The sequence below is a fragment of the Mycobacterium sp. 360MFTsu5.1 genome (assembly GCF_000383495.1).
Taxonomy (GTDB): domain Bacteria; phylum Actinomycetota; class Actinomycetes; order Mycobacteriales; family Mycobacteriaceae; genus Mycobacterium; species Mycobacterium mucogenicum_B.
This window is the reverse complement of sequence record NZ_KB911478.1, coordinates 1-56486: the sequence shown is the minus strand read 5'-3', so window position 1 is coordinate 56486 and position 56486 is coordinate 1. Positions and strand designations below refer to the sequence as shown.

General features: G+C 67.8%; 53 protein-coding genes and 1 riboswitch. Of the genes, 30 read left to right on the top strand and 23 right to left on the bottom strand.

The features are described from left to right. Positions 1-123: 123 nt before the first annotated feature. From H289_RS0128080 to H289_RS0128065, 4 genes are read left to right on the top strand one after another with little or no spacing between them, the layout of a single operon-like run. Positions 124-2814, top strand: coding sequence for a sensor histidine kinase (locus H289_RS0128080; RefSeq protein ID WP_081633565.1), 2691 nt, complete (start codon positions 124-126; stop codon positions 2812-2814). Then, positions 2811-3209 carry a roadblock/LC7 domain-containing protein gene (locus H289_RS0128075; protein WP_020104190.1) on the top strand — a complete coding sequence of 133 codons (399 nt, stop codon included), beginning with the start codon at positions 2811-2813 and terminating at the stop codon, positions 3207-3209. The genes H289_RS0128080 and H289_RS0128075 overlap by 4 nt, the downstream gene beginning before the upstream one ends. Before the next feature lie 9 nt (positions 3210-3218). Beyond that, positions 3219-3605 (top strand): DUF742 domain-containing protein, encoded by a 387-nt coding sequence (locus H289_RS0128070; RefSeq protein WP_020104189.1) that lies wholly within the window; start codon positions 3219-3221, stop codon positions 3603-3605. After that, positions 3586-4164, top strand: coding sequence for a GTP-binding protein (locus H289_RS0128065; protein ID WP_020104188.1), 579 nt, complete (start codon positions 3586-3588; stop codon positions 4162-4164). Before H289_RS0128070 ends, H289_RS0128065 begins: the two co-directional genes overlap by 20 nt. Here H289_RS0128065 and H289_RS0128060 read toward each other — a convergent pair. Continuing rightward, positions 4161-4934 (bottom strand): glycoside hydrolase domain-containing protein, encoded by a 774-nt coding sequence (locus tag H289_RS0128060; protein WP_020104187.1) that lies wholly within the window; start codon positions 4932-4934, stop codon positions 4161-4163. The two genes, H289_RS0128065 and H289_RS0128060, sit on opposite strands and share 4 nt — an antisense overlap. 20 nt (positions 4935-4954) lie before the next feature. Here H289_RS0128060 and H289_RS0128055 point away from each other — a divergent pair, with 20 nt between their 5' ends. After that, complete coding sequence (locus tag H289_RS0128055; protein WP_020104186.1) at positions 4955-5524, top strand: pentapeptide repeat-containing protein; 570 nt, start codon at positions 4955-4957, stop codon at positions 5522-5524. A 19-nt stretch (positions 5525-5543) separates the two neighbouring features. Here H289_RS0128055 and H289_RS0128050 read toward each other — a convergent pair whose 3' ends face one another. Further along, complete coding sequence (locus tag H289_RS0128050) at positions 5544-8261, bottom strand: FHA domain-containing protein (protein ID WP_020104185.1); 2718 nt, start codon at positions 8259-8261, stop codon at positions 5544-5546. A 49-nt stretch (positions 8262-8310) separates the two neighbouring features. Beyond that, on the bottom strand, positions 8311-9501 hold the full coding sequence (locus tag H289_RS0128045) for an NADH:flavin oxidoreductase (protein ID WP_020104184.1): 1191 nt from the start codon (positions 9499-9501) through the stop codon (positions 8311-8313). A 71-nt stretch (positions 9502-9572) separates the two neighbouring features. Between H289_RS0128045 and H289_RS0128040 the strand changes: the two genes are divergently transcribed. From H289_RS0128040 to H289_RS0128020, 5 genes are all read left to right on the top strand, one after another. Next, a complete protein-coding gene (locus H289_RS0128040; protein WP_029105851.1) occupies positions 9573-10424 on the top strand; it encodes a bifunctional methylenetetrahydrofolate dehydrogenase/methenyltetrahydrofolate cyclohydrolase in 852 nt (283 codons plus the stop codon). Further along, the gene (locus tag H289_RS0128035; protein ID WP_020104182.1) at positions 10421-10714 is read left to right on the top strand and encodes a DUF3017 domain-containing protein; all 294 of its coding nucleotides are present in this window, start codon (positions 10421-10423) and stop codon (positions 10712-10714) included. The genes H289_RS0128040 and H289_RS0128035 overlap by 4 nt, the downstream gene beginning before the upstream one ends. 87 nt (positions 10715-10801) lie before the next feature. Then, entirely contained in the window at positions 10802-11176 is a 375-nt protein-coding gene (locus H289_RS0128030) for a DoxX family protein (RefSeq protein WP_020104181.1), read from the top strand. Between the two features lie 151 nt (positions 11177-11327). After that, positions 11328-11963, top strand: a complete 636-nt coding sequence (locus tag H289_RS0128025; protein WP_020104180.1) for a TetR/AcrR family transcriptional regulator — start codon at positions 11328-11330, stop codon at positions 11961-11963. 2 nt (positions 11964-11965) lie between these two features. Further along, a complete protein-coding gene (locus tag H289_RS0128020; RefSeq protein ID WP_029105850.1) occupies positions 11966-13492 on the top strand; it encodes an FAD-dependent monooxygenase in 1527 nt (508 codons plus the stop codon). Here H289_RS0128020 and H289_RS0128015 read toward each other — a convergent pair. Continuing rightward, positions 13482-13901, bottom strand: coding sequence for a nuclear transport factor 2 family protein (locus H289_RS0128015; RefSeq protein WP_020104178.1), 420 nt, complete (start codon positions 13899-13901; stop codon positions 13482-13484). The two genes, H289_RS0128020 and H289_RS0128015, sit on opposite strands and share 11 nt — an antisense overlap. Positions 13902-13983: 82 nt before the next feature. On the opposite strand from H289_RS0128015, the gene H289_RS0128010 reads away from it, so the two are divergent. Then, a complete protein-coding gene (locus H289_RS0128010) occupies positions 13984-14493 on the top strand; it encodes a winged helix-turn-helix transcriptional regulator (RefSeq protein ID WP_020104177.1) in 510 nt (169 codons plus the stop codon). On the opposite strand, the gene H289_RS0128005 is transcribed toward H289_RS0128010, so the two are convergent. The 3 genes from H289_RS0128005 to H289_RS31545 are packed head-to-tail and all read right to left on the bottom strand — an operon-like array spanning position 14490 to position 17676. Further along, positions 14490-15206 carry a class I SAM-dependent methyltransferase gene (locus H289_RS0128005; RefSeq protein WP_020104176.1) on the bottom strand — a complete coding sequence of 239 codons (717 nt, stop codon included), beginning with the start codon at positions 15204-15206 and terminating at the stop codon, positions 14490-14492. The two genes, H289_RS0128010 and H289_RS0128005, sit on opposite strands and share 4 nt — an antisense overlap. Then, entirely contained in the window at positions 15203-16342 is a 1140-nt protein-coding gene (gene metX, locus H289_RS0128000) for a homoserine O-acetyltransferase MetX (RefSeq protein ID WP_020104175.1), read from the bottom strand. Before metX ends, H289_RS0128005 begins: the two co-directional genes overlap by 4 nt. Next, positions 16339-17676 (bottom strand): bifunctional o-acetylhomoserine/o-acetylserine sulfhydrylase, encoded by a 1338-nt coding sequence (locus H289_RS31545; protein ID WP_020104174.1) that lies wholly within the window; start codon positions 17674-17676, stop codon positions 16339-16341. The genes metX and H289_RS31545 overlap by 4 nt, the downstream gene beginning before the upstream one ends. A gap of 120 nt (positions 17677-17796) precedes the next feature. After that, positions 17797-17917: riboswitch (SAM riboswitch) on the bottom strand. 260 nt (positions 17918-18177) lie between these two features. Here H289_RS31545 and H289_RS0127990 point away from each other — a divergent pair. From H289_RS0127990 to H289_RS0127980, 3 genes are all read left to right on the top strand, one after another. Further along, complete coding sequence (locus H289_RS0127990; RefSeq protein ID WP_020104173.1) at positions 18178-20415, top strand: NADP-dependent isocitrate dehydrogenase; 2238 nt, start codon at positions 18178-18180, stop codon at positions 20413-20415. 96 nt (positions 20416-20511) lie between these two features. Next, positions 20512-21315, top strand: a complete 804-nt coding sequence (locus H289_RS0127985) for an exodeoxyribonuclease III (RefSeq protein WP_020104172.1) — start codon at positions 20512-20514, stop codon at positions 21313-21315. A 59-nt stretch (positions 21316-21374) separates the two neighbouring features. After that, positions 21375-24692, top strand: coding sequence for a LuxR C-terminal-related transcriptional regulator (locus tag H289_RS0127980; protein ID WP_231388143.1), 3318 nt, complete (start codon positions 21375-21377; stop codon positions 24690-24692). Between the two features lie 208 nt (positions 24693-24900). Here H289_RS0127980 and fdxA read toward each other — a convergent pair whose 3' ends face one another. Then, complete coding sequence (gene fdxA / locus H289_RS0127975; RefSeq protein ID WP_029105848.1) at positions 24901-25242, bottom strand: ferredoxin; 342 nt, start codon at positions 25240-25242, stop codon at positions 24901-24903. An 81-nt stretch (positions 25243-25323) separates the two neighbouring features. After that, complete coding sequence (locus H289_RS31540; protein WP_051128623.1) at positions 25324-25956, bottom strand: TIGR03086 family metal-binding protein; 633 nt, start codon at positions 25954-25956, stop codon at positions 25324-25326. 51 nt (positions 25957-26007) lie between these two features. Between H289_RS31540 and H289_RS0127965 the strand changes: the two genes are divergently transcribed. Continuing rightward, positions 26008-26430, top strand: a complete 423-nt coding sequence (locus tag H289_RS0127965) for a MarR family winged helix-turn-helix transcriptional regulator (protein ID WP_029105847.1) — start codon at positions 26008-26010, stop codon at positions 26428-26430. On the opposite strand, the gene nagA (H289_RS0127960) is transcribed toward H289_RS0127965, so the two are convergent. Genes nagA (H289_RS0127960) through H289_RS31535 form a run of 4 tightly spaced genes read right to left on the bottom strand, consistent with a single transcriptional unit; the run spans position 26393 to position 30904 of the window. Then, positions 26393-27559 (bottom strand): N-acetylglucosamine-6-phosphate deacetylase, encoded by a 1167-nt coding sequence (gene nagA / locus H289_RS0127960; protein ID WP_020104167.1) that lies wholly within the window; start codon positions 27557-27559, stop codon positions 26393-26395. The genes H289_RS0127965 and nagA (H289_RS0127960) overlap by 38 nt on opposite strands. Continuing rightward, the gene (locus H289_RS0127955) at positions 27556-28563 is read right to left on the bottom strand and encodes an SIS domain-containing protein (protein WP_051128625.1); all 1008 of its coding nucleotides are present in this window, start codon (positions 28561-28563) and stop codon (positions 27556-27558) included. Before H289_RS0127955 ends, nagA (H289_RS0127960) begins: the two co-directional genes overlap by 4 nt. Before the next feature lie 29 nt (positions 28564-28592). Beyond that, entirely contained in the window at positions 28593-29495 is a 903-nt protein-coding gene (locus H289_RS0127950) for an N-acetylglucosamine kinase (RefSeq protein WP_020104165.1), read from the bottom strand. After that, positions 29495-30904 (bottom strand): sugar porter family MFS transporter, encoded by a 1410-nt coding sequence (locus tag H289_RS31535; protein WP_036421723.1) that lies wholly within the window; start codon positions 30902-30904, stop codon positions 29495-29497. Before H289_RS31535 ends, H289_RS0127950 begins: the two co-directional genes overlap by 1 nt. A 100-nt stretch (positions 30905-31004) precedes the next feature. Here H289_RS31535 and H289_RS0127940 point away from each other — a divergent pair, with 100 nt between their 5' ends. From H289_RS0127940 to yhjD, 3 genes are all read left to right on the top strand, one after another. Next, positions 31005-31721: a GntR family transcriptional regulator gene (locus H289_RS0127940; RefSeq protein ID WP_020104163.1), complete on the top strand. Its 717-nt coding sequence runs from the start codon at positions 31005-31007 to the stop codon at positions 31719-31721. 64 nt (positions 31722-31785) lie between these two features. Next, on the top strand, positions 31786-32814 hold the full coding sequence (trpS, locus tag H289_RS0127935) for a tryptophan--tRNA ligase (protein ID WP_020104162.1): 1029 nt from the start codon (positions 31786-31788) through the stop codon (positions 32812-32814). Between the two features lie 75 nt (positions 32815-32889). Further along, on the top strand, positions 32890-33912 hold the full coding sequence (gene yhjD, locus H289_RS0127930) for an inner membrane protein YhjD (RefSeq protein ID WP_020104161.1): 1023 nt from the start codon (positions 32890-32892) through the stop codon (positions 33910-33912). Positions 33913-33916: 4 nt separating this feature from the next. On the opposite strand, the gene H289_RS0127925 is transcribed toward yhjD, so the two are convergent. After that, positions 33917-35155 carry an oxygenase MpaB family protein gene (locus H289_RS0127925; protein ID WP_051128624.1) on the bottom strand — a complete coding sequence of 413 codons (1239 nt, stop codon included), beginning with the start codon at positions 35153-35155 and terminating at the stop codon, positions 33917-33919. Between the two features lie 141 nt (positions 35156-35296). Here H289_RS0127925 and H289_RS0127920 point away from each other — a divergent pair, with 141 nt between their 5' ends. Continuing rightward, the gene (locus H289_RS0127920; RefSeq protein ID WP_020104159.1) at positions 35297-35737 is read left to right on the top strand and encodes a MarR family winged helix-turn-helix transcriptional regulator; all 441 of its coding nucleotides are present in this window, start codon (positions 35297-35299) and stop codon (positions 35735-35737) included. 66 nt (positions 35738-35803) lie between these two features. Next, a complete protein-coding gene (locus tag H289_RS0127915) occupies positions 35804-36898 on the top strand; it encodes an NmrA family NAD(P)-binding protein (protein WP_020104158.1) in 1095 nt (364 codons plus the stop codon). A 25-nt stretch (positions 36899-36923) separates the two neighbouring features. Here H289_RS0127915 and H289_RS31530 read toward each other — a convergent pair whose 3' ends face one another. From H289_RS31530 to H289_RS0127900, 3 genes are read right to left on the bottom strand one after another with little or no spacing between them, the layout of a single operon-like run. Next, a complete protein-coding gene (locus tag H289_RS31530) occupies positions 36924-37169 on the bottom strand; it encodes a hypothetical protein (protein ID WP_020104157.1) in 246 nt (81 codons plus the stop codon). 1 nt (position 37170) lies between these two features. Next, entirely contained in the window at positions 37171-37668 is a 498-nt protein-coding gene (locus H289_RS0127905) for a DoxX family membrane protein (protein ID WP_020104156.1), read from the bottom strand. Then, positions 37668-38138, bottom strand: a complete 471-nt coding sequence (locus H289_RS0127900; protein ID WP_029105844.1) for a DM13 domain-containing protein — start codon at positions 38136-38138, stop codon at positions 37668-37670. The genes H289_RS0127905 and H289_RS0127900 overlap by 1 nt, the downstream gene beginning before the upstream one ends. Before the next feature lie 153 nt (positions 38139-38291). On the opposite strand from H289_RS0127900, the gene H289_RS0127895 reads away from it, so the two are divergent. Together H289_RS0127895 and H289_RS0127890 are read left to right on the top strand one after the other, a co-directional pair. Further along, positions 38292-39014 (top strand): response regulator, encoded by a 723-nt coding sequence (locus tag H289_RS0127895; RefSeq protein ID WP_020104154.1) that lies wholly within the window; start codon positions 38292-38294, stop codon positions 39012-39014. Next, positions 39011-40138, top strand: a complete 1128-nt coding sequence (locus tag H289_RS0127890) for a sensor histidine kinase (RefSeq protein WP_020104153.1) — start codon at positions 39011-39013, stop codon at positions 40136-40138. The genes H289_RS0127895 and H289_RS0127890 overlap by 4 nt, the downstream gene beginning before the upstream one ends. Positions 40139-40141: 3 nt before the next feature. On the opposite strand, the gene H289_RS0127885 is transcribed toward H289_RS0127890, so the two are convergent. Further along, positions 40142-41401 carry a PucR family transcriptional regulator gene (locus H289_RS0127885; protein WP_020104152.1) on the bottom strand — a complete coding sequence of 420 codons (1260 nt, stop codon included), beginning with the start codon at positions 41399-41401 and terminating at the stop codon, positions 40142-40144. A 125-nt stretch (positions 41402-41526) separates the two neighbouring features. Between H289_RS0127885 and H289_RS0127880 the strand changes: the two genes are divergently transcribed. The 6 genes from H289_RS0127880 to H289_RS0127855 are packed head-to-tail and all read left to right on the top strand — an operon-like array spanning position 41527 to position 47924. Next, the gene (locus tag H289_RS0127880) at positions 41527-43023 is read left to right on the top strand and encodes a flavin-containing monooxygenase (protein ID WP_020104151.1); all 1497 of its coding nucleotides are present in this window, start codon (positions 41527-41529) and stop codon (positions 43021-43023) included. 11 nt (positions 43024-43034) lie between these two features. Continuing rightward, the gene (locus tag H289_RS0127875) at positions 43035-43970 is read left to right on the top strand and encodes an alpha/beta hydrolase (protein ID WP_020104150.1); all 936 of its coding nucleotides are present in this window, start codon (positions 43035-43037) and stop codon (positions 43968-43970) included. Between the two features lie 13 nt (positions 43971-43983). After that, entirely contained in the window at positions 43984-45090 is a 1107-nt protein-coding gene (locus H289_RS0127870) for an NDMA-dependent alcohol dehydrogenase (RefSeq protein ID WP_020104149.1), read from the top strand. A 35-nt stretch (positions 45091-45125) separates the two neighbouring features. Then, on the top strand, positions 45126-45926 hold the full coding sequence (locus H289_RS0127865; protein WP_029105843.1) for a prolipoprotein diacylglyceryl transferase: 801 nt from the start codon (positions 45126-45128) through the stop codon (positions 45924-45926). After that, positions 45907-46362 carry a hypothetical protein gene (locus H289_RS0127860; RefSeq protein WP_196810099.1) on the top strand — a complete coding sequence of 152 codons (456 nt, stop codon included), beginning with the start codon at positions 45907-45909 and terminating at the stop codon, positions 46360-46362. Before H289_RS0127865 ends, H289_RS0127860 begins: the two co-directional genes overlap by 20 nt. Beyond that, positions 46359-47924 (top strand): radical SAM protein, encoded by a 1566-nt coding sequence (locus H289_RS0127855; protein WP_020104146.1) that lies wholly within the window; start codon positions 46359-46361, stop codon positions 47922-47924. Before H289_RS0127860 ends, H289_RS0127855 begins: the two co-directional genes overlap by 4 nt. Positions 47925-48214: 290 nt before the next feature. Here H289_RS0127855 and nagA (H289_RS0127850) read toward each other — a convergent pair whose 3' ends face one another. The 4 genes from nagA (H289_RS0127850) to H289_RS0127835 form a co-directional block, all read right to left on the bottom strand. Beyond that, the gene (gene nagA / locus H289_RS0127850) at positions 48215-49372 is read right to left on the bottom strand and encodes an N-acetylglucosamine-6-phosphate deacetylase (protein ID WP_020104145.1); all 1158 of its coding nucleotides are present in this window, start codon (positions 49370-49372) and stop codon (positions 48215-48217) included. 13 nt (positions 49373-49385) lie between these two features. Further along, positions 49386-50633, bottom strand: a complete 1248-nt coding sequence (locus tag H289_RS0127845; RefSeq protein ID WP_020104144.1) for a D-alanyl-D-alanine carboxypeptidase family protein — start codon at positions 50631-50633, stop codon at positions 49386-49388. A 96-nt stretch (positions 50634-50729) separates the two neighbouring features. Continuing rightward, positions 50730-51728, bottom strand: a complete 999-nt coding sequence (locus H289_RS0127840; RefSeq protein ID WP_020104143.1) for an SMP-30/gluconolactonase/LRE family protein — start codon at positions 51726-51728, stop codon at positions 50730-50732. A gap of 94 nt (positions 51729-51822) precedes the next feature. Then, positions 51823-53532: an APC family permease gene (locus H289_RS0127835; protein WP_020104142.1), complete on the bottom strand. Its 1710-nt coding sequence runs from the start codon at positions 53530-53532 to the stop codon at positions 51823-51825. 82 nt (positions 53533-53614) lie between these two features. On the opposite strand from H289_RS0127835, the gene H289_RS0127830 reads away from it, so the two are divergent. Next, positions 53615-54520, top strand: coding sequence for a sigma-70 family RNA polymerase sigma factor (locus H289_RS0127830; protein ID WP_020104141.1), 906 nt, complete (start codon positions 53615-53617; stop codon positions 54518-54520). 30 nt (positions 54521-54550) lie between these two features. Here the strand turns inward: H289_RS0127830 and H289_RS0127825 are convergent, their stop codons facing one another. After that, positions 54551-55342: a phosphatidylethanolamine N-methyltransferase family domain-containing protein gene (locus tag H289_RS0127825; RefSeq protein WP_020104140.1), complete on the bottom strand. Its 792-nt coding sequence runs from the start codon at positions 55340-55342 to the stop codon at positions 54551-54553. Between the two features lie 442 nt (positions 55343-55784). Here H289_RS0127825 and H289_RS33225 point away from each other — a divergent pair. Continuing rightward, positions 55785-56486 (top strand): PLD nuclease N-terminal domain-containing protein (locus H289_RS33225; protein ID WP_051128622.1); only part of this gene is annotated, 702 nt, incomplete at its 3' end.

The window sequence follows — 56486 nt, the reverse complement described above, 5'->3', positions numbered from 1 at the left end:
CGACAGATTGCCAGGCGGATTTCCCGTGCCCGAGTGGGCTGATAATCCGGCGGGGAACACCAATATGAACCAAGCGCCTGTAACCGATTGCGGACCCATGGCCGGCGGGAAAGCCGAGCCGCGATGACTGCTGCGCAACAGTTTTCGGCAGCTGATCAGGTCTCCCGCGCGCCCGCGAAACGCCCATCCCGATTCGCGCCGTCGAATTGGCCGGTCGCCTGGAAAGTTTTCGCCATTGCCTTTGTGCCTTTGGTACTGGCCGGCACGTTCGGCGGAATGCGTATCTATTCGGGCTGGACGGACGCCGCGGATTTGCGGCGCGCGGCGGACCGCGCCGAAATGGTGCCCGCCATCGAGAACTACATGGCGACGTTCGACGCCGCGCTGCTGGCCACGTCCACCGGCGGCGACGCGCAACAGGCACTGACCGCCTACGACGAGAGCAAACGACGTCTGCAGCACCGGCTGACGGAGACCGACGTCGCGACGGACGTCGGCACCGGCGTCAAGACCCTGCTCGACGGTGGTCAGGGGCTGCTCAACAAGGTCGCGGCCAACAGCATCGGACTGCGGGAGCGCGTGACGCTGTACGCGCCGATCCTGCTGACGGCCGAGGACACGATCACCGGTTCGGTGCGCATCGATGACGAGAAGATCCGCGCCCAGACGCAGGGCCTGAGCCGGGCCGTCGGCGCCCGCGGCCAGATGATGATGCAGCAGCTGCTCGTCACCCTGGGTGGCGAGCTGCCGGACAACGAACTGCGCAGCTCGATGACCACCCTGGCCGGCACGGAGCCGTCGACGTTGTTCGGCATGAGTGAAGTACTGGGTGTCGGCTCGCCCGAAGCGCAGAAGCTGGCCCAGGAAATGGTCAAGCGGATGTCGATGATGTCCGACCCGAACGTGCAACTGGTCAACAACCCCGACTTGAGCCAGTCGATCCAGACCACCAGCGGCATCGCCGGGAAGCTGCTCGACAGCGTGTCCGCGACCGTCGTGTCGGCGGTCGACGATCAGGCCACCGCCAAGCGCACCGAAGCCATCCGTGATTCGGCGATCGTCGGCGCCGTCATGGTGCTGGCCCTGCTCATCGTGCTGTACATGGCCCGGACACTGATCCGTCCGCTGCGGCGGCTGCGCACCAGCGCCCTCAAGGTCGCCCACGAGGATCTGGTCCGCGAGCTCGACGAGGTCCGGTCCGGCGCCGATGTGACCGTTCGCCCGCTGCCGGTGCAGAGCACCGAGGAGATCGGGCAGGTGGCACATGCCGTCGACGAGTTGCACGAACAGGCCGTGCTGCTGGCCGGCGAGCAGGCCCGGCTGCAGCTCCAGGTCAGCGACATGTTCGAGACGCTGTCGCGGCGCAGCCGGTCGTTGATCGACCAGCAGCTGACCGTCATCGACCAGCTGGAGCGTGACGAACAGGACCCGCAGCGCCTGTCCAAGCTCTTCCGCCTGGACCACTTGGCCGCGCGGATGCGGCGCAACGGCGCCAACCTGCTGGTGCTGGCCGGCACCAACGTCCCGCACGAACAGGGCGAGCCAGTGCCCGTGACCGCGGTGATCAACGCCGCGGCGTCCGAGGTCGAGGACTACACCCGGGTGGCCATCGTGGCCGCGCCCGACACCGAGATCCACGGTTCGGTCGCCGGCGACCTGGTGCACATGATGGCCGAGTTGCTGGACAACGCGTTGCGGTACTCGCCGCCGAGTTCGGAGGTACAGGTCTCCGCGGTGCACGCGCCCAACGGTGCACTGGTGATCGAGGTCAGCGACAGCGGTCTCGGCATGACCGAAGCCGATCTCCGCATGGCCAACAGCCGTCTGCGCTCCGGCGGCGAGGTCAACACGTACACCGCGCGGCACATGGGCCTGTTCGTCGTCGGCCGGCTGGCCACCCAGCACGGCCTGGTCGTCCGGCTGCGCGACACCGTCGAAGGCGATCCCGAATCGGGCACCACCGCCGGCATCTATGTTCCGGTCGAGTTGCAGGCCGGGCTGCCCGCGATCCCTGACTTCGGCACCTACTGGGACGGCTCGTCGACCGCGGAGACCGGCGTGACGGACCTACCGGGCCTCGGCCCCGACACCGGCGGGTTCGCGACGTTCGGCGCCGTGGCTCAACCCCCGGCGCCGCCCGCGCCATCGGTGGAACCGGCGTTCGTGGAGGCCGAGGCGCGCAACGGCTTCGGTGCCGGCCCCGTTGACGCGGGTGACCTCAGCGGCCTCAACCTGCCGCAGCGCAATCCGGGCGCCAGCGGCATCGCCGGCCGCGCCGAGTCACCCGTCGAGCGGCCCGCTCAGGCGCCGACCGACACGTCGTCGTTCTTCGCGGCCCGGGCCCAGACGCCGTCCGCGGCACCCGAGCCGGTGCGTCCGGCGCCCGAGCCGGTCCGTCCACCAGCCCCACCAGCGCCGCCCGTCCGCCCCGCCCCGACACCGCAGCCGAGCGCCACCGCCGGAAGTGAGGACGCCATCTACCAGAAGATGCTCTCGGAATGGCTGATCGACGATCCCACGCAGTTGGCGAACAGCACCGACCTCGACTGGCAGACCGTGTGGGACCAGGGGTGGTCGGCGGCGGCCGCCGCGCAGGACGCGCCGGTCGTCGAACACACCGAGGCGGGCCTGCCCGTCCGGCAGCCCGGTGCCCGGCTGGTACCCGGCGCGCCTGACGAGGGCGCCCACCCCGAAGCCTCCGGCGAGGGCGCACCACGGCGCGATCCCGCGGCGGTGCGGGCCAGCATCAGCGGCCACTTCGGTGGTGTGCATGCCGGTCGGTCGCAGTCCCCGGACGCGGGGGAGCGGCGATGACCCGGGCCACTCAGCGCGAGTCACTGGATTGGCTCGTCACGAAGTTCGCGGACGAGGTGTCGGGGGTGGCGCACGCCATCCTGGTGTCCGCCGACGGCCTGCTGATGGCCGCGAGTTCGCGGATGCCCACCGAGCGTGCCGACCAACTTGCCGCCGTCGCCTCCGGGCTGGCCAGCCTGGCCACCGGCGCCTCCCAGCTGTTCGACGGCGGTCACGTGCTGCAGTCCGTGGTCGAGATGGAGCAGGGATACCTGCTGCTGATGCGCGTCGGCGACGGTTCGAACCTCGCGACGCTGGCGACCCGGTCGTGCGACATCGGCCAGATCGGCTATGAGATGGCGATTCTCGTCGAACGCGTCGGGACCGTCGTGCAGTCCGCCCGCAGGACCCGATAAGGACACATCATGGAGCCGACATCTGACGCCTGGGAGTCCGCATTCACCGCGGAGCAGCCCAGCCTGGTGCGGCCCTACACGCTGACCGCGGGCCGGACCACCACCGAGATCGAGCTGCCCATGGAGGCGCCGATCTACCCGCTGGCGGCCGCCCCGGCGTCGCACTGGCCGGGCAACGACGTACGCAGCGAGATTCTCAAACTCGGTTCCACCCGGCCCTCGGTGGCCGAGGTCGCGGCAAAGTTAGCAATACCACTCGGTGTTGCGCGTGTGCTGATCGGCGACCTCGTCACGCAGGGTTATCTTCAAGTACACGCCACGCTCGGCACCACGGCGAGCATCGACGACCGGCGTGACTTGATCGGGAGGACACTGCGTGGCCTACGGGCTCTCTAATCGGCACGCCCCCGCGTCGACGAAGATCGTCATCTCGGGTGGGTTCGGTGCCGGTAAGACGACGTTCGTCGGCGCGGTCTCCGAGATCATGCCGCTGCGCACCGAGGCCATCGTCACCAACGCCTCGGTCGGCGTCGACGCGCTCGCCGGTACGCCCGACAAGAACACCACCACGGTCGCCATGGACTTCGGCCGCATCACCCTCGCTGACGACCTGGTGCTCTACCTGTTCGGCACACCGGGGCAGCGCCGGTTCTGGTTCATGTGGGACGACCTGGTGCGCGGCGCCATCGGCGCGATCATCCTGGTCGACGTCCGGCGGCTGCAGGACAGCTTCGCCGCCGTCGACTTCTTCGAGGCGCGCGGTCTGCCATTCATCATCGCGGTCAACGAATTCGACGGCGCGCCAAGGCATCCCGGCCACGCGGTCCGCAAGGCGCTGGCGCTGGCCGACCACATCCCGGTCGTCACCGTCGATGCGCGACAGCGGCAGTCGGCGCGCGACGCACTGATCACCGTCACCGAATACGCGCTGACGCGGTTGGGCGCCCCGGCCTAACGAACCAGGTCCCACTGGCCGTAGTCAGCGGCCAGGATGTCGTCCTCGTCGACGTGGAAATCACCGATCATCGTGCCCGGGTCGGAAGCCGTCACCACCGTCGACTGATACAGCACCGCCATCGGCGCGCGGGCGCCGCCCGACCAGGCCCGCGTCTGCCAGGCCCAGCGATGCCCCGGGGTGGTGGAGCGGCCGATGACGCCGTCGTCGGCCGCCCAGGTGACCTGGCGGGCCCCGCCGTAGATGCCGGTGCGCTGCACCCCGAGCACCGAATTGATGCCCTTGAACCATTGCAGCGCAACGTTTTTCCACGTGTCGGCTGAGACGTCCTCGTCGACGCTGAAGAAGATCGGTGCGGTGTCCGGCCCACCGGCCGCACCATGCAGGCTCAGCGCGGTGCGGGCATCGGCCACCCCGCCGTCGAAGCCACGGGTGAAGTCCGAAGGGCTGTTCACCCAGCCCGGCTTGCCGTACTGGTAGACGCTCACCACGTGCAGACCCGCCGCCCGCAGCGCGTCGGTGTAGCCGCGGCTGACTGGCTTGAAGTCGAATGTGGCACCCGGCCGCAACTCCGACACGTAGACGATGACGCCGGTGTAGCCGGCGGCGACCACCTGGTCCACGGGCACCTGGAGATGCGTGAAGTCGATCAGTTTGCCGTTGTCGGCCAGGGCAATCGGGGTGCTCAGTGATGCGGTGAGTCCGGCGGCGGTCAGCGTGAGGAAACCACGTCTCGACAGGCGGTCAGCGGGGCGTGCCATGTCTGCCATGGCGGCTATCGTACGAACTCGTGACGGTTCCCGACGAGCACTGGCAAGACACAGAATTCACCGGAGTCGTCTTTCGCGACGAGTATGACGGTGACCTGAGCCGGCTGCGCACCGACTGGGTTGTCTTCACCGACTGCGACTTCAGCGGCGTCAATCTCACCGAATCCGAGCATTCCGGCTCGGCGTTCCGCAACTGCACCTTCCGGAGGACCTCGCTGGCACACAGCACATTCCGGCACTGCACCTTGCTGGGGTCGACGTTCACCGAGTGCTTGATGCGGCCCATCACCATGGTCGAGGTGGACCTGCGGCTCGCGGTGCTGGCCGGTTGCGATCTGCGTGCGGTGGATTTGACCGACTGCCGGTTGTCGGAAGCCTCGCTCGTCGGCACCGACCTGCGCAAGGCCGTGCTGCGCGCCGCCGATCTGCGCGGCGCGCGCGTGCAGAACGCGAAGTTCGAGCAGGCGGATCTGCGCGCGGCCCGCATGGACGCGACGTTCTGGACCACGGCCGGCTTGCGCGGTGCCCGTATCGACGTCGACCAGGCCATCGCCTACGCCGTCGCCCACGGCCTGGATTTGTCGTCCTGACCGTCGTCGTCTACATGCCTTAGTCGGCCTTGAGGCGGATCCGCCAGCGCACGAAGCCGAGATAGCAGGCCGACAGCAGCACCAGGGCGCCGATGTCGAACCACCAGGCGCCGGTGGTGTGGTGCCAGAACTTGTCGTTGGGCAGCAGCGGCTCGGGTACCAGTCGGGTCAGATCGATGGTCGACGACGACGAGGCAAAACCCCAGCGCGCGGGGGTGAGCCACGACAACTGATCGAGCACGACGCGGCCGGTCACCGGAATCAAGCCGCCGGAGAACACCAACTGGCTCATCACGGCTACCACCAGCAGCGGCATGATCTGCTCGGCTGATTTGGCCAAGCCGGACAACGCCAGACCCGTCATGGCCGCAGCCACACACGTCATCGAGATGTCGATGAACATCTCGATGTTGCGGCTCGGTATCACCGCGCCGTTGGTGACCGCGCCCGCGCCCCAGCCCTTACCCAGGATCGTGATGGCCACCACGATCGAGGACTGGACAACCGCGAATGCGGTGAACACCGCGATCTTGGCCGCCAGGTACGCGGTGGTCGAGAGGCCGACGGCCTGTTCCCGACGGAAGATCGCCCGCTCGCCGATCAGGGCGCGAATGGTCAGCGCGGTGCCCATGAAGATCGCGCCGACGTTCATCATCACCAGGATCTGGCCCGGTTCGCTCGGCGCGGCGCCGAAATCGGGCGGGCCGGCCGGGAGTGGTTTACCGAAGCCCACACTCGACTTGTTCGGTCCGCCACCGGGCACCGACAGCGACAGCACGCCCATGATGAACGGCAAGAACAACAGGAACGCGGTGTAGGCGCGGTCGGCCAGGACCAGCTTCACCTGTCGTCGGGCGATGGTGGAGAACTGTCGCAGCAGCGACGTCTTCGCCGGCGCGCCGAGATCAGCCGGTGCTGCCGCGGGCGGCTGCGGTGGCGGCGGGCCGGAGCGCTCCAGGAATCGCTGGTGCGCCGCCTCCGGATCGCCGGCGACCGACGAGAAGATGTCGGCCCAGTTGGTGGTGCCCAGTTCCGGACCGATCTGGCTCGGCGGCCCGCAGAAGGCCGTCATGCCGCCCGGTGCCAACAGCAGCACCTGATCGCAGACGTCCAAGTAGGTCAGCGAGTGCGTGACCACCAGGACCACACGACCGGCGTCGGCCAGGTCCCGCAGCATCGTCATCACCTGACGGTCGAGCGCCGGGTCCAGGCCGGACGTCGGCTCATCCAGGATCAGCAACGACGGACCGGTCAGCAGCTCGAGCGCCACCGACGCCCGCTTGCGCTGACCACCGGAGAGCTTCTCCACGCGGGTGTCGAGGTGCTTCGTCATCTCGAGCTCTTCGAGCACCTGCATGACGACCTGCTCGCGGTCTTCCTTCGTGGTGTCCGGCGGCAGCCGTAGCTCGGCGGCGTACATCAGGGCCTGCCGCACGGTCAATGAACCGTGCACCACGTCGTCCTGCGGCACCATGCCGATTCGGGACCGCAGCGAGGCGTACTCGGCGTGGATGTCGTGGCCCTCGAACGTGACGGTGCCACTGGTCGGATGGGTCAGGCCGGCCACCTGCTTGGAGAACGTCGACTTGCCGGCACCGGACGGGCCGATCACCGCGGTCAGCGTGCCGGGGCGGGCGTCCAGCGAGATGTTGTTCAACAGCGTCTTGTTGCCCTCGATGGTCCACGTCAGGCCGTGGACCTCGAGCCCGCCGGTGCGGGTGTCGGCGGTGGTGACGGTGCGGCGGGCCAGAGTGCCGCCGCTGTAGACGAGGTCGACGTTACCGATGGTGACGGTGTCGCCGTCGCGGAGCATCGCCTCTTCGACCCGCTGGCCGTTGACGAACGTGCCGTTGATGCTCCGGTTGTCGATGATCTGCGCGCCGCCGGCCGGAGACGGGATCAAGGTGGCGTGGTGCCGTGAGGCCAGGACGTCGGGGATGACGATGTCGTTGTCGGTGCCGCGACCGATCTTGATGGCTCCGGCCGGCACCTCGGCGTTACGACCGGGCCGCAGGATCTTGAGCATCGTGGTGCCGAGGTTGTTCTCGCTCGGCCGCGCGACCGCGGTCGGCCCGAACTGGGTGGCAGGCGAGCTCGACTCTTCCGGAGCGACCCGCGCCGGCGCCGGCCGGGACATCGGCGCAGACTGCGGTGCGTACTGCTGGGGTGCCGTCGGGTAGCGCGGCGGCTGCTGGCCGTACTGCGACTGCGGCCCGCTCGGATACTGCGGTTGCGGGCCGCTCGGGTACTGCGGCTGTGGACCTGACGGGCTGAACGTCTGGGGGCCGCTCGGGTAGCGCTGCTGTGCCGCCGACGGCGGCGTGTACGGCTGCTGGCTCGGCCAGGTCGCGCTGGGCCGGTTGTTGGTCGACGGCGTCGGCGTGACGGGCATGGACGTCGTCGGCGGCGTGCCGGCGGGCCCCAGGTGCTGGCCGACCTCGAAGGTCAGCAGCGGCCCGTCGGGGTTACCGATGTTCACCGCCGAGCCGTCGTGCAGATCGGCGGCCGGGACACGCTGCCCGTTGACGTACATGCCGTTGAGGCTGCCGTTGTCGACCGCGACCCAGCGGCCGTGATCGAAACGCAGCATCAGGTGCGCGCGCGAGATCAGCGGGTGGGCGACGCGGAAGTCGGCCCGCAGATCGCGGCCGACGACGACATCGTTTCCCGGGGCGAACGTGCGCGTGGTGGCGTCATGGCGAACGGTGAGCGCTGGCAGTGCGGCTGGTCCAGTCATCGAGGGCAACTCTATCCGTTGCCGGGGACTTTCCTGGGGACCAGCCGGATCAGTAGGGCTTGCCGGTCACGACGCAGTGGGTCTGGGTGTAGATGGTGGGCATGCACAGATTGCAGTGTGTGCAGCCCGATTTCACCGTCCTGTCGGCTTGAATCCGGTTGAGCAGGTCCGGTTCGGCCAGCAGGGCCCGGCCCATCGCGACGAACTCGAAACCCTCGGCCATGGCCAGGTCCATGGTTTCCCGGTTGGTGATGCCACCCAACAGAATCAGCGGCATCGTGAGCTCGGCGCGGAACTGGCGAGCCTGCTGCAGCAGGTAGGCCTCCTGGTAGGGGTACTCGCGGAAGAACCTGTGCCCGCTCATCCGGATGCCCCAGCTGATCGGCGGTGTGAAGTTCGCGGCGAACTCCTTGACCGGCGCATCGCCGCGGAACAGGTACATCGGATTGACCAACGAGCTGCCCGCGGTCAGCTCGAGCGCATCCAGCGCGCCGTCCTCTTGCAGCCATCGGGCGGTCTGCAGCGACTCGTCCATCGGGATGCCGCCCCGGACGCCGTCGCTCATGTTGAGTTTCGCGATCACTGCGATCTGATTACCGACGGCCTCGCGCACCGCCTGCACCGTGCCCCGGGCGACCTTGGCGCGGTTGTGCAGGGAGCCGCCGAATTCGTCGCGGCGCTTGTTGATCAGCGGCGACAGGAACGAGGACGCGAAGTAGTTGTGGCCCAGGTGCACCTCGACGGCGTCGAACCCGGCCTCGATCGCCAACCGGGCGGCGCCCGCGTGCGCGGCCATCACCGCGTCGATATCGGCGCGGGTGGCCTTGCGTGCGAAGCGCATCGACAGTGGGTTGAACAACCGCACCGGCGCCAGCGCGGTGGCCTTGTTGGTGCGCGCGTTGGCGACCGGGCCGGCATGCCCGATCTGCGCGCTGATCGCCGCCCCCTCGCCATGGATGGTGTCGGTGAGCTTTTGGAGGCCGGGGATCGCCTCCGGGCGCATCCACAACTGCCACCCATCGGTACGCCCACCCGGGGACACCGCGCAATAGGCCACCGTCGTCATCCCCACCCCACCCGCGGCCGGCAACCGGTGATAGCGGATCAAATCGTCGGTGACCAGCGCATCCGGGGTCGCCGCCTCGAACGTCGCCGCCTTGATCACCCGATTACGCAACGTGATCGGACCGAGCTTGGCTTCACTGAAAACGTCAGTGGACACATTGGGCTGGGTGTTCACATTCGGCAGCTGACCACGCTGTCTTGGGTGGTGTCAACGGGTGTTCCCGCGGGCCTGACACAATGTTCGCCGTGGGTGCAATCACGCTGGACGGCAAGGCCACACGCGACGAGATCTTCACTGACCTGACGAAGCGGGTGGCGGCGCTGACCGCCGCCGGCCGGACGCCGGGTCTCGGCACAGTCCTGGTCGGTGACGACCCCGGCTCTCACGCCTACGTGCGCGGCAAGCACGCCGACTGCGCCAAGGTCGGCATCAACTCGATCCGCCGGGACCTGCCTGCCGACATCAGCCAGGCCGAGTTGAACGCCGTCATCGACGAGCTGAACGCCAACCCGGAGTGCACGGGCTACATCGTGCAGTTGCCGCTGCCCAAGCACCTCGACGAGAACGCCGCGCTGGAGCGCATCGACCCCGACAAAGACGCCGACGGTCTGCACCCGACCAACCTGGGTCGGCTGGTGCTGAACGAGCCCGCACCGCTGCCGTGCACGCCGCGCGGCATCGTGCACCTGCTGCGTCGCTTCGAGGTACCGATCGCCGGCGCGCACGTCGTGGTGATCGGCCGCGGCGTCACCGTGGGCCGGCCGATGGGCCTGCTGCTCACGCGACGTTCGGAGAACGCGACAGTGACGTTGTGCCACACCGGAACCCGTGATCTGCCGGCGCTGACCCGGCAGGCGGACATCATCATCGCGGCCGTCGGCGTCCCGCACATGCTGACCGCCGACATGGTCAAGCCGGGCGCGGCCGTCGTCGACGTGGGCGTCAGCCGTGTCGACGGCAAGCTCGCCGGCGACGTCCACCCCGACGTGTGGGAGGTGGCCGGTCACGTGTCGCCCAATCCGGGAGGCGTCGGACCGCTGACCCGCGCTTTCCTGCTGGCCAATGTGGTCGAGGCGGAAGAGGCGAAACTGTCTTGACCGCAAAGGAATTCGCCCGCAAGGTGTTCGCCGGCCAATGGCCGATCCTGTCGGTGGGCGTGTTCTTCGTGGTGGCGTTCGCGTTGGTGGTCGGCGGCTATTGGCGCCGCGGTGCGCTGGTCATGGCGATCGGCGTCGGTATCGCCGCGGTCATGCGCCTGCTGCTGACCGATGACCGCGCCGGGCTGCTCGTCGTGCGCAGCCGGATCATCGACGTCGCGACGACGGCGTCGGTCAGCGCCGTCATGTTGTACGTGGCGTGGACCATCAACCCGTTGGGGACTGCCTAGTTCCTCGGCATGCGATGTGGGAATAAATCGGACTAAAGTCCGTTTATTGGTTTCAGGCTTGCCCCCACATCACCCGAGGAGCTCAACATGAACACTGCGCTGTGGATCGTCGCCGGCGTACTGGCTTTCGTCTTCGCCGGAAGCGGCGTCATGAAGCTGGTCCTGTCCAAGGAGAAGCTGGTTGCGCAGGGCCTGGGCGGACTTGACGACGTGGACCCGAACGCCATCCGCGGGATCGGCGCGGCCGAAGTGGCCGGTGCGATCGGCCTGATCGTGCCGCCGCTGGTGCACATCCTCCCGGTGCTCACCCCGCTGGCCGCCGTCGGCCTCGCGGCGGTCATGGTCGGCGCGATCGTCACGCACGGCCGTCGCAAGGAGTACCCCAACGTTGCGGTCAACGTGGTGCTGCTCGGTCTGGCGTTGTTCGTCGCCTGGGGCCGGTTCGGCGCCTACGCCTTCTGATCCGCGGGGATTTGTGCACGATTTTCCGCGGTCGCCGCGGAGAATCGTGCACAAATCCCTAGGGGTGACCAGCGTGGCGGCAGCCAACTCACAGAAAATTGCCCGCTAGGCAAACTTGCCTGGTGGGCAAAATTGTCGGTACGGTAGCGGCATGGCCGAATCAGCCGAAACTGGTCTGCGCGAACGAAAGAAGCTCGACACCCGTCGGGCGCTGAGTGACGCGGCGCTGCAGCTGGCGTTCGACCGCGGCGGGCTGGATGCCGTCACTCGCGAGGAGATCGCGGCGCTGGCGGGAGTGTCCCTACGGACGTTCAACAACTACTTCAGCGGCAAGTACGAGGCGCTGGCGTATCGCATTGCCGAGCGGATGCAGCGCAGTGTTGCGACGTTCCGGTCGCGGCCGGCCGACGAACCGCTGTGGACGTCGATCATCGTGGCCGTGACGGGCACGCTGGAAGAAGAGATGGTCGACATCACGGGTGCCGACCTCATCCCGGACCGCCGCGAACTCGTCGAAGTCCGAAAACTGCTGATGCGCACCGAGGTTCGTAACGCGGTGCCGCAGATCCTCTATCAGGACTGGGTGGCGGCCATCGCCGAGCGAACGGGCCTCGGCCCCGACGACATGTACCCGCGCCTGGTGGTGGCCGTGGTCCGCGCGGTCGGAGATACCGCGATGGAGGCGTACGCCAACGCCGATCCGCCGGTGTCCATCACGCAGCTGATGCGCGCGGGTTTCGATGCCGTGATCGCCGGGCTGCCTGAACCGAACAGAACGAAGGAGTGAGCATGCCCACTGACGTCGTGATCTCCGGCGCCGGACCCAACGGCCTGATGATGGCCTGCGAACTCGCCCTCGCCGGCGTCAAACCCGTCGTGCTCGACGCGCTGCTCGGGCCCGGCGACGAGCCCAAGGCCAACGGCCTTGTCGGACAAGTGATTCGGCAGCTCGACATGCGTGGTCTCTACCAGACATTCACGGGCGATCCCGACGCGCCGCAGCCCGCTTACGGCTGGATGTTCTCCGGCCTGCCGCTGAATTTTGTTGGCATCGAGAGCAATCCGATGCGGGCGCTGCTGATGAAGCAGCCCCGATTGGTCCAGCTGCTGTACGAGCGGGCCCAGACTCTCGGGGTCGAGGTGCGGTGGGGACACGCTGTGACCGCGTTGTCGGCCGGGCCTGACGGCGTCACCGTCGACGTGGCCGCGCCCGACGGTGCCTATGTGCTGCAAGCCGATTGGCTGGTGGGTGCCGACGGTGGGCGCAGCACCGTTCGCAAGCAGTCGGGTATCGGCTTTCCCGGACACACGTCGCCGACGGTGGCCCGGCTGGCGCACGTGCGCATCGCCGACGAGTTCCGCGGCCCCGACGGCGAGCTCGACGTACCGGGATTCGGGCGGATTCCGTTCGGGCACAACCGTTATGACACCGGCATGGTCATCTTCTTCGAGGCGCACGGCGATCCGCCGATGCTGGGCACCCTCGAGTTCGGCTCACTGTCGGAGGACTCGCCGGGGGAGCTGACGTATGACGAACTGCGGCAGAGCCTGCGCCGAGTGCTCGGGGTCGACGTGCCGTTCGACCTGCCGACCGGACCCGGTCCGTTCGCCAGGCGCCGCGTCGACGGCCAGAACACCCGGCAGGCCGACGCCTACCGGTCCGGTCGCATTCTGCTGATCGGTGATGCCGCACATGTGCATTCGGCAATGGGCGGTCCCGGGCTGAACCTCGGTCTGCAGGACACCCTGAACCTGGGCTGGAAGCTGGCTGCCGTCATCAATGGCTGGGCGCCTGAGGAATTGATCGACACCTATGAGTCCGAGCGCTATCCGGTCGGCGAGCGCGTCATGATGCACTCACTGGCCCAGATCGCCCTCACTGCACCGGGACCCGAGGTGCGCGCCTTACGCACGCTTCTCGGTGAACTCTTCCAGCTGCCCGACGTCACCGCGCACATGGCCGGACTGCTGGCGGGGGCGGACGTTCGCTATGAGATGGGCGGCACTCTCCACCGCCTGACGGGGTTCATGGTGCCGGACGAGAGGTTGGACGACGGGCGCCGGCTCACCGAGCTTCTGCACAGCGGCCGGGGCGTGGTGCTCGACCTGTCCGGCGGTGCGGCGGCCGCGGTCGCCGCACCATGGGACCGCCGCGTCGACACGGTGGTCGCCGCCATGGCCGACGGGCCCGCTGCCATGCTGATCCGGCCCGACGGCTATGTCGCCTGGGCCGCAGACGCATTCGCCGCGGCGGATGCCGAGGACCTACGTGCGGCCCTGGAACGGTGGTTCGGTCCCGGCGAGATCAGCGCCTGAGCGCGCGGCGCGCGACGCCCGGGTGGGCGGCGAGCCTGGGGCCGAGCAGTAGGGCGAAGACCGTCACCGCGAGCCACGGCCGCAGGTGCGGGCGTAGCCGCCGGATCAACCCGGCATCGTCGAGTTCGAACACCAGGGCATCGGTGATGGTGAGTCCCGCGATGCGCCCGCGGCTCACCGCGACACGCGTGTGTCCGTTGCCGATGACGTTCTCCCACTCCAGGTTTCGCATCCCGGCGTAGACCGCGGTCAGTAGGACACGCAGGTCGTCCCGGCCACGGAACACCATGCGCCCGGACAGCGGGGAGATCAGCTCGGCGTCAGGGGCGAGGGCGGCGATGAACCGGTCGACCTCGCCGCTGCGGGTGGCCGCGCAGAACGTCGCGACGGAATCGGTGCTGGTCGTCATCAGAACCCCCTGAGGGTCGCTTGTTATTTGCAACCCACCTAATCAGAGTCCATTGCAGAAAGCAATGGACTAGGCTGGTGCGGTGTCCAAACAGTCCTTCGGTGACATCTCCTGCTCGATAGCGCGGACGCTCGACGTGGTGGGCCAACGATGGACGGCCCTGGTGCTGCGGGACCTGTTCGCGGGGATGGCCCGGTTCGAGGACATCCGCCGCGATCTCGGCATCGCGTCGAACGTCCTCGCCGCGCGCCTGGACGACCTGGAGCGCCACGCGATCGTCGAACGGCGGCAGTATCAGAGTGCGCCTCCGCGTTTCGAGTATGTACTCACCGACAAGGGACGCGACCTCTATCCGGTGATCGTGACGCTGCTCGCGTGGGGTGACAAGTGGACCGCCGGAGAGGACGGGCCGCCGGCGCTACTGGTCCATGACGAATGCGGCTGTGTCACAACGGCAAAGACCGTCTGCACCGAATGCGGCGGGGAACTCGGGGCGCTGTCGACGACCGCGGTCCCCGGGCCTGGAGCGCGGGTCGGCCCGGGTACCGCGGTCATCGGAACATTTCTGGCCCCCGGCGAACCGGGTGCCTAGGCCAGCGTCGCCCGCACGCAGTGCGTGACGTACGGCAATGCCAATCCGGTGCTGTTGGCCAGCGCGGGGTGCGTACTCAGCAATTCGCGCACTTCGCCCAGCACCTTGCGGCGCACGTCGGCGGGCGAGGTGATGCAGTAGCTCCGTGACGCCACGAGGTCCAGAAGTGCTTGCGGCGTCAGGTAACTCGTCCACTCGAAGCGGTGGGTCTCGATGTCGGTGAAGCCGCCGCACAGCGAGTCGGCCGACGGGTCGTGCTCGCAGCCGATGATGCGGTTCAGTTCCTTGACCCAGCCCAGCCGCTCGTCGCGGATGTTCCAGAGCAGACCCAGCCGACCGCCCGGCCGTAGCACCCGGGCCACTTCGGCCGCGGCCCGCTCCGGGTCGAACCAGTGCCAGGCCTGGGCGACCAGGACGGCGTCAACACTATTGTCGGGCAACGGGATTTCCTCGGCTGTGCCGAGCAGGGCCGGCACCGACGGCAGCGACCCGCTGAGCACCTCGAGCATCTCGGGGATGGGGTCGACGGCCGTGACCGCCAGACCGCGCTCAGCCAGTCGGACGGTCAGCTTGCCGGTACCGGCGCCGAGGTCGAGGACGTCGACGGCGCCGGTGGGCAGCAGCCAGTTGATGGACTCCGGCGGATACGACGGGCGCCCCCGCTCGTAGGCGGCGGCCTGCTCTCCGAAGGACAGTGAGCGTTCGCCCGTCACCGCGAGGCCAAATCCAGTGTCTGGCGGATCAGCAGACCCACCTTGTCGGTCTCGACCAGGAAACCGTCGTGGCCGTAGTCGGATTCGATGACCTCGAGACCCGGACAGCCCGGCAGCAATGTGGCCAGCTCTTCCTGCAGCCGAATGGGATACAGCCGGTCGGAGGTGATGCCCCCGACGATCACCGGCACCGGACAGCTGGACAAGGCCGCCGCGACCCCGCCCCGGCCGCGCCCGACGTCGTGACTGCTCAGCGCGTCCGTCAGCGCCACATAGGTGCCCGCGTCGAACCGCGCGGCCAGCTTGCGGCCCTGGTACTCCAGGTAGCTCTCGACCGCGTACAGGCCGTCGGCAGAACTCTTTTCATGGTTCTGCGCGGTGTTGCGGAACCGGTCGTCGAGTTCCTTCTCGCCGCGATAGGTCAGGTGTGCGAACCGGCGGGCGATCTGGATGCCGTCGTCCGGGGTGCGTCCCGTCAGGTAGTAGTCGCCGCCGTTCCAGTTCGGGTCGGCCTTGATGGCCGCGACCTGTGCGCACTGCGTGCCGATCTGGTCGGCGGTGGCGCGCGCGCCGACCGCCAGCACCAGTCCGGCCCGCACCGTATCGGGATGTCCCACAAGCCATTCCAGTGCCCGCGCGCCGCCCATCGAGCCGCCGACCACCGCGGCCACCTGAGTGATGCCGAGGGCGGCCAGGGCCGCCAGGTCGGCGTTCACCTGATCGCGCACGGTGATGGCGGGAAACCTTGAGCCCCAGGGCTTTCCGTCGGGAGCCAGTGAGCTCGGTCCGGTCGACCCGCGGCAGCCGCCGAGCACGTTGGTGGCGATGGCGCACCAGCGGTCGGTGTCGATCGGGGCGGCGGGACCGGCGACGCCGTCCCACCAGCCGCCCGTCGGATGGTCGGGCCCGGCCGGACCGGTGACGTGGGAGTCACCGGTCAGCGCGTGCAGCACCATCACGACGTTGTCGGCGGTGGGGGACAGCTCGCCCCAGCGCTGCACCGCGATGGACACGTCGGGCAGCACGATGCCACTCTCCAGCGTCAGCGAGCCGATGTTCACCACACCGGTCTCGCCTTCGGCAGGCAGCCTTGGCGCTGCGGATATGTCGGACACGGGCACGTCGATAATCGTCACACCAAGGCCGCCTCTCGGTCGGCACCCCCCACCGATCCGGCGGCAGCGAAGCCCTGCTCCAGGTCGGCGAGGATGTCTTCGATGCCCTCGATGCCGACGGCCAGGCGCACCAGACCCGGGGTGACGCCGGAGGCCAGCTGCTCCTCGGCGGTCAGCTGCTGGTGCGTGGTCGACGCGGGGTGGATCACCAGCGACCGGACGTCACCGATGTTCGCGACGTGGCTGTGCAGCGTCAGCGCGTTCACGAACGCCTTGCCCGCCTCGACACCACCGGTCAGTTCGAACGACAGCACCGCACCGGTGCCCTTGGGGGCCAGCTTGCGGCCCAGCTCGTACCACGGGGACGACGGCAGGCCGGCGTAGTTCACCGAGACCACGTCCGGGCGGCCCACGAGGTACTCGGCGACCTTCTGCGCGTTGGACACATGGCGTTCAACGCGCAGAGACAGCGTTTCCAATCCCTGCGCGATGAGGAACGAGTTGAACGGCGCCGCCGCCGAGCCCAGATCGCGCAGCAGCTGCACGCGCGCTTTGAGCGCGTAGGCCGGTGCGCCCAGATCGGCGAACACCACACCGTGGTAGCTCGGGTCGGGCTCGGTGAAACCGGGGAACTTGCCGTTGGTCCAGTCGAAGTTGCCACCGTCGACGATGACGCCGGCAATCGCCGAGCCGTGCCCGCCCAGGTACTTGGTGGCCGAGTGCACGACGATGTCGGCGCCGTGGGCCAGCGGCTGGATCAGGTACGGCGTAGCGACGGTGTTGTCGACGATCAGCGGAACGCCGTTGTCGTGCGCGACTCCCGAGACACCCGGGATGTCGAGGATGTCGATCTTCGGGTTGGAGATGGTCTCCGCGAAGAACGCCTTGGTGTTCGGCCGGACCGCGGCGCGCCACGAGTCCAGATCGTCGGGGTTCTCCACGAAGCTGACGTCCACGCCGAGCTTGGGCAGCGTGTAGTGCAGCAGGTTGTAGGTGCCGCCGTACAGCCGCGGCGAGGCCACGACGTGGTCGCCGGTGCCGGCGATGTTCAGGATCGCGAAGGTCGCGGCAGCCTGCCCGGACGACAGGAACAGTGCGGCCACGCCGCCCTCGAGAGCGGCGACGCGCTGCTCGACCACGTCGGTGGTCGGGTTCATGATGCGGGTGTAGATGTTGCCCGGCTCGGCCAGCCCGAACAGTGCGGCGGCGTGGTCGGTGTCGCGGAACGTGTACGACGTCGTCTGGTAGATCGGCAGCGCGCGGGCATTGGTGGCGCTATCGGGGCTCTGACCTGCGTGGATCTGCTTCGTCTCGAAGCTCCAGCGCGCGGTGGGGTCGATGGCCTCAGTGGTCATGTTAGGGGTGTCTCCTGTGAGTTTTTAGGTACGACGAATGGGTGCGCGAACTCGCACGAATCACAGACAGCGACGCATAGAAAGCCTCCACTCACCCAGTCATCCGGGTCCGTGGTGGCGGACCCGCGCTTGCCTCGCAGCCGATGTACGGCTGCTCAACCTGGTCGTCTCCCGGGGCACCCCACCGCGGATGGAGGGTTGCCGGCCAGCAAGCCGGGGCTTGACGCTGGCACTCATGACCGGACTCGAGGGTATCTCAAGAGGCTGGGCAACTGCTAGCTGGTGCCGTCCGGTGGGCGGGAGACGGCGTGTCGTCGTCGGTCCGTTTCGCGCAGCCTGTCCGTATCGACCCAGTTCTGCACGCGAGAGACCGGACCACCGGAAGTCAGCGGTGCCGGTCACGGTAACTTCGTAACCGTCGTGCGACGGGGTAGTCATGTGCAGACGCCGGACTCGACATAGATTTTCGTACGTACCGTCCGTGACGCCGGGAGAGTGACCATGAGTGGCGAGAAACCATCCATCATCTACACGTTGACCGACGAGGCGCCGCTGCTCGCGACGTACGCCTTCCTGCCGGTCGTCCGCACCTTCGCCGGCGCCGCCGGTATCGACGTCCAGACCAGTGACATCTCGGTGGCGGCCCGCATCCTCGCCGAGTTCAGCGACTACCTGACCGATGAGCAGAAGGTCCCCGACAATCTGGGCGAGCTGGGCCGGCTGACGCAGGAACCCGACACCAACATCATCAAGCTGCCCAACATCAGCGCCTCGGTGCCGCAGCTCGTCGCCGCGATCAAGGAGCTTAAGGACAAGGGCTACAACCTGCCCGACTACCCGGGCGACCCGAAGACCGACGAAGAGAAGGCGATCAAGGATCGCTACGGCAAGTGTCTCGGCAGCGCGGTGAACCCGGTTCTGCGCGAAGGCAACTCGGACCGTCGTGCCCCGAAAGCGGTCAAGGAGTACGCCCGCAAGCACCCGCACAGCATGGGCGAGTGGTCGCAGGCCTCCCGCACGCACGTCGCCACCATGAAGACCGGCGACTTCTACCACGGCGAGCAGTCCATGACGCTCGACAAGGCCCGCCGGGTGAAGATGGTCCTGAAGACCAAGACCGGCAAGACAATTGAGCTCAAGCCGGAGGTCAAGCTCGACGCCGGCGACATCATCGACTCGATGTACATGAGCAAGAAGGCGCTCATCAAGTTCTACGAGGAGCAGATGGAGGACGCCTACAAGACGGGCGTCATGTTCTCCCTGCACGTCAAGGCGACCATGATGAAGGTCAGCCACCCGATCGTGTTCGGCCACGCCGTACGCATCTTCTACAAGGACGCATTCGCCAAGCACCAGAAGCTGTTTGACGAGCTGGGCGTCAACGTCAACAACGGTCTCTCGGACCTGTACGACAAGATTTCGACGCTGCCCAAGTCGCTGCACGATGAGATCGTCGACGACCTCCACAAGTGCCACGAGCACCGTCCCGAGCTGGCCATGGTCGACTCGGCCCGCGGCATCACGAACTTCCACTCGCCGTCCGACGTCATCGTCGACGCCTCGATGCCGGCCATGATCCGGCTCGGCGGCAAGATGTACGGCGCCGACGGAAAGCTCAAGGACACCAAGGCCGTCAACCCCGAGTCGACGTTCTCCCGGATGTACCAGGAGATCATCAACTTCTGTAAGACCCACGGCCAGTTCGACCCGCGGACCATGGGCACCGTCCCGAACGTCGGCCTCATGGCGCAGAAGGCCGAGGAGTACGGCAGCCACGACAAGACCTTCGAGATTCCCGAGGACGGCATCGCCAACATCGTCGACATCGACAGCGGCGAGGTTCTGCTGACCACGGCCGTCGAAGAGGGCGACATCTGGCGCATGCCGGTCGTCAAGGACCTGCCGATCCGCGACTGGGTCAAGCTGGCCGTCACCCGCGCCCGGCTCTCCGGCATGCCCGTGGTGTTCTGGCTGGACCAGGAGCGTCCGCACGAGGCCGAGCTGCGCAAGAAGGTCGCGACCTACCTCAAGGATCACGACACCGAGGGCCTCGACATCTCCGTGATGTCGCAGGAACGCGCCATGCGGCACACCATCGAGCGGGCCATGCGCGGTCAGGACACCATCGCCGCGACCGGCAACATCCTGCGCGACTACCTCACCGACCTGTTCCCGATCCTGGAGCTGGGTACCAGCGCCAAGATGCTGTCGATCGTGCCGCTGATGGCCGGCGGTGGCCTGTACGAGACCGGTGCCGGTGGTTCGGCGCCCAAGCACGTGCAGCAGCTGGTCGAGGAGAACCACCTGCGGTGGGACTCGCTGGGTGAGTTCCTGGCCCTGGGCGCCAGCCTGGAGGATCTGGGCAACAAGACCGACGACGCCCGGGCCCTGCTGCTGGCCAAGACGCTCGACAGCGCGACCGGAAAGCTGTTGGACGAGAACAAGAGCCCGTCGCGGCGCACCGGCGAGCTGGACAACCGCGGCAGCCAGTTCTACCTGGCCATGTACTGGGCGCAGGAGCTGGCCAAGCAGACCGAGGACGCCGAGCTGGCCGCCAAGTTCGCTCCGCTGGCCAAGACGCTGGCCGAGAACGAGGAGAAGATCGTCGCGGAACTGGCTGCGGCACAAGGTAGCCCGGCCGACATCGGTGGCTACTACGCGCCGGACCCGGACAAGACCGCGGCCGTGATGCGGCCGAGCGCCACCTTCAACGCGGCGCTGGCTTCGGCTCAGGAGTAATTCCGCTCGAACGTGAGCTTGGGTGTCGATTTTCGGCACCCAGGCTCACGTTCGTCGTTTCCGGCCTGTCGTACCCCGACGTTAAGGTTCTGCTTCGTGATCGTCACCACCATCAACGTCAATGGCATCCGCGCCGCGGTCAAAGAGCGCTCGGAGGAGAACCTCGGGCTGCTGCCGTGGCTCAAGGACACCAAGTCCGACGTCATCTGCCTGCAGGAGACCCGGGCCGACGACGCGCAGCTGTCGCAGGCCCTGGCGCCGGCGTTGGACGCGGGGTGGCAGCTGGCGTCGGCCGAACCGTCCGCCAAGGGCCGCAACGGGGTAGCGGTGTTGTCGCGGGCCCCGATCACCGCGGTACGGGTGGGGCTGAGTCCGGACTGCGAGTTCGTCGCGCACGGACGGTATGTGGAGGTCGACACCGACGGCGTCACTGTTGCCAGCGTCTACGTGCCCACCGGTGAGGCCGAGACCGACAAACAGGTGGAAAAGGAGCGCTTCATGGTGGCGCTCGCCGGCCGTATGGCCGAGCTGTCCCGCAAGCGCCGCGACGTGGTGATCTGCGGCGACTGGAACATCTGCGCGACGGAGCTGGACCTGAAGGCGTGGAAGGCCAACGTCAAGAAGTCCGGGTTCCTGCCGAGTGAGCGGCAGTGGCTGGCAGAACTGATGGCCTCCGGCTGGACGGACGTGGTGCGTGAGCTGCACCCGGACGTCGCCGGGCCGTACAGCTGGTGGTCGTGGCGCGGCAAGGCGTTCGACAACGACGCCGGGTGGCGCATCGACTACCACCTGGCCAACGCCAAACTGGCGCCCAAAGCCGTTGCGGCGCGGGTGGAACGGGCCGCGGCGTATGCGCTGCGCTGGTCGGACCACGCGCCGGTGACGGTCGAGTACAGCTGACAGTTTTCTACGCGCTTGCGCTGATGTAATGCGCCCGTGGCGGCGCGATGCTGGCTAGCATGAGCCAGATTGATTCACCTGCGGATTTGCCGTTGAACTGGAGCGATCTGGCCGTGAGTGGGTTGCTGCCGACAGGAACCGTGACGTTGCTACTGGCCGACGTCGAGGGCTCCACGCGGCTGTGGGAGACCCAACCGGACGAGATGTCCGCGGCCGTGGCGCAGTTCGACCATCGGATCTCCGAGATCATCGCCTCCCATGGCGGGGTACGCCCCGTCGAACAAGGTGAGGGCGACAGCTTCGTCGCCGCGTTCTCCCGCGCCGGCGACGCGGTGGCCTGCGCGCTGGAATTGCAGCGGGAATCGGCGGCACCGATCCGGCTGCGCATCGGGGTGCACACCGGCGACATTCAGTTGCGCGACGAAGGCAACTACACCGGCCCCACCATCAACCGAACCGCACGGCTGCGCGACCTCGCGCACGGTGGTCAGACGGTGTTGTCGGGCACTACCAGTGACATGGTCGTCGACCGGCTTCCGCGGGATGCGTTCCTGATCGATCTGGGCGTGCATGCGTTGCGCGACCTGCCGCGACCCGAGCGGGTGGTGCAGCTGTGCCATCCCGATCTCCGCAACCATTTCCCGCCACTGCGAACATCCAAAGCCGTTGGTGCCCCAAATCTTCCGCCGCAGCTGACGTCTTTCATCGGGCGCGGGGCAGATATGGCCGACGTGATGCGGCTCCTCGATGAAGGACGGCTCGTGACACTCACCGGTGCCGGTGGTGCGGGCAAGACCAGGCTGGCGATCGAGGTCGCGGCGCGCATGGCGCCGGACTGTCGTGACGGCGTGTACTACGTTGACCTCGCGCCGATCACCGATCCCGACGTCGTGCCGATTGCCGCGGCCCGAGCGCTGGCTCTGCCGGACCAGCCGGGGCGCTCGACGATGGACGCGCTGCTGCGTTTCGTCGGCGACCGGAATCTGCTTGTGGTGCTGGACAACTGCGAGCACCTGCTCGACGCGTGCGCGGCGCTCGTCGTCGCCATCCTCGCGGCCGCCCCGGGGGTGACGGTGCTGGCGACCAGTCGCGAGCCTGTCGGCGTACCTGGCGAGGTGACGCGCCAGGTGCCGTCGCTGCCGTTGGACCATGAAGCGATCGAACTGTTCACCGACCGAGCTCGCCTCGCTCGCCCCGACTTCGCCGTCTCGGCCGACAACGCCGCCATGGTGACAGAGATCTGTCGTCGCCTGGATGGTTTGCCGCTGGCGATCGAGCTCGCCGCCGCCCGGGTGCGGGCATTATCGCTGACGGAAATCGTTGCCAGCCTTCATGATCGCTTCCGGCTGCTAACCGGGGGCGCGCGAACTGCGGTGCGACGTCAGCAGACTTTGCGCGCGTCGGTGGACTGGTCGCACGCACTGCTGACCGAGCCCGAACGGGTCCTGTTCCGTCGCCTGGCCGCATTTCTGGGTGGCTTCGACCTCGACGGCGCGCAGGTGGTTGCCGGCGGCGGTGAACTGCAGCGTTACCAGGTACTGGACCAGCTCACGTTACTGGTCGACAAGTCGCTCGTGGTCGCCGAGGACAGTGACGGGCGGTCGCGCTACCGACTGTTGGAGACAGTGCGCCAGTACGCCCTGGAGAAGTTGGGTGAGTCCGGCGAGGCCGATGCGGTTCGTGCCCGGCATCGCGACCATTACGCGGCGATGGCGACTCGGCTTGACGCCATGGGGCGCAACGGCAACGCATCGCTTCTTGCGCAGGTGGACACTGAGATCGACAACCTACGAGCGGCTTTTTCGTGGAGTCGCGAACAATCCGACATCGAAGCGGCACTGGCCCTGGCGTCGGCACTGCAGCGACTTTGGTTCGGCCGTGGCCGGCTCCGGGAGGGGATGTCGTGGTTTGACGCCCTCCTCGTCGACGCCGCGAGCGACGACATCGATGTTGCGGCAGCAGTCCGGGCACGCGCGCTCGCCGACAAGGCGCTGATCGATACGTGGATGGGCGAGTGGGGCGTACCGCACAGCGTCGAGCGAGCCCGAGAATCTTTGGTTCTGGCCCGGACCGCGGGTGACGAGGCGGTGCTGGCCCGCGCCCTCACGGTCTGTGCATATGCCAGCGGCTTCATCTCCGAGGACGGTCAGCCGTACTACGCAGAGGCGATCGAACTGGTGCGCGCGCTGGGCGACGAGTGGACCCTGAGCCACATCCTCACCTGGCAGGGGCTCGGTGGGTTCGTCGCAGGGGATCCGGAGGCGATCCGCGAAGTGGCCGAAGAAGGGTGCGAGGTCGCCGATGCGGTCGGAAATCCTTTCGCTGCCCGCATGTGCCGGTTCTACCTCGGCTGGGTACAGCTGTGGCACGGCAATCTGGCAGAGGCGATCGCGCAGTTCGGCCGAGTGGTTGCGGAATCCGACGCCGCCTCAGATGTGGTGGTGAAGGCGATTGCGCTGGAATGCCGAGTGCAGGCGCTGGCCTATCACGGCGATGTCCACGAGGCCCTCGCCGTGGGCCGGGAGACCCTTGACGTCGCGGAGGAGGCGGGCGGGATTTACCCCGGCGTGGCCCGCTGCGCGTTCGCCTATGCCGCACTTGCTGCGGGCGACGTGGCTGCGGCAGTTGCGGCCAGCGAGGCCGGCTGGCCGGCGGTCAGCACCCAGCCAGACGTCGCAGCGACATTCATCGTCACGAGGGCCCAGGCACGCCTCGCGGAAGGTGACTTGACCGCGGCCCTTCGGCTGGCTGACGACGCCGTCGCGTCGACGAACGGGTGGCACAAGATGGTGGCATTGACGGTGCGCGCTCGAGTTGCCTTTGCACAGCGGAAATTCGGCCAGGCCGAGCGCGACGCCCACGCCGCGTTGGCTTGTGGCGTCGAGGTGCGGGTCTCCATGGGTATTTCTGACGTGTTCGACTGCCTGGCGATGTTGGCCGCCGAATCCGGCAGTCATCGAGAAGCGGTGCGGCTCTTGGGTGCAGCGGCAGCCATGCGGCACCGTACCGGCGAGGTCCCCTTTCAGATCTACCAGGCCGACTACGATGCCGTCATCCTCGCCCTGCGTAATGCGCTGGGCGACAGTGATTTCGATGTGGCATGGGCCGATGGTGCCGCGCTGCCTGCGGACGAGGCCACTGCGTATGCGCAGCGCGGGCGCGGCGAACGCAAGCGCCCGGCACACGGCTGGGCTTCGCTGACCCCGACCGAGTTGGACGTCGTGCGGCTCGTCAACGAGGGACTTTCCAACAAGGACATCGGGGCACGGCTTTTCGTCTCACCGCGTACCGTGCAGACGCACCTGACGCACGTCTACAACAAACTGGGTCTGACGTCGCGGGTGCAACTGGCTCAAGAATTGGCTCGTCGCGCCTGAGGCGTCCGCAGGGCCAGTCCGCGCCCGGAGCCGTCAGCTTCGGCTGACATTGTCATCACGCGCTGAAGATGTCAGCGCAAACTGACGGGTTCGGATCGAACACGTCCCAGAAAGACACGACACGCCGACCGCGGCGCAACCGTAGACACGCCGCCGCCCAGGCGTGCCAGTGCCGGTCGCGGCCGCGATATCGACGATGGTCTGGGCTTCAGCTCCGAAGGGGTAGAGCCGACACCAGCGGGGTGTCCACTCCGATGCGACCGATCGCACTGGCGCCGCCGGGCGAGCCCAGGGGCGCGTCGCGTCCGGGGAGTACCTCATCGAAGAATGCGGCATTGTCGGCGAGGTACGCGAGCTGGTCTTCGGGCAGATCGGCGTCGTAGTAGATGGCATCGACTCGGCAAATCAGCTTGCAGGCACCGCAATCCACACATTCCTGCGGGTTGATGTAGAGCGCCCGGTCGCCTTGGTAGATGCAGTCGGCCGGGCACTCCTGCACGCACGACATGTCCGTGACGTCAACGCATTCTCGTCCGATTACGTAAGTCATACAACGGACGGTATCGATGACGGAGCGCTTGACCTCAGTGGCCGAAAGTTACTGATAACAGGGCCGGAAGTCCCCAATCTGTTACTGGATGGGATGGTGCGACTCGTGGTCGAACGCATCGCGCCACTGCGGGTCGCGCCCGAGATGACGCAGCAGCCGGTCGAAATCCGTTGCGCTGTCACCCGCTTGGGCCGGACCGAACGGCGCATTCGGCATGCTGCGGAAGTCCCCGTCGGGCACGGCAAAGGCCAAGGGGAGGGCAGCGGCGACGACGTCGTCGGGCAGCCTGAACCGGATGCCCAGACTGGCGGCGACGTCCCAGCCATGCACGACGTAGTCGATCAGGTGGAAGCCGATCGCCATCTCGGCCGGCACCGTTGTGCCGAGTTCCGGTAGGGCGAACTGACTCTCGGGGTCCGCGGCGGCGAACGCAGCCAGCACATCGCGGGCGGCCACGGCGTAGTCGCCTATCGGGTCGTCCGTGTCGCGAACGGAAGCCGGATCCCACAGTGCGAGGTCCTGGCCGCCGCCACGCGCGGCGGCGGCGAACCCGCGGTGCTGGACCGTCATGTGAGCGAGGAGTTCGGCCACATCCCAAGCGGCACAGGGAGTTGGGCGCCGCAGGTCGGCAAGACCAACGGTGTTGACGACGTCGACGGAGGCAAGGATGGCGTGGCGGTGGGCATCGAGAAGATCGGTGGAAACTGTAGGCATGAGCTGATCGTAAGCATATGCGTACGATATGGCAATGCCTACGATGACCGGATGCCGGCCAAGCGCCCTGACCTCGCTGCGATGCTCGCGCCGCTGCTGCGCGAGTTGATGGCTGCCGAGCAGCCCATTCTCGACAAGCACGGCGTGAGCATGTGGGGCTACGTCGTGCTGCTGGCGCTCGATGAGACGCCGATGCGGTCGCAGGCTGTGCTGGCGCAGGCGATCGGCGCCGACAAGACCCGCATCATCCGCACGCTCGACGACCTGCAGGACCGCGGCTACATCGAGCGCACACCCGACCCCGACGACCGGCGGGTCCGGCTGCTGTCGATAACCGCAGCCGGGCGTCGCCTCAAAGATGCGGTGCAGGCCGACATTCAGCGCGGTGAGGAGCACTGGCTCGGCGAGCTGAGCGCCGAGGAGCGACGGGTCTTCCTCAAGGTGTTGCAACGCCTGGCGCCGACGCCAGACTGACCACCAACTCGCCGTCGGCCATGACGGCGACGACGTCCAGGTCCGGGCCGAGCACGACGAGATCGGCGGCCAGGCCCGGGGCAAGGCTGCCGACCCGCGACAGCCCCACCGCGCGCGCGGGTGTCGTCGCGGTCATCGCGGCGGCGGCCAACAACTGCGCATCGGAGGCCGAATTGGGCACGGCCGCGCGAAAAACACGGTCCATGGTCGCGGTACTTCCCGCGATCGTCGACTGGCCCCGCACCCGCGCGATCGCGTCCCGGACCTCGACATCGAGCGCACCGAGCCGGAAGGATCCGTCCGGAAGGCCGGCGGCGGCCATGGCGTCGGTGATCAGCGCGACGCGGTCGGGGCCGGCGGACTCGACGACATGACGCAGCAGCGCGTCATGGACGTGGACGCCGTCGGCGATCAGCTCCACCGTGGCCCGCGGGTCTTCGAGCAGGGCCATCGCGGGTCCGGGGTCCCGATGGTGCAGTGGTCGCATGGCGTTGAACACGTGCGTCCCGACGGTGGCGCCCGCCTCGAGGGCGGCCCGGGTCTGGTCGTAGCTGCCATCGGTATGGCCAACGGCGACAACGACTCCCGCGGCAACGAGATGCCGGATGGCGGAGATGCCGCTGGGCAGTTCGGGCGCCACGGTGACCATCCGGATGGTGCCGTCGGCGGCGTCGAGCAGTGCGTCGATCTCGACGGGATCGGGGTCCCGCAGCCGGCCGGCATCGTGCGCGCCGCAGCGGGCCGCACTGAGCCACGGCCCTTCGAGGTGGATGCCGGCGATCACCCCGGCCCGCGCTGCGGCGGTGAGCGCACGGACCTGGGTGAGCAGCTCGGCCGGGCCCGCGGTGACGAGGCTGGCGAGCGTCGTCGTGGTGCCGTGGCGACGGTGGAATGCTGCCGCGCGGGCGATTTCGTCCGCCGATGGCTCGGTGTACGACGCGCCGCCGCCCCCGTGCACGTGGATGTCGACGAACCCCGGCACCACGATCGCATCGGCGTAGCCGTGGTCCGGAGCCCTGGGTGGGGCGCCGGCGCCGACGTCGATGATCCGGCCCGCGGACGTCTCGACCCAGCCGGGCCGGTGCACTCCGCAGGGCGTCACGACCGCGCCCGCGGCGACCAGCGTCATAGCGTCTCCGTGACCTTCCGCAGCCCGCGTGGTTGGTCGGGGTCGCCGCCGCGGGCGAGTGCCAGGTGCAGCGCAAGCTGTTGCAGCGGAAGGATTTCCAGCAGCGGGGAGAGCTCGTCGCTGACTCCGCTGGGCAGCGCGATGCCGCCGGCCAGGCCGGAAAGGGCCGCGGGAGCGCCGACCCCGAACACGTCGGCGTGGCGCTCGGCGAGCCGTTCCAGCACCGGCGCCATGGCCTGTCCGCCGGCACCTTCGGGCACCACCGCGAGCACGGGTACCTGGGGGTCGACGGTGGCGAGGGGGCCGTGCAGCAGATCGGCGCCCGAAAACGCCTGTGCGGAAAGGTACGACGTCTCCATCAGCTTGAGGGCGGCCTCGCGCGCGGTGGGGTAGGAGTAGCCGCGGGCGGTGGCGATGAGTCGTTGCGCGAACCGGTAGCGCTGCGCGACCTCGCGAACCTGTTCCCCGAAGGACAGCACCTGCTCGCCGAGGTCGGGCAGCGCGTCGACGCCGTCGCCGTCCTGGCCGAGCAGCAGTTGCAGGGCGAGCAATTCGGCGGTGTAGGACTTGGTCGCGGCCACCGACTTCTCGGCACCGGCCAGCACGTCGATGTGGATCTCCGCCGCCGCAGCCAGATCCGAGGCGGCGTTGTTGGTGACGGCCACCGTCAGCGCACCTTGCGCGCGGGCCACTTCCACCGAGCGCACCAGGTCCGGCGAACCCCCGGACTGGCTCACCGCGACATACAGCACGTCGCGCAGGTCGGGCTGGGCGCCGTAGACGGTCATGGTCGACGGGGACACCAGACCGGCGGGCAGCCCGTGGTTGATCTCCACGAGGTACTTGGCGTACAGCGCCGCGTGGTCGCTGGTGCCGCGCGCGACGAACAGGACGAATCGTGGTGCGGCGGCGGCGATCTGCGCGGCGGCGGCGCGGATGGGATCGCGGTCCTCATCGAGCAGCCGGCGCCAGACCTGCGGCTGTTCGGCGATTTCGGCGGCCATCAGATGGCCGGGGGACGTGTGATCGGGGCTCACTTCTTCTCCTTGTCTGGGTCACAATGCGGTAGTAGTCGTTGGGCGAGTTCGACGGCGCCGCGGACCGGGTCGACGGCCAGCACCCGCACATCGGTGAACTGCCGCTCGATCAGGCGCTGCCGCACCACTTTCTGTAGGGCCGGCTGGTGGACCGCCAGGCCACCGGCAAGCACCACCGGCCCGGTGAAATCCAGCCGGGTGCCGACGGACACCGCCAGCTGGGCCAGGGCGGTGCCGGCTTCGTCGACGATCTGACGGCTCACTCGGTCACCGTCACTGGCCAGTTCGAACACGACGCGGGCCCGGCCGGCCCAGTACCGCCGGTCGGGCTGGTCGTAGAAGTGATCGAGCAGTTGGCCGGGGAACTGCAGCCCGCAGTCGGCCGCGAGCTGCTGGCCCAGCCGGTCGGCCGGCGCGCCGCGATCGATCCGGGCGATGCTGCGCCGCACCGCTTCCCGCGCCACCCAGTAGCCGCTGCCCTCGTCGCCGAGCAGGTATCCCCACCCGCCGGTGCGGCTCTGCTGTCCACCGCGCCGACCGAAGGCCACCGATCCGGTGCCGGAGATGACGGCGATGCCGTCGCGCACGCCGGCGGCGGCCAGGATGAGTTGGCTGTCGTGCACCACCCGGACCCGCGCACACGGCAGCCGCTGTGCGAGCAGGTCGCGCAGCCGAGCTTCGCCGGCCGGGGTCTCGACACCGGCCGCGCCCGCGCAGACCGCTTGAATTCCCTTGGCGCCCAACCGGTGCAGGATGACGTCCAGCTGGCGTCCGGCTTCTTCGACGCCGACCGACGAGATGTTCGCGCTGCCGGCGAGGGCTTCGGCGACGACGGTGCCGTTCTCGACCCGAACCGCCTGGGTCTTGGAGCCGCCGATGTCCAATCCGATGACGGTCATCAGGCGGCCTGCGCGTCAGCTTGCTCGATGTCGGTGCCCGACGGCCAGGTGCCGTCGTTCTCCCAGAAGTGCCGGATCTCTTCGAGCTGGCGGCCCTTGGTCTCCGGGGCGAAGCGATACACGAAGACGAAGGCGAGCGCGGCCAGGCCGCCGAACACGATGAATGTGCCGGAGCCGCCGAGGGTTTGGAGCATGGTGAGGAAGAAGCCGGCGACGATCGCGTTGCCCACGAGGTCGGAGGTCAGCATCGCACTGGAGCCCATCGAGCGCAGTTGGGACGGGAAGCTCTCTCCAGCGTAGACCCAGACAAGGGCACCGAACCCGAACGTGAAGCCGACAGTGAACAGCAGTACGCCGATGAAGCCCAGCGTGGTCAGCGCCCCGCCGAAGTTCGATCCGGCCAGGAACACCCCGACGAGCAGTGCGTTGGCGGCGATCATCATGCCGATACCGCCCAGCAGGATCGGCCGCCGGCCGAGCCGGTCCACGAGCACCAGCGAGATGAAGACCGCGATGAGGGCGGCCACCTGCACCAGGGCGGGCAGGACCAGCAGGGCGAAGTTGCCGTGGAAACCCATGGCCTCGAACAGTTTCGGGCTGTAGTAGACGATGGCGTTGATGCCGGTGATCTGGATGAAGAAGCCGAGGACGACGACGAACACCGTCGCCCGCAGGTAGGGCGGACGCAGCATCTCGCGGAACGTGCCGCCGCGTTCTTCGTGCAGGGCACGGCCGATCTCTTGGATTTCGGCATCGATGTCGGCGTCGGGATCGACCATCGCCAGCGTGCGGCGCGCTTCGGCGACCCGGCCCTTGAGCATGTACCACCGGGCGGTGTCGGGCATACGCATCAGGACGACGGCGACCACGAGGGCGGGCACGGCGGCCAGACCCAGCATCCACCGCCAGCTCCCGGAGCCGGCCAACGCGTAGGCGGCCAGGTAGCCGATGATGATGCCGATGACGGTGGCCACCTGATAGGCCACCAGCAGTGACCCGCGGATGCTTGCGGGTGCCGATTCGGCGACGAACACCGGGACGACGACCACCGAGACGCCGATGGTCAGGCCCAGTAGCAGGCGGGCTGTCATCAGCATCGGCACCGAGACCGACATTGCGCACATCAACGCGAACGCGGCGTAGGTGGTGGCGACCAGGACCATCGACTTCTTGCGGCCGATCTTGTTGGCGAGCCAGCCGCCGACGATGGCGCCCGCGATCTCGCCGATCACCACCATGGTGGTGATCCACTGCACGCCCGCGGTGTCGAGATCGAACTCCTTGGGGATGAACAGCATCGCGCCGGCGATGTTGGACAGGTCGTAGCCGTAGATGACGCCGACGCTCGCCGCGGCGACTCCCACGAGTAGGCCCAGTCTCGATGTTCTCGGTGTTTTGGTGGTGCCCACGCGCGGAGTCCTCTCGCTGGAGTGGAAATTGGTCTATACCAATTTGGTAGGTGCTAGATTGGCATATACCAATAAGGCCGTCAAGAGGTGAATCGATCTGATGTCTGAAGCAGCCGCCCCGACCGCCGCCGCGCCGCGGTACTTCCAGGTCAAGCTCGCCCTCGCGGATCTCATCGCCGGACTCGACCGGGGCATGTCGCTGCCACCGGAACGGCAACTGGCCGAACAGCTCGGTACCTCCCGCACCACGCTGCGCAAGGCGCTGGCCGAACTGGCCGGCGAGGGTGTGCTGCGCCGCACGCAGGGCAGCGGAAATTACGTCGCGCCGCCCAAGGTCGTCCACGTTCGGCAGCTGTCGTCACTCACTGACGACCTGAAAGCCGAAGGGATGCAGGCGTCTTCACAGATTCTGGGGCTGGAGCAGATGCGAGCGGACAAGACCGTCGCCGAACATCTCGAGATCGAACCGGGGGAGCGGATTCGGCTCCTCACCCGGTTGCGCCTCGTCGACGGTGAACCGCTGGCGCTCGAGGAGGCGCACCTGCCCGGCGCGCTGCCGCGGCTGGAGGCGAGGCTCGCGGAGAAAGGGTCGCTGTACGCGGCCCTGCGCGACTGCTACGGCCGCGGCGTGCACTCGGTGGAGGACACCGTCGAGACCGCCATGGCGACCCCGGACCAGGCCGAACTGCTGCAGATCGCGACCGGGCAACCCTTACTGCTGGTCCACCGGACCAGCCGCGACACGTCGGGACAGGTCGTCGAATGGACCCGCTCGGTGTACCGCGGCGACCGGTTCCGCTTCGTCGCGCGGGCGTGAACCGCCGGTCCCGAACCGGCCCCGGACAAAACCGGATGACAGCAGTGCGAAAATCGAAGCCATCATGAGCAACAGCGGTGCAGGCGCGGACAAGCGCGTCGTCTTTTCCGGGGCACAGCCCACCTCCGACTCGCTTCACCTGGGCAATGCCCTGGGCGCGGTGCAGAACTGGGCCCACCTGCAGGACGGCTACGACGCGTTCTTCTGCGTCGTCGACCTGCACGCCATCACCGTCCCGCAGGACCCCGAGACGCTGCGCCGCCGCACGCTGGTGACCGCCGCGCAGTACCTCGCCCTCGGTATCGATCCGGCCCGCAGCACGGTGTTCGTGCAGAGCCACGTCGCCGAGCACACCCAGTTGGCATGGTTGCTGGGCTGCTTCACCGGCTTCGGTCAGGCCTCGCGGATGACGCAGTTCAAGGACAAGTCGCAGAAGCAGGGCGCCGACGCCACCACGATCGGCCTGTTCACCTATCCGGTGCTCATGGCCGCCGACATCCTGCTGTACGACACCGACCTGGTGCCCGTCGGTGAGGATCAGCGGCAGCACCTGGAACTGGCCCGCGACCTCGCGCAGCGGTTCAACGCGCGGTTCCCCGACACCTTCGTGGTGCCCGAGGCCATGATCCCCAAGGCCACCGCCAAGATCTACGACCTGCAGGATCCGACCGCCAAGATGAGCAAGTCGGCCGCGACCGACGCCGGGCTGATCAACCTGCTCGACGATCCGGCCAAGAGCGCCAAGAAGATTCGCTCGGCGGTCACTGACAGCGAGCGCGAAATCCGGTTCGACACGGAGGCCAAGCCCGGCATCTCCAACCTGCTGACCATCCAGTCCGCGGTCACCGGAACCGCCATCGACGCGCTGGTGGCCGGCTACGAGGGGCGCGGTTACGGCGACCTGAAGAAGGAGACCTCCGAGGCCGTCGTCGAGTACGTCACCCCGATCAAGAACCGGGTCGACGAGCTGCTGGCTGACCCCGCTGAGCTGGAATCGGTGCTGGCCGCCGGTGCCGAGCGCGCCGAGCAGGTGGCGTCCAAGACGCTGCAGCGCGTCAACGACCGACTGGGCTTCCTGCCGCGTCTGCGCTGACATTGCGGACGCCGCGCCGGGACACCCGGGGCGGCGCACACTAGGCTTTTCGGCAGACAAGGGGGTTTGCCGAAAATGACCGACTCGGACCAGCCGGGCCTACTCGACCGACTGCGTCAGCGGCATCCGTGGCTGGATCGGATCATGCGGGCCCAGGACCGCTACCAGCAGTGCAACGGTGACTTCTATGCCGCCGGCATCACCTACTTCACGGTATTCGCGCTGTTCCCGCTGCTCATGGTCGGTTTTGCGGTGGGTGGCTTCGTGCTGGCGTCCCGGCCGGAGCTGCTGGCCGAGCTCGAGGTGCACATCCGGTCCGCGGTCGCGGGCGACTTCGGTAACCAGCTGGTCGGACTGATGGACTCGGCCGTGAAATCGCGCACCTCGGTCGGCGTGATCGGCCTGGCGACCGCGGCGTGGGCCGGCCTGGGCTGGATGGCGAATCTGCGCAAGGCCCTCACCGAGATGTGGGAGCAGCAGAGCGAACCAGATGGCTGGCTGGGTACCAAGCTGTCCGATCTGCTGGCGCTGGTCTCGGCGTTCCTGGCCATCGTCGTCACCATCGGCCTGACCGCCCTCGGCGACACCGGATTGATGACGACGGTCCTGCACTGGTTCGGCGTCGGGCACGTGCCGGGCCTCGGCGTGCTGCTGCGGGTGGCGTCGTTGACGGTGTCGTTCCTCGTGGCGTGGCTGATGTTCACCTGGATCATCGCCCGGCTGCCGCGCGAGAAGGTCAGCCTGCGCAGCTCGGCCCGTGCGGCCCTGATCGCCGCGGTGGGCTTCGAGCTGTTCAAGCAGGTCGCATCGATCTACCTGCGGACCGTCATGCACGGTCCGGCCGGTGCGACGTTCGGTCCCGTGCTGGGCCTGATGGTGTTCGCCTACGTCACCGCGCGGCTGATCCTGTTCTCCACGGCGTGGGCGGCCACGGCCGCGGACACCATGGCGCTGGCGCCGGTGGCGCCGCCCGGACCGGCGGCGATCGTCACCCGTTACCGCGAGCGCGAGGGCGTCGACGCGAACAGTGCGGCGATCGGTGCGGCCGTGGGTCTGCTTGGCGGACTGGGTCTTTCGCGGCTCACCCGCCGCCGCTAGGAACTCAGCGTCGCAACGGGTTGGTGGCGATGTACTGCTCGGGCTTGTGTTCTGAGGCCCAGCGTTGCCAGCGCTCCCAGGCCTGCACCGAGCGTCGTTGCCAGGCCGCGTCGACGGCTGGGCTGACCCGGCGGGCGGCCTCCAGCACGGTGACGAAGGGCGCGCGGGCCAGTAGCAGCGTCAACCCCAGCCATGGCGACGGCAACCGGTACTGCTTGCGATTCCAGGGCAGCATGAACAGTCGGGTGTAGCCGGACTGGATGTGCAGATGTAGTTTGGCGCGCCACCGCTGCAGCCCGGTCTGGTCCTCGCGGGGCGCGAAAGACGGGACGAACGACTCCACCAATTCGGTACCGGCCGCGCCGGAGTCATGCGACCTGGTGGCGTCGAACAGATACAGCATCCGAACCCCGTCGGCGACGGTTTTGGGGAACACCTCGGACTGCACCCCGACCAGATGGCCGAGGTAGCGGTTGAAATGCATGGCCGCGCGGATTTCCTGCGGCGACGTGAGGTAGCCCAGTGAGTACAGACCCAGTGCGGGGCCGACGCTGCCGCCGAGCAGGGTGAGCATCATCTCGGCCTGGCTGATCGGCAGCCCCCAGCGGGCGCTGTCCCATTCCGCGTTTTCCGCCACCCGCAGGCGGACGCTGACGTGCATCACCCGGACCTGCATCGAGATGCGTCGGCCCAGCGAGCCCGGAGTCAGGGCCGCACCGGGGCGGCATACCTCGATCCACCATCGGGTGGTCTCCAGGTAGCGGTTCAGCGCCGACGCGCCCGCGTATCCGCCCGAGAGCGAGAGCGGCACGGCCAGCGAGCCTTCGGTGTACGTGTCGAGGGTGCCCGCATTGCCGATGGCGCCCAGGGTGTAGCCCCAGCGGCGCCATACCGCGGCGCCCTGCTCGATCAGTTCCGGGTCCACCCAGTCGGGGATCACCTCGAATTCGGCGAACAGCTGCCGCATGGAATCCGGGGCCTCCGGCACCTGATCGATGCCGAGGTCGAGTGCCTTGTTCAGGAGCGCGCGGGACTGCTGCGGCCCGAGATCGCCGAGGAAGGTCTCGTCGACGAACCGCTCGGCAACCGGGTCGCCGGTGGTGAGCAGGCGTGCGTAACCATCGACGATCTCGTCGCGGGGGAACAGGTCGAAACGGGTGATTCGTTTGACCGCCTTGCGGATTCGGGCGTGCGGCCCGGCCTCGCGTGCCTCCGGCCACCGGAATGCTGACGGTGCAGGCACGGTCCTCCTGTCGATACCTGTCGGTGCGTCCAGTGAACGTAGCACCCGGTTGACGCCTGTCAAGTTTGCGGTGACCGTTTCGGTCGCCCGGTTCGGCGGCCGTTCGTTGCTCACCAATGGTGTATATGCAACAATGGCGACATGGTCCACTCTGTCGTCGATGAGGTCGCCAGTAATTGCCTGGCGGTTCGCGTCCGGCTGCTCGGCCGGGCGGTGACGAGCCTGTACGACCGTGCCCTCGAAGAGCATGGCGTCAGCATCGCCCAGATCAATCTCATGGCGTCGCTGGGGAAGATGGGCCCCTGCTCGCCGGCCCGGATCGGCGAGGTGCTGCAGCTGGAGCGGTCGACCGTCAGCCGCAACCTGGGTCTGTTGATGAAACACGGTTGGGTGGACGCGGTCTCCGCGAACGCCAAAGGGGTGCGTGAGGTCGCGCTGACCGCAGCGGGCCGGCAGAAGATCGAGACCGTGATGCCGGCGTGGCGACAGGCGCAACAGGAGGCCGCCGAACTCCTGGGGTCCGGCGGCGTCGAGGCGGTCCGGACGCTCGCGACCAACGTCGTGCGGTCGGTCGGCGAGTAAAAAATCGTTGGGGTCGGCTTCCGTCGATGCCCAAATGTTGTATATACACCAAATAGAGGAGCTGTCATGTCACATCCCACGTCGAAGATCTTCATGATCGGCGCGACCGGGGCCCAGGGCATCCCGGTCGTCCGCGACCTCGTCGCGGACGGGAAGTATGCCGTCCGGTTTCTCACTCGCGATGCCACGAGTGCACGCGCCAAATCGCTGCTCGAACTGCCGAACGTCTCAGCACTCGAAGGCACGTTCACCGACGAAGCGCTACTGCGAGAGGGCCTTCGCGGGTGCGACGGCGCGTTCGTCAACATCGACGGATTCAACACCGGTGAGAAGACCGAGATGTATTGGGCCATGCGCGCTTACGAGATCGCCCTCGAAGAGGGCATCAGATTCTTCGTGTACGGCAACCTCGACTACGGGCTGAAGAAGGCCGGCTACGACTCCAAGTACCGCGTCGGGCACTACGACGGCAAGGGGCGCATCGCCGAATGGATCCTGCTGCAAAATCAGGCGAATTCGGCTCGGATGGGCGCGGCGATCTTCACGACGGGTCCGTACATCGAGATGACGATCTCGCCCCTGACCCCCATGGCGCCCAGTGTGGAGGACGGCGTCGTCACCTGGCGCGTGCCACTCGGCGACGGCGCGGTGCCCCATGTCTCGCTCGAGGATTGCGGCTACTACGTCCGCTGGCTCTTCGACAACACCGACCGCTCCAATGGCATGGACCTCGAGGTCGCCGTGGACCACATCTCGTATCACGAGCTTGCGCGGGCGTTCGAAGCAGTTACCGGGCATCCCGCGCAATACGTCGACACCGACATTGACGGCTACTGGCGGCAGGGTTCGCTCCGCCACGCTGCCGCGAGCCCGACCGGATACAACGCCGACCCGAATGACCCGAGCACCATGACAATTCGCGACAACTTCACCGGCTTCTGGCACCTGTGGAAAGACGGCATCATCAAGCGCGACTACGCATTGCTGGACGAAATCCACCCGAATCGGATTCGGTCTGCCGAGCAGTGGTTCCGGCGCGAGGACGAGCTCGGCAGAGCGGCCGGGAAGGGCGGGCTATGGGAGCGCGTCCAGCCGGAGAACTGGACACGGGACTCGGCCGTTTTGAAGAGCCTCCAAGACCTGCGTAGCGGAAAGCTCTGATCCCGGTCAGGGCGCGCCGCGGTACTCAGCAGCCGTCAGGGCACACGATGTCGACGAGAGCCGACGGGGTGCCGCCCTCCAGCGTGCGCACGCCGCCGACCGTGCAGGCCGTCAGCGGTGCCGTGGGTGTCTGGTTGAGCTGCACCAGATATCCCGCGGCCCGCAGGTCGTTGATGGCCCCTTCGGCGGACGCCGCCGATGCCGCCGGCGCCTGAAACATCACGATGGCAGCCAGCGCCGCCATTCCCGATCCGACGAGTACTGCTTTCATGTCAGCCCTCTTCCTGGTGGGTCGATCGCCGGCGCACCAGCGTCATGATCGACCAGCGGTTCGAATATCCTTGTCCGACAAGAACGCCCACGCTCAGCAGCGCCATGATCGGATATTGGGCGATGAGTTGATCCGAGCTCCAGTAGACGGCGAGCAATCCCGCGGATACGACCGCGGACAGCGTGCTGAACACGCCGAGGATCAGAACCAGACCCAGCGTCACTTCGGTCAGCGGGGTCATGATGCCGGCCAGGTCGGCCGTCGGCCGCAGCAGGTGCTCGGCGACGAAGCGAAAGTATTCCGGCACACGCGAATTCGCCGACGCGCCGTCGACGACCAGCAGGATGTCCGCGCTGCCGAAATGCGCCCGCAGCTTCACGTAGCCCTCGTGCAGCCACAGCAGTCCCAGCCCGACCCGGACCGCGCCGAAGAGTATCGACGCGGCCAGGTCGGCGCGGTCGCGCGTGGTCAGTGCGCGGGTGGTCATCAGATCGGACATCACATGAGTGAGGCAGCGCCGAAGACTGCCTTCGCCTTGTCGCAGTGGATGACGACGGTGGTGTAGCCCATGGTGTCGATGCCGGACAGCGGGAACGACTGCGTTGCCTGGTCGAACTTGATGGCGGCGATCTCCTTGCCCGCCGCGACATCGGCCTCGGTGGACCCCTTCGTGAGGTACACGTGCAGGTCCGGGCCCTCGTCGGACGAGAATTCGGCGAACTCCAGATTCGTGCCGGTCACGGTCGCGGTGCCGGCCACGTGCTTGCCGTTCAGCCCGGTGAAGTGACCCGTGCGCGCGGCGGAGCTCGCGGGTGCCATCGCAGAGGTCATGGCGGAGGTCATGGCGGAGGTCATGGCGGAACTGGAGGGGCTGGACGAACCGGCCGACTTCATCTCGTTCGCCCCGCAGGCGGTGAGCGTCAGTGCGAACACCGCAGCGGCTGTCGCTGCGATCGGCTTGATGACCATGTGGAACTCCTTCGAGCGTCGCGGGATGCCGATCACCCCGTCGCCGATGAAGTTAGGGAGCGCCCGGCGGGCATTCGACAGAGATTTCAGAACCGTAAGAAACGGACCGATACCCCGCCGGCTGTCTAGGCTCAGCATCATGAGAGGTGCGATATGGATGCGCCCGTGAGCTCCAACGACGGCGGCGGCGCGCACGTCGTGCTGGTCGAAGACGACCAGCGGGTGCGGACCGCGGTGGCGGCGTACCTGCGCGCCAAAGGTTTTCGGATCGACGAGTTCTCCGACGGGGAGACCGCGCGGGACGCCGTGCAGCGCTCGACGCCCGACGTGCTCGTGCTCGACCGCATGCTGCCCGGGCTGTCGGGCGACGACCTGCTGCGCGAGATTCGCACCCGCTCCGACGTTCCGGTGATCATGCTGACCGCCCTCGGGGCGAGTGGGCACCGGATCGACGGCCTCGAACTCGGCGCCGACGATTACCTGGCCAAGCCGTTCGCGCTGCGTGAGCTGCAATTGCGGATCTCGAAACTGTTGCGGCACAGGGTCTCCCACCAGTCACCGCTCGCCCCGTTCGTTGTCGGCCGCTTCCGCATCGACCCGACGATGCGCCGGATCACCTGCGGCAGTGCCGATGTCGAACTGACCGGACGCGAATACGAACTGTTGCTCTTCCTCGTCAAGAACCCCGACCGCGTGGTTTCGCGCGATGAGATGTTGCGCGAGGTGTGGGGCTGGAGTGCCGGCGACGCGTCGACCGTCACCGTGCACATCCGGCGGCTCCGCGAGAAGATCGAAGCCGACCCACGCGATCCCGTCTACCTGCGCACCGAGTGGGGCACGGGCTACCGGTTCACGCCGTCGGGACGGTCGTCATGATCCTCGGTGCGGCCGACCTCGTCATCATCGCGGTGACGGCCCTGATCTGCACGTCCGTGGCCACGGGTGCGGCCGTTCTCGTCATGCAGCTCAATCGGCGCGGATCCATCGGGACGCAGGTATCGGTCCTGATCTGCGCGACGATCGTCGCGATCGTCGCCTCGACGGTGGCGATCTCGATCGAGATGTACCTGTCGTCGCACGACCTGCAGGTGCTGCTGGCGGTACTGGCCATCTCGGCACTCATGGCGGGCCTGGCCGCCGGGTTCATGCTGCGACGGCTGCGACGGTCGCTGGCCCGGCTGCAACGCGCGGCCCGGCAGATCGGCAGTGGCGAGGTCGTCACAGCAGACGTCGACAGTTCGCGGGAATTCGCCGAACTGTCCAGTCAGCTCGCGCAGTCGTCCGCACAGCTGGCGGCGGCCCGCGCCGAGGTCGAGCAGCTCGACGCGTCACGCCGTCAGCTGGTGGCCTGGGTTTCGCATGATCTGCGGACACCACTGGCCGGGATGCGGGCGATGGCCGAGGCGCTCGAGGAAGGCGTGGTCGACGAGCCGGCCGACTACATCCGGCAGATCCGCGACCAGGTGGACGCCGTCAACGGGATGGTCGACGGGCTGTTCGAGTTGTCCAAGATCCAGAGCGGCATGCTCAAGCTCAGCAAGGAGCCGGTGGTTCTCCTGGACCTCGTTTCCGATGTCGTGTCCGACATGCAGGCCCTCGCGGCGACCCGCGGCATCACCATCACGCACGCGGAAATGACGGACCAGGTGCTGTACGCCGACCCCGGCGAGCTGTCCCGCGTGGTGGCGAACCTGTTGGTCAACAGCATCCGGCATGCGCCGGAGGATTCCGAGATCCAGGTGTCGGCCCACCACCTCGACGGCGACCGGATCGTGCTCACCGTGCTGGACCAGGGGCCCGGCGTGCAGTCGCACGATCTCGGGCGCATGTTCGACATGGGGTGGCGCGGCACGCAGGCCCGCACCCCGGAGGCCGACGGCTCGGGCGCCGGCATCGGTCTGGCCATCGTGCGGGGCATCGTCGAAGCGCACGGCGGCCAGGTGTCGGCCGCCCACGTGCCCGGCGGATTCCGGCTGGATGTCACGTTGCCGACGACGTGATGGCTAGGCGCCCTGCGGCGCCGACATGAGCACACGGGGACCGAGTTGGTGCGCCAGCTCCAGCGCGAGTTCCATCGCGAGCCGGCGTTCCCCCGGCTGGTAGCCGAGCAGCTCGGTGGCCCGGGCCACCCGCTGCAGCACGGTGTTGCGGTGGGTGTGCAGTCGCGTGGCGGCGCGGGGAGCGTTCTCGGCCTCGTCGAGGAACACCCGCAGCGTGTCGCGCAGGCGGGCCGCCGCCGGGGTGTCCTCCGCGAGCGGCCCCAGCGTCGCCGCGACGAATTCGGCTGCGCGGTCGGTGTTCTGGGCCGCCAGCGCCGTGACTTCGAGATCGCGGAAGAGCGCAACCCGCGCGCCGCCGGGGTGCCCGGCGAGCAGACTCTGGATCGACAGTGCCGCCTCGTGAGAGCGGCGAAAGCCGGTGATGCCGGGCCGTGTCGGTCCCACGGCGACGCGAATGTGGTTCTGCGCCTGTTCTATTGCGTCGGACAGCGCGTCGACGGCGGGCTCGGCGCTGCTGCCCAGCCACGCCCACAACGTCGAGGGACCGACCGACAGCGTCAACGGCGGACGAGTGCCCGCGGCCCGCGCCAGTACCGCCGCGGCGGATTCGAGCGCACCCTGGACGTCACCGTGCGGCGGCGTCCACAGGACCAGTGCGGTGTGGCGCTGGCGGAGGTCGTAACCCAGGCGCTCACCGGCCCGCCCGGCGTCGATCGCGGCGCCGTCCAGGATGAGCCGGATCGTCTCGGCGCGGCGGGCGATCGCGCCGCCGAGTACCTCCTCGCGTTCGCGTTGCGCTGCGATGACAACGCACCCGAGCACGGTGTCGACGTACGCGAAGAGGCGTTGAGAGGACTCCTCCAGGAGTTCGAGCAGTAGCGGGCCGGAGGGGACGAGCCGGGTGGCGTGCTTCATATAGCGACTCCACGCCACGTTCTGTCCGCGCCGGTAGGACTGGAACAGTACATCGAGCTCCAACCCGCGGCGGGCAATCGTGCGGGCGACATCGAGGGCCTCGGGCGGGATGTCGATAGGGGCGGGCTTGGCTTCCCGACGGGCCAGCATCGACAGCACTCGCGCGGCGTTGGCCCGGTTGCTGGCGGAGGTGTCCGCCAGCACGGCCGCATCCGAGCCGGCGGCAGGGGAGAGCTCGATCTCGGCGGCGTCCATCTCGGCGACCAGGTCGTCGAGCTCTGCCAGCAGCAGTTCGGCGACGTCACCCATGAGGTTGATGACCTCTGGTGATGGTGTCTCGGCAGCCATCAACGCAGTATGCCCCGGCACATATCCCGGGTCGAGTACTGGGCCGTCGCACCTGTTTTGCGCCTGGCGACGTCCATAACGTGAGTGCCATCACAAAAAGCTGTCCACCCGTCAGGAGCCACAACGTGTCCATCACCTCAACGCAGCGGTCGAAGACGCAGGACGTCGACGTACTGATCATCGGCGCCGGCATCTCCGGCATCGGCGCGGCGTATCACCTCAAGGCGAACCGCCCGGGCACGTCGTTCCTGGTCATCGAGGGGCGCGACGCCATCGGCGGTACCTGGAGTCTGCACAAGTACCCCGGCATCCGCTCGGACTCCGACATGCCCACTTTCGGGTTCGGCTTCAAGCCGTGGACCCACCGCAAGTCGATCGCCGACGGCCACATCATCCTCGACTACCTGCAGCAGACCGTCGACGAGAACGGGATCGGCGCGCACATCCGGTTCGGCCGGCACGTGCAGAACGCGAACTTCGACTCCGACACCGGGCGCTGGACCGTCACCACCACGCACGGCGAGGACACGACGACGTTCACCGGCCGGTTCCTGTTCCTCGGCACCGGGTACTACGACTACGAGAATCCGTTCGTCCCGGACTTCCCGGGCAAGGCGGAATTCGCGGGCCCGGTCATCCACCCGCAGCTGTGGCCGGAGGACCTGGACTACGCCGGCAAGAAGGTCGTCGTCATCGGTAGCGGCGCGACGGCGGTCACGCTGATCCCGTCGATGGCCGACAAGGCCGCTCACATCACCATGCTGCAGCGGTCCCCGAGCTACGTGCTGTCGGTGCCGGCCGCGGACCCGATCACCAATGCGCTGAACACGGTGCTCGGCCACGAGCGCGCCTTCCCGATCGTGCGGCGCAAGAACATCGCGACGGCGCGCGGGCTGTTCAAGCTCTGCCAGAAGTACCCGAAGATCATGCGAAAGCTGTTGATCGCCAACGTCGCGCGGCAGCTGCCCAAGGGCTTCGATGTCGACACCCACTTCACCCCGCGTTACAACCCGTGGGAGCAGCGCCTGGCCATGGTGCCCGACGGCGACCTGTTCAAGGCGTTCCGGACCGGCAAGGCCTCGGTGATGACCGATCAGATCGAGCGCTTCATCGAGCGCGGCATCCTGCTGCAGTCCGGGCAGGAGCTGGAGGCCGACATCATCGTCACCGCAACGGGTTTGAACATGTCGCTGTTCGGCAAGATACAGCTGAGCGTCGACGGCCAGGTGCTCAACATGCCCGATCACACGGTGTACAAGGCCATGATGGTGTCCGACGTACCCAACATGGCGTTCGCGATGGGCTACACCAACATCGCGTGGACGCTGAAGGTCGACCTGGTCTGCGAGCACTTCTGCCGGATGCTCGACCACATGGACGCCCATGGACACGACGTCGTCGTGCCGGTGGTCGAGAACCCCGATATGGCACGCGGCCCGCTGATGGACCTGTCGTCGGGCTATGTGCAGCGCGGCATCCAGCAGTTCCCCCGCAGCGGCGACAGCGGTTCGTGGCTGGTCAAGCACGCCTACGAGATGGATGCCGAGCGGCTGCGGGGCGGACCCGTCGAGGATCCCGGCCTGCGGTTCTCGTCCGTCAAGACCGTCGCGTACGCCTCGTAGGGAGATCGTTCATGAAGCAGCTCTACTTCTACAGCCACGGAGTGCGTTGTGCCGCTTGGCATCTGCCCGCTGCCACCGATGCGCTGGCCGGGGAGTCCGGCCGGCCGTGCGTGGTGATGGCCCACGGCTTCAGCGGTACCAAGGACACCGCGTTGCTCGGCTTCGCCGAGCCGTTCGCCGCCGCCGGTCTGGACGTGCTGGTGTTCGACTACCGCGGGTTCGGTGAGTCCGAAGGTGTTCCCCGGCAGGATGTTTCGGTTGGCCGCCAGCGGCAGGACTATCACGCCGCCATCGCCGCGGCGCGGCACCTGCCCGGGGTGGACCCGGACCGGATCGTGCTGTGGGGTACGTCGTACGCCGGTGGCCACGTCATCGCCGTGGCGGCCCGGGACCAGCGCATCGCGGCCGTCATCTCGATGAATCCGGCCGTCGACGGGAGGGCCACGCTGGCCCACCTGGTCCGCAACTGCGGTGCCGGATATCTGTTGCGCGCCAGCGTGAATGCGCTGCGGGACGTGCTGAGCGCGGCGCGCGGACGGCCCGCGCACATGGTGCCGGTGGTCGGGCAACCCGGATCGTCCGCGGTGATCGCCACCTCGGGTTCGGAGGAGGCCTGGCTGCCCGTCGCCGGGCCGACGTGGCGCAACGAGGTGCGTGGCCGGCACGCTCTCGGCGTCGCCTTCAACCGGCCGATCACGAAAGCCGGAAAGCTGTCGTGCCCGATCCTCGTCCAGCCCGGCACCGACGACCGCATCGCGCCGGCCGCAGCCGCCCGCAAGGCGGCCCGCCGCGCCGGGTACTGGGCGCAGCTGCGCGAGTACCCCGCAGACCACCTCGATTTCTACGACGGTCCCTGGCAGCAGCGGGTTCTGGCCGACCAGCTCGACTTCCTGCAGCGCGATCTGGCCCCGGCTCAAGGGCACCGCCACGTTACCCACTCAGCCTGAAAGGAACAGACCGATGAAGACCACCGCAGCCGTCCTGCTTGAGCCAGGTAAGCCCTTCGAGATCATGGAACTCGATCTCGACGGCCCCGGGCCGGGCGAAGTGCTGATCAACTACACCGCCGCCGGACTGTGTCACTCCGATCTGCACCTGTCCGACGGTGACCTCCCGCCGCGCTATCCCATCGTCGGTGGGCACGAGGGCGCCGGCATCATCGAGGACGTCGGCCCCGGCGTCACCAAGGTCAAGCCCGGAGACCACGTGGTGTGCAGCTTCATCCCGAGCTGCGGCCATTGCCGATACTGCTCGACCGGTCGGCAGGCCCTGTGCGACATGGGCGCGACCATTCTCGAAGGCTCGATGCCGGACGGTTCGTTCCGATTCCACAAGGGCGGCACGGATTTCGGTGCCATGTGCATGCTGGGGACGTTCGCCAAGAAGGCCACCATCTCGCAGCACTCGGTGGTCAAGGTCGACGACTGGCTGCCGCTGGAGACCGCCGTGCTCGTCGGCTGCGGTGTGCCGACCGGCTGGGGCGGCGCCACCTATGCGGGCAACGTGCGGCCCGGCGACATCACCGTCGTGTACGGCATCGGCGGCATCGGCATCAACGCCGTCCAGGGCGCCGCGCATGCCGGCGCGAAGTACATCGTCGCCGTCGACCCGGTGCCGTTCAAACGCGATACGGCGCTGAAATTCGGTGCGACGCATGTCTTCGCGAGCGCCGAGGCCGCCGCCGAGAAGATCACCGAACTGTCCTGGGGGCAGGGCGCCGATCAGGCCATCATCTGCGTCGGCACCGTGGACGAGGACGTCGTCACATCGGCTTTCAGCGCCATCGGCAAGGGCGGGACGGTCGTCGTCATCGGTATGGCCAACCCCGAGAAGCTGACGATCCACGTCTCGGGCCTCGAGTTGACCTTGTTCGAGAAGACCATTCGCGGCTCGTTGTTCGGCTCCGCCAACCCGCAGTACGACATCATCCGCCTGCTGCGGCTCTACAACGACGGCCAGCTGCAACTCGACGACCTGGTGACAACCCGATACACCCTCGAAGAGGTCAACCAGGGCTATCAAGATCTTCGTGAAGGCAAGAACATTCGCGGGATCATCGTGCACTGACGATTCCGGCCGGTAGGTTTGCCACTGTGATCGCGATGATCCCGCAGTGGCAGATCGGACCGGTGCAGGTACCGGTCCACGGTCTGTTCGTGGGATTGGGGGTCCTCGCCGCCGTCCTCGTGTTCGTCCACGAGGCGCGGCGCCGCGGCGCGGTGAACGAGCAGTCGCTCGTGGCCGTCACCGGTGCCCTCGTCGGCGGGGCGATCGGCATGCGGGCGTCGGGCCTGGCGCGGCACCTCGATTTCAGCGCCAACCCCACGGTCGCGCAGGCGTGGGAGTACGGGTCCAAGAGCATCCTCGGCGGCCTGCTCGGCGCCTACGTCGGTGTGCTGATCGCCAAACGGCTCGGCGGATATCGCGGTAAGACCGGCGACCTGTTCGCTCCCGCGGTCGCCCTGGGGATGGCGATCGGCAGAATCGGCTGCCTGCTCACGGAGGCGCCCGGCCGCCCGACGACACTGCCGTGGGGCGTACATGCTCCGGCGAGCACCCCCGAGTGCCCCGGATGCGTGGCCGGGCTGGCCATGCACCCGTCGTTCGTGTACGAAATCGTGTTCCAGCTGACGGCTTTCGCCGTGCTCATGTGGCTGCGCCCCAGAATCACCCATCCCGGTGAGTTGTTCGTGATCTACGTGGCGGCCTACGCGGTGTTCCGCTTCTTCGTGGAGTTCGTGCGCGCCAACGAGACAGTGTGGCTGGACCTGACGCGGCCGCAATGGGTGCTGCTGCCGTCCTTGGCGCTCTTGGGTTTTCGGGTGTGGCGCGGCTACCGCCGTGGCTACTACCGGATTTCGTCTGCAGACAAGGAGGGCGACCGTGTCCCAGCCGCCAATTGATTATCCAGACGATGAGCCCGGGGACGGTGTGCCACGGGGCCAGAATCCGCCGCAGCACCCGCCATACTCCCAATACCCTCAATATCCGCCGCAGTATCCGCAATACCCGCAGTACCCGCAGCAGTACGGCTATCCGCCGCCGCGGAACCCCAACGCCATCTCGGTCGGCGGGGTCATCAGCGGGGTTCTCATCTTTCCGGTGATCAACTTCGGCATCGGCTTCGTCACGGTGATGATCGCCAATCAGGGGAAGTTCTTGTTGGCGTTGGGTGCGGTGGCGCTGGCTCTCGTCGCGTTCGGGGGTGGCTTCGCGCTGTGGAAGACCGGCAACCCGGCGTCCAAGGGGCTCGGCCTCGGCCTGATGATCGGCTGGGCGCTCACCTCGATCCTGACCGTCGGATATTGCACCGGTCTCAACCCCACCATGTACACATGACGTCCGGGATGGGTCTGCGCGGCGACCGAATCCTGCGCTACGTGACGGCCTACTGCCCGCGCTGCCACCACGACGCTCCGGAACGGCCGCTCGCCGATGTGGCACGCCTGTCCGGCCGACTCGTCGAGCGCGACGGGAGAGTATGGCTGGAGCGGGGCTGCCCGGCTCATGGACTGATCAGCACCCTGTACGACGAGAGCCCCGAGATTCTGGCGTACCTGGAGGAGTGGACCGCTCCGACGAAGGCCCACATGCCCGATGTGGCAGGCAATTTCGACCCGATCCCGTCCGCGTATCTGCGCGGCCTGCCGGAGATGCAGACCCAGCACACGTGCATCCTGCTCGAGGACATCGCCGAGGTCTGCAATCTGCGGTGCCCCACGTGCTTCACCGATTCGTCGCCCGATCTGCGCAATGTGGTGCCCGTCGCCGACGTGCTGGCCAATGTCGATCAGCGGCTGGCCCGGGAGAACGGGCGGCTGGACGTGCTGATGCTCTCCGGCGGGGAACCGACGCTGCATCCCGATCTGGCCGAACTACTCGGCGAACTGACCGGCCGGCCCATCACCCGAATCCTGGTCAACACCAATGGCATCCGGATCGCCACGGACGACGCCCTCCTGGAGCTCCTCAGCGCCCACCGGCACCGCGTCGAGGTGTATCTGCAGTACGACGGGCTGTCCGAGACGGCGCACCGGCACCACCGCGGCGGCGACCTCCGCAAGCTGAAGACGCAGGCTTTGCGGCGTCTTTCGGAGCATCAGATTTTCACGACGTTGGTGATGGCCGCCGCGCTCGGCGTCAACGACGACGAGATCGGCGACATGGTGCAGCTGGCGCTGGACACCCCTTACGTCGGCGGCATCACCATTCAGCCGCAGTTCGGCTCGGGGCGGTCGGGCAACCTGGATGCGCACGACCGGCTGACACACACCGGCGTGCTGAGCAGGCTCGGCCCGCAGACCGCAGGCCTGGTGACCTGGCGGGACGTCACCGCGCTGCCGTGCTCGCATCCGCACTGCTGCTCGGTCGGCTATGTGCTGCGCGACGATTCCGGGCAGTGGCGGTCGCTGGTCTCGCTGATCGGCCATGACATTCTCAAAGAACGACTCGGGTTGGTATCCAACAGGATTGCCGACAGCGAGCTGCCGCAGGAACTGCAGCTGGCGGTCCGGGAATCGCTCCTGGGGCTGTTGTCCGAGCAGTCCTCGCTGTCGCACCCCGGGATCGGCGACGTGTGGCGAACCATCTGCCAGAACTGCGATCTGGGCATGCCGACGCTGCTGGCGCTGGCGTCGTCGGCGCTGCCGGGCGGAAAGAACCGCGTGCGGAAGCTGTTGGGGGAGCGGGTGGTTCGCATCACCGTCAAACCGTTCATGGACATCTCGACCATGATCGAAGAGCGCCTGGTGCAGTGCTGCGTCCATGTCGGCACGCGGTCCGGCCAGGACCAGTGCGCGCCGTTCTGCGCGGTACAGGCGTGGCCGGCGCTGGGGCGCCAGCGGATGTCGATCGCCGCGGGTACCGACGTGCGAAAGGCGCTGCCGCTCACGGTGATTTGAGGGTTGGCTCGTGGTTGTGGCATTGACTGCGAATCTGCGCACCTGCTCACTCGCACTTTCGCGACGTCAGTTCGCACTCAGTCGCCGAGATCAATTGCTTGTCGAGTGCCCAGCGGGTGCAGGAGATTCAGCGGACTGCTGACCGTCGTGGAGAGCGGGCCTACGCCGAACGTGCAGCTTTTGCCGCTCAAAGCCGTAGATTCCGTACCGAAACTGCACGTTCGGCGTAGGGCTCACGGGGAGTATGCGTGTTTCTCCGTCCGCTCGGATCTGGCCAGCACAAGCCGTAGTCAGGCTGGTGCGCCCCGACTCGCCGACCACACCCCGCGCCGCACCACCGCGCGCACCTGCAGCTTGGGGTCCAGCACGACGAGGTCGGCAGACATCCCGGGCGCCAGTGCGCCGGCGTCGTCGAGACCCAGTGTGCGCGCCGGCGTCGTCGCCGTCATCGCCACCGCGTGCCGCAGCGCCGAATCCGAGGCCGCCTCCAAACCCGTTGCCGCCGTGCGGAACAACGTGTCCATGGTGGCGGTGCCGCCCGCGATGGTGGACCGCTCGCGCAGCCGTGCCACCGAGCCGCTGACCTCGACGTCGAGCCCGCCCAGTTGGTACGTCCCGTCGGGCATGCCCGCCGCTGCCATCGCGTCGGTGATCAGTGCGACGCGATCCGAACCCGCGGTGACCGCCACCTGGTGGACGAGCGCGGGATGAAGATGCACGCCGTCGGCGATGAGCTCGACCGTCACCCGGGCATCCTCGAGGAGCGCCAGCGCCGGGCCCGGATCGCGGTGGTGCAGCGGACGCATGCCGTTGAACACATGGGTGCCGACGGTGGCGCCCAGCTGCAGAGCCCGTTTGGTCTGTTCGTAGCTGGCGTCGGTATGGCCCACGGCCACAATGACTCCCGCATCGACGAAGCGCTCGATCGCGACATCGGCGCCGGGCAGTTCCGGGGCGATGGTGACCATCCGGATGGCGCCGTCGCCGGCCGCGAGAACGGAGTCGATCTCCGCGGGGTCGGGGTCCCGCAGCTGCGTCACGTCATGCGCACCGCAGCGCGCCGAACTGAGCCACGGGCCCTCCAGATGGATGCCGGCGACGACGCCGTCGTGTACCGCGTCGGCCAAGGTCTGAACTTGCGCCAGCAGGACCTCCGGCGCGGCCGTCACCAGGCTGGCCAGGGTCGTCGTGGTCCCGTGGGCGCGGTGAAACTCGGCGGCCCGCGCCACGTCGTCGGGATCGTCGGTGCTGTAGGAGAAGCCGCCGCCGCCATGCACGTGCATGTCCACGAATCCCGGCACCACCACACCGTCGGGGAAGTCGGCGTCGACGACGCGGGGCGGGGCACCGCTGCCGCACGCCACAATGCGGTCGCCATCGATCTCCAGCCACCCGGGCCGGCACACAGAATCGCCGAGCACCACCGTCCCGGCCGAGATGAGCGTCATCGCCCGTCAGTCTCTACCGGTTGGAGTGCTGGGGGCGCCGATTGATCGAACGGGCAGCCATCATCAGCGAGAGCACCACGGCGGACCCGACCACGCCGACGCCGACGCGGATCGGCACCGCGTCGGCCGGCGTCAGACCGTCGAAGGCCGCGGCGGCCGCGGGATGCTTGGCGTCGGGCTTGCGCTGGGTGAGCGACGGGTCCGGCTCGATCAAGGTGCCGACCTTGGTGCCGGGCGGGGTCGCGAAGCCGTAGTCCAGCAGGCGCGCGGCCTGCTCCCACGGCGCGATCGGCACGCGGGTGCCGTGCAACAGAATCGCGACGAGGCGGCGCCCGCCGCGGTCCGCGGCGCCGACGAACGTCTGCCCGGCGTCGTCGGTGTAACCGGTCTTGCCACCGAGCGCGCCCGGGTAGTTGTAGAGCAGCTTGTTGTCGTTCTCCAGCTCGTAGCCGGGGTGGTCGCCGGGTTCACCGGGCTTGGCCGGGTGGCCGGGGAAGTTGTACTTCTGCGTCGCCACGATCGAGGCGAACGTCGGGTTCTGCCAGGCATAGCGGTAGAACAGGCCCATGTCGTAGGCCGAGGTGCTCATGCCGGGGCCGTCCAGGCCGGACGGGGTGGCTGCCCGGGTGTCGCGACCGCCCAGCTTGGAGGCCAGGTCGTTGATCTTGCCGATCGCGGTGTCCATGCCGCCGACCTGCATCGCCAGTGCGTGTGCGGCGTCGTTGCCCGAGTGCATCAGCAGGCCGTGCAGCAGGTCGTTGACGGTGTAGACGCCGCCGTCGTCGACGCCGACCCGGGTGCCCTCGGCGGCAGCGTCGTCCGGGGTTCCGGTGACGCGCTTGTTGATGGGCAGTTCGCGTAGTGCCTGGGTCGCGATCAGCACCTTGATGATGCTGGCCGGGCGGTGCCTGCCGTGCGGGTCCTTGGCGGCGATGATGTCGCCGCTGTCGAGGTCGGCCAGGAGCCAGGCGTCGGCAGAGACATCGCCGGGCAGCGGCGGCATGTCCGGTGCGGCGACGATGCCGCAGCTGCCCATCAGGTCCCCGCCGAGCGGTGTGGCCGGCACGGGGATCGGGGCCGGCGGGTCGCCGGCCTTGGGCACCTCGGACTGGTCGACCGCGGGCGGGGTGTTCACCCGGTACGGGCACGGGTCAGCGGCCGGCGGGTCGGGTTCGGCATAGGCCAACGCCGGTGCGGCCGTCAGGAAAAACGCCGCTGCCAGGGCTGCAGCGCGCTGTGACGTTGATCGGGTGGTCGCCATGGTGTCGTCAGATTAGGCGACGGACCACCGGATCCCGTGTTGCCGCGCTGTGACAAATGGGGTTGAAGTTACAAATGTGAATTAGCTAACCGGGGCCTACCGGCGCTCGGGGAGCGCGCAGTGCGCCAGCGCGGGCACCCCGATGGAGCTCATCCACAGCCGCCCGTCGTGCTCGACAAGTCCGGTCACCTGTCCGAACTGGCGGTGCCGGCCACGCACGCCCGCGACCGCGGCGCCGCTGTCGGGATCGAAGGCGACGGCCCACACCTCCAAGGCCATCTGCGGCTGCAGCGCGTCCGGCAGACGCCACACCAGCTGGCGCAGGATGGTCGGCCGCGGCGCGAGCCACTCGGCAGCGGCATTGATCGGGGTGACGAACGCGACCCAGATTCGTCCGTCGGCGCCCGTCGAGATGTTGTCGGGCATGCCGGGCAGGTTGACCGCGAGCGGCGTGATGCTGCCGGCCTGCGGCCCGGACAGCCAATACTTCGACAGCCGGCGCCCCTGCGTCTCGGCGAACACCAGCGCGGTGCCGTCGGCGGTGACGGTGACGCCGTTGGCGAAGTACAGGCCCTCGCGCAGCGTGCTCACCGTGCCGTCGGTCGCCAGCTTGTACAGGCCGCCGTCGCCGCGGGCCTCGAGGATCGCGGCGCGGAAATGCTCGTAGTGGAACGAACTGGTCGATTCGGTGAAATAGATTGTGCCGTCTTCGGTTTCGGTCACGTTCGAGCAGAACCGCAGGGGCCGGCCGTCGATGTCGGGTACCAGTACCTCCAGGGCGCCGGTGCCGGGATCCAGTGACAGTAGCCCCCGATAGCTGTCGCAGACCAGCAGTCGCCCGTCCCGCGCGACGTGCAGCCCCAACGGCCGGCCGCCGGTATCGGCCACCACATCCGTGTCGCCGTCGGCGGAGACCCGCACGATCCGCCCGTCGACGAGGCCGGTCCACAACGAGCCATCGGCGCCGACGACGACGTCCTCCGGGGCGTCGCCGGGCATCGGCACGATGGTCAGTTCCGCGGACGGGAAATCGGGCAGGGCGTCGACCGGCGGTGGGGTCCAGCGCACCGGGTTGATGGGCGGCTTGTGCGGCACGTGTAGACGGTAACGCCTGTTACGTGCCGGGAGACGGGAAAACCCCCAATTTGCCGTCGAATCAGCGGTTTTCACGATCCCGCTGAGCGATCCGTCAGTCGCGGCGGAATTCCTCGCCGGTGGCCGTGTCCACCGCAGTCCCGCCCGGTGGCAGGTTCGACAGGTCCGGAGCGATGACCGTCGGCATGTCACCGGAGTCCGGTAATCCGAAATGCGCAGGTGCGGACTGAACGGAGGCCGGCGTATCCAGCACCAGGTCATGACGCCGCGGCAGCGTCAGCCCACGGAAGTACTCCGGCTGCGCGACGCGCCACGCGAACATCAGCACCACACCGAGCAGCAATCCGACGACGCCGACCACACCCACCGCACCGAACCCGAAAATGGTGACGTCGTGGTGGTTTTCGTCCTTGAGCCAGTCCGGCTTGCTGTACTGGACCAGCCCGTAGACGAACACCACCGACAGCGTGACGCCGCCGAGCAATGGCAGCAGGCCGCGCATCGTGAAGTCACGCACGTTGCGGGTCAACGTTTTTCGGTAGAACCAGACGCACGCGAACCCGGTCAGCGCGTAGTAGAAGGCGATCATCAGGCCGACCGAACCGATCAGGGCTGTCAGCAGATCGGCGCTGATCGCGGTGAACAACACGTAGCACAGCACCGACAGCACGCCCATCACGATCGTCGAGGTGGTCGGTGTCAGGTACTGGCGATGAATCTTTGCGAAACTCTGTGGCAGCGCACGGTATACGCCCATCGACAGCGTGGTGCGCGCCGTCGGCATGATGGTGGTCTGCGTCGAGGCGGCCGCCGACGTCAGGATCGACGCCGACAGCAGCAGCATGCCGATCTTCCCAATCACGCTGTCGCCGAACAACGATGGCCCGATGGCGGTGAAGACGTCCTTGGCGTTCTCCTGGTTGCCGAGCCCGATACCCTCGGTGCCCACGCCCGCGAACGCGATGGTCGAGACGGTGACCAGCGCGTAGGTGGCGAGCAGCAGGAACGTCGAGATGACGGCGGCGCGGCCGGGGGTGCGGCCCGGATCGTCGGACTCCTCGTTGCACGCCACCGCGGTGTCCCAGCCCCAGTAGATGAAGATGGTGGCCAGCACCGCCGGGGCGATCACCGTGCCGAAATCCATTCCGCCAGGCCAGAACCAGGACCACGACGGCATGATTGAGTAGGCATGCCCGTGATGCGTGTAGACCTTCACCAGGGCCACGACCGACACCACGATCAACACGACGACCTCGACCGTCAACAGCACGTACTGCAACCGGGCCGACACCTCGATGCCGCGGTAACAGATGTACGTCATCAACACGATCCAGATGACGCCCGCGACCGTCGACCACAGCGTGCTGTTCGCCAGACCGGCGGCCGAATGCCAACCCAGGTCACCGACGAACGTGAACGAGTACGACCCGGCGATCTGCGCGAGATTGGCCATCACGATGACGTCGGACGCGATGATGCCCCAGCCGCCCAACCAGCCGACGACGGGACCGAAGGCGCGGGCCGCCCAGGTGAACGTCGTGCCGCAGTCGGGCTCGGCCTTGTTCAGTTCCTGGTAGGCGACGGCGATGAGGTACATCGGCACGAACGAAATGAGCATGATCGCAGGCGCTTTGACCCCGGCGAGCAGCGTGCCGCCGGCGGCGATGACGAGGCCGAGCGTCGCCGCCAGGCTGTATGCCGGTGCGGTGGACGCCAGCCCGACCACCACGCTGGACACCAGGCCGAGGGCACCCCGTTTGAGGCCTTTGTCTCGGGCGACGATGTCTGGCGCTGTCGTAGTCATCTGCTCCCTGCTCATCCCGGTTGATTGCCGATGAGATGCTACGGTTCGCCGCTCTCGAACAGCGAGTCGTAGGTTGGTGTTTGTGACCACTGCGCAGGACACCGATGAATTCGAGCGGTTGCGCCCGCACCTGCTGTCCGTCGCCTACCGGCTGACCGGTGTGTACGCCGACGCCGAGGACATCGTGCAGGACGCCTGGTTGCGCTGGCACAGTGCCGATGTCGACGCCATCGAAGAGCCCCGCGCCTGGTTGACGACGGTGGTCAGCCGCCTCGGCCTGGACCGGCTGCGGTCCGCGGCGCACCGCCGCGAGGCCTATTTCGGCGAGTGGCTGCCCGAACCGGTCGTGACCGGATTCGACGCGTCGGACCCGTTGGCCGCCGTGGTCGCGGGGGAGGACGCCCGCTTCGCCGCGATGGTGGTGCTGGAGCGGCTGACACCCGACCAGCGCGTGGCCTTCGTCCTGCACGACGGTTTCGCGGTGCCGTTCTCCGAGATCGCGTCGGTGCTCGGCGTGACGGACGCGAGTGCGCGGCAGCTCGCGTCACGCGCCCGGCGTGCCGTCGCCGAAGCCCCGGCGCCACCGCCGGATGCCGGCCACAACGAGGTCGTCGGCAAGCTGATGGCCGCGCTCGCCAGCGGGGACATGGCCGCCGTCGTCGAATTGCTGCACCCCGAGGCCACGTTCACCGGCGACTCCAACCGCCGGGCCCCCACGGCACCGCGCACCATCGTCGGCGCGGACAAGGTGGCCCGGTTCCTCTTCGGGCTGGCCAGGCGGTATGGGCCGCAATGGCTTTCGACGTCGCAGTTGGCGCTCGTCAACGGCGAGCTCGGCGCGTACAACCCCGGCCTTCCGGGGGACGGCGAGCATCCGGAGATGCTGCCGCGCGTCACCGCGCTGACCGTGCGCGACGGCAAGGTCGTCGCGCTGTGGGACATCGCGAACCCGGACAAGTTCACGGCGTCACCGCTGCGGTCTGATTAGCGGCTCGCCGCTGCGGCCTGATCAGCGGCCCTACAGCACGTAGGGGATCAGTGCCTTGCGGTCGGTCGGGTACTCGGGGAACTTCTCCTGGTACCAGGTGTGGGTGCCCAGCGCCCGGGGAATCAGGTTGCCCGCGGTGATCAGCAGGATGGCCACGCCGGGCAGTGCCCAGGTCAGCAGCGCGAAGCCGGACCAGGCGATGAGCTCGCCCAGGTACGCCGGGCTGGTGACGAACCGGAAGCCGCCGCCGAACGGAATCCGGTACTCCGCGCCGCCGGGATTGTTCTTGTCGCGCAGGTTTCGCACGATCGATTCCGAGTTGACCAGCAGCGCGAAGCCGCACAGATAGACAACCACGCCCACCAGGAAGCGGGGGTCGGTCAGCCACGCGGTGGTGTACTGCCCGAAGAAGTCGTGGCTGAACAGGGTCCCGTTGAGGTAGCCGTGCATCGACGTGACGAGCATGCCCATGACGATCACCGACACGTTGAAGGTGCCGCGCTTGCCGGGCGCCTGGCGGATCGCCAGCGGGAAGAACCAGCCCCGGTTGGCGTAGTGCAACAGCCAGATCCCGGCCAGCACCAGCGATGTCGGCTCGAAGCGGTGCGGCCCGGCCAGGTAGCTGATCAGGAACACGACGGTCGCCGGAATCTCCATCAACCACCAGCCGAGCTTCGGGTTGAGGTTCAGCCCGAGCTTCGTCGTCGAGAACCGCCCATACGAACTCTGCGCGAAGAAACCGCCGATGATCACGAACGCGGCGAACGCGAAGGCCGCCGTCAGCACCGTGTCATAGAACGTGTTGCCGGTGTACCAGTGCATGAGCGGTCCCTCGCTGAACAGGCGGTTTCGGCGGCCGTAGCCGTCATTTCTGTAACGTGTTCTACCACTTGGTCGGGTTATGAGGCCAGCGCCCCCGGAAGGGTGCGCAGCAGCCCTCACCCGCCGAGCGGATCAACCTGGTGAACGATCCGCTCAACCTGATCGCGACAACGCAAGCTCCGGACACACGTAAGAGTGACTCGGAATCTTCTTCTCGGCTGCCGCCGGCAAGGCGTCCCGGTGCGCGTGCGTGGCCCGCGGCCAGAATGAGCGGGATGCGAATTGGCTCGGCGACCGGTCGAGAAGCTCTGTGTGCCAGATCACTGTTGGTCGGCGTTCGGTTGCCGACTGCTCCCGCGACTACACCTTGACGAACGTGCCCACCCACGGCACGTCACGCGAAGTCGTGTGAATACTCAGGCGTCGGGGGAGGCCAACAACAATGCTGTATTTCGGTGTGCTCGACGTCATCGTGATGCTGTTCGCGATCGTCGACATCGCCTGCACCGAGGATCGCGAAGTGCGTGGATTGCCGCGCCTGCTATGGATTTTCATCGTCCTGCTCCTTCCGCTGGCCGGCTCCATCGCCTGGTTCATTGCCGGGCGCCCGGCCGCTGCGGCGCCACGGAACCGCACGCTCGATGCCCGACGGTTCCCCGAGTACGACAAACCGGGCCGCTTCATACCGGAGGATCCCGCCGCTGACGAGGAATTCCTGCAGCGCTGCCGGGAAAGAGCCGAGCAACAACGCCAGGCCGCCAAACGCAAACGTGCACAAGATGATCCCGTCAACAGCGACGCCGCAGATCAGGAACGCCCCGCCGCGGGGCCGGCGCCCCGTACCGTCCCGGAGCCTTCGTCTGCGGCAGGAACCGTCGCGGCGATGACCGGCACCGGCACCCAACACGAAGAGCTCGCCGATCTCGTCCGGGAGCAGCTCGTCTGTGGCTTCTGGGCCTACGACGACGTTCGGGAGTCGGTACTGTCGCAGATCGACGGCGACAGCGACATCACCGCGGACGCGGCCATCGATCTGTTGGACTCGATGTGGGACCAGCGGATTGCCGAGCAGCAATCTTGGCCGGACACCGGCGATTTCGGGCGACTGCAACAGATGTTCGCGCAACTGGAGGCGGAGGGCATC

What these genes read in the sequence shown, in the direction of transcription:
- H289_RS31540 (WP_051128623.1), bottom strand. Translation starts at nt 25,956, where the DNA reads ATGCCTACAGTTTCCACCGATCTTCTCGATGCCCACCGCCACGCCATC.
- H289_RS0127885 (WP_020104152.1), bottom strand. Translation starts at nt 41,401, where the DNA reads ATGGCTGCCGAGACACCATCACCAGAGGTCATCAACCTCATGGGTGAC.
- H289_RS0128070 (WP_020104189.1), top strand. Translation starts at nt 3,219, where the DNA reads ATGGAGCCGACATCTGACGCCTGGGAGTCCGCATTCACCGCGGAGCAG.
- H289_RS0128075 (WP_020104190.1), top strand. Translation starts at nt 2,811, where the DNA reads ATGACCCGGGCCACTCAGCGCGAGTCACTGGATTGGCTCGTCACGAAG.
- H289_RS0127940 (WP_020104163.1), top strand. Translation starts at nt 31,005, where the DNA reads ATGTCTGAAGCAGCCGCCCCGACCGCCGCCGCGCCGCGGTACTTCCAG.
- H289_RS0127875 (WP_020104150.1), top strand. Translation starts at nt 43,035, where the DNA reads ATGAAGCAGCTCTACTTCTACAGCCACGGAGTGCGTTGTGCCGCTTGG.
- H289_RS0127890 (WP_020104153.1), top strand. Translation starts at nt 39,011, where the DNA reads ATGATCCTCGGTGCGGCCGACCTCGTCATCATCGCGGTGACGGCCCTG.
- H289_RS0127845 (WP_020104144.1), bottom strand. Translation starts at nt 50,633, where the DNA reads ATGGCGACCACCCGATCAACGTCACAGCGCGCTGCAGCCCTGGCAGCG.
- fdxA (WP_029105848.1), bottom strand. Translation starts at nt 25,242, where the DNA reads ATGACTTACGTAATCGGACGAGAATGCGTTGACGTCACGGACATGTCG.
- H289_RS0127955 (WP_051128625.1), bottom strand. Translation starts at nt 28,563, where the DNA reads ATGGCCGCCGAAATCGCCGAACAGCCGCAGGTCTGGCGCCGGCTGCTC.
- H289_RS31530 (WP_020104157.1), bottom strand. Translation starts at nt 37,169, where the DNA reads ATGAAAGCAGTACTCGTCGGATCGGGAATGGCGGCGCTGGCTGCCATC.
- H289_RS0128020 (WP_029105850.1), top strand. Translation starts at nt 11,966, where the DNA reads ATGCCCACTGACGTCGTGATCTCCGGCGCCGGACCCAACGGCCTGATG.
- H289_RS0127990 (WP_020104173.1), top strand. Translation starts at nt 18,178, where the DNA reads ATGAGTGGCGAGAAACCATCCATCATCTACACGTTGACCGACGAGGCG.
- H289_RS0128025 (WP_020104180.1), top strand. Translation starts at nt 11,328, where the DNA reads ATGGCCGAATCAGCCGAAACTGGTCTGCGCGAACGAAAGAAGCTCGAC.
- H289_RS0128050 (WP_020104185.1), bottom strand. Translation starts at nt 8,261, where the DNA reads ATGACTGGACCAGCCGCACTGCCAGCGCTCACCGTTCGCCATGACGCC.
- H289_RS0128060 (WP_020104187.1), bottom strand. Translation starts at nt 4,934, where the DNA reads ATGGCAGACATGGCACGCCCCGCTGACCGCCTGTCGAGACGTGGTTTC.
- nagA (WP_020104167.1), bottom strand. Translation starts at nt 27,559, where the DNA reads ATGACGCTGGTCGCCGCGGGCGCGGTCGTGACGCCCTGCGGAGTGCAC.
- H289_RS0127920 (WP_020104159.1), top strand. Translation starts at nt 35,297, where the DNA reads ATGGTCCACTCTGTCGTCGATGAGGTCGCCAGTAATTGCCTGGCGGTT.
- H289_RS0127915 (WP_020104158.1), top strand. Translation starts at nt 35,804, where the DNA reads ATGTCACATCCCACGTCGAAGATCTTCATGATCGGCGCGACCGGGGCC.
- H289_RS0127865 (WP_029105843.1), top strand. Translation starts at nt 45,126, where the DNA reads ATGATCCCGCAGTGGCAGATCGGACCGGTGCAGGTACCGGTCCACGGT.
- trpS (WP_020104162.1), top strand. Translation starts at nt 31,786, where the DNA reads ATGAGCAACAGCGGTGCAGGCGCGGACAAGCGCGTCGTCTTTTCCGGG.
- H289_RS0128080 (WP_081633565.1), top strand. Translation starts at nt 124, where the DNA reads ATGACTGCTGCGCAACAGTTTTCGGCAGCTGATCAGGTCTCCCGCGCG.
- H289_RS31545 (WP_020104174.1), bottom strand. Translation starts at nt 17,676, where the DNA reads ATGACCACTGAGGCCATCGACCCCACCGCGCGCTGGAGCTTCGAGACG.
- H289_RS0127835 (WP_020104142.1), bottom strand. Translation starts at nt 53,532, where the DNA reads ATGACTACGACAGCGCCAGACATCGTCGCCCGAGACAAAGGCCTCAAA.
- H289_RS0128015 (WP_020104178.1), bottom strand. Translation starts at nt 13,901, where the DNA reads ATGACGACCAGCACCGATTCCGTCGCGACGTTCTGCGCGGCCACCCGC.
- H289_RS0127905 (WP_020104156.1), bottom strand. Translation starts at nt 37,668, where the DNA reads ATGTCCGATCTGATGACCACCCGCGCACTGACCACGCGCGACCGCGCC.
- H289_RS0127980 (WP_231388143.1), top strand. Translation starts at nt 21,375, where the DNA reads ATGAGCCAGATTGATTCACCTGCGGATTTGCCGTTGAACTGGAGCGAT.
- nagA (WP_020104145.1), bottom strand. Translation starts at nt 49,372, where the DNA reads ATGACGCTCATCTCGGCCGGGACGGTGGTGCTCGGCGATTCTGTGTGC.
- H289_RS0127900 (WP_029105844.1), bottom strand. Translation starts at nt 38,138, where the DNA reads ATGGTCATCAAGCCGATCGCAGCGACAGCCGCTGCGGTGTTCGCACTG.
- yhjD (WP_020104161.1), top strand. Translation starts at nt 32,890, where the DNA reads ATGACCGACTCGGACCAGCCGGGCCTACTCGACCGACTGCGTCAGCGG.
- H289_RS0127825 (WP_020104140.1), bottom strand. Translation starts at nt 55,342, where the DNA reads ATGCACTGGTACACCGGCAACACGTTCTATGACACGGTGCTGACGGCG.
- H289_RS0127950 (WP_020104165.1), bottom strand. Translation starts at nt 29,495, where the DNA reads ATGACCGTCATCGGATTGGACATCGGCGGCTCCAAGACCCAGGCGGTT.
- H289_RS0128030 (WP_020104181.1), top strand. Translation starts at nt 10,802, where the DNA reads ATGAACACTGCGCTGTGGATCGTCGCCGGCGTACTGGCTTTCGTCTTC.
- H289_RS0127965 (WP_029105847.1), top strand. Translation starts at nt 26,008, where the DNA reads ATGCCGGCCAAGCGCCCTGACCTCGCTGCGATGCTCGCGCCGCTGCTG.
- H289_RS0127895 (WP_020104154.1), top strand. Translation starts at nt 38,292, where the DNA reads ATGGATGCGCCCGTGAGCTCCAACGACGGCGGCGGCGCGCACGTCGTG.
- H289_RS0127870 (WP_020104149.1), top strand. Translation starts at nt 43,984, where the DNA reads ATGAAGACCACCGCAGCCGTCCTGCTTGAGCCAGGTAAGCCCTTCGAG.
- H289_RS0127855 (WP_020104146.1), top strand. Translation starts at nt 46,359, where the DNA reads ATGACGTCCGGGATGGGTCTGCGCGGCGACCGAATCCTGCGCTACGTG.